This is a genomic window from Bacteroidetes bacterium SB0662_bin_6 (assembly GCA_009839485.1).
Classification (GTDB): Bacteria; Bacteroidota; Rhodothermia; order Rhodothermales; family VXPQ01; genus VXPQ01.
Genome location: VXPQ01000046.1, coordinates 230,685 through 286,912, shown reverse-complemented (window position 1 = coordinate 286,912; position 56,228 = coordinate 230,685). Strand labels below are relative to the sequence as shown.

The window sequence follows — 56,228 nt, the reverse complement described above, 5'->3', positions numbered from 1 at the left end:
CGACGGCAGGGACTCTCCTGTCTGTGCGTCAAGGACCTGTCCGCGTACGATGTGTCCGGGTTGCTGAGCATGCCCGACCCGGACGCTGGACACACCCGCCAGCATGGCGATGAAAATCAGTTTGCGGAGCATGGAGGAGTACGAACTAACGAACAGGTTGAAGACCGGCAAGCGTTGTGTGTTTTTGCGGGGATTGGAGCAAAAAGCATGCCGCGTGCAAGAGTACGACCGCGGAACGGAAAAGATTATGGGCGGCCGCGCTCCGTGGCCATGAGCACGCGCAGATCCAGGGCGCGCGCGAGATTCGCCACCAGTGCGAATTGCGCCACGGTTGCTTCTTCGTCGGCGCGCAGGACCAGAGCGGTTCGATCTCCTTTCGCTTCACGCAGGGCATCTGCCAGTTGCTCCCGCTGAACCGGATTTTGGTTCACGTAATATTGCCCGTCTGCGGTGATGGCCACCGAGACGTATTGGTCGTCCATCGGGGCAGAGGTTTCGGCCTGCGGCAGATTCACCTGAATGCCGAATTGAGGAATGAAATTCGACGTCAGGAGAAAAAAGACGAGCAGGAGCAACACGATATCCGTGAGTCCTGCCAGACTGTACGTCGAAAGCGGTTTGTTATTGCTGGAGAAGTTGAAGTTCATGGTCCCTGAGTATGTCGGACTTGGGGGCGGCCTGTCCCTTTGCAATCAAGGCGCGGAATGCATAGGGCGGTACCGTATTGAGGGTGTGGCCTATCGGCTTATTTTCCCGTCGGCGCCGGTTCCTGCAAGAGGTCGATGAAGTCGGTGGCCGAACGTTCCATGTCGTTTACAAGCCGCCGGATTTTCGACAGGAGAAAGTTGTAGAAGAAAAAGGCGAGGATACCGACCACCAGCCCTGCCGCCGTCGTCAGCAAGGCTTCCCATATGCCGCCTGCGAGTACGCTCGGATTCACGTTGCCTTCGAGGACCTGAATTTCCTGAAAGGCCTGGATCATTCCGGTTACCGTTCCAAGAAAACCGAGCATCGGCGCAATGCCCGCAATGCTTGCAAGAAGTTCGGTGCGTTTTTCCAACTCGAAGGTTTCGTGCTTGCCCTGCGCCTGAACCGCATCCTGAATTTCGGATATAGGCCGTCCCAGCCGCTCCAGCCCGTGGCGAAGAATGCGGGCGACAGGTTTATCGCTGGATTCGCAGTATCCCATGGCGCCCTTGACGTCTCCTTCCTGAACATAGTCGCGTACGCGTTGGGTCAGCGTCTCCGGATCGGTTTTTGCCTTGCGGATCGTGACGAGCCGCTCAACGAACAGGTAGATAGCGACAAAGGAGAGGAGGAAGATCGGAATCATGATCCACCCGCCCAGTATGAGGGTGTCCAGCAGGCTCGTCTGTTCCGGCCCGGCGGCTTGCGACAGATTCGCCAGGGTGTCGGCAGGCAAGGTGACAGATTGGGGTTGCAACAGGGTCGAATTCGTCATCGGGTGTACGGCAAATGGATTCGATGAAAAGGGTAGCGGGGCGAATACGCCGGTTTTGTGCCGGTCGGGTAAAGATAGAACTTCGGTGGTTAATCAGAGCATTCTTTAAATACGAAGAACCCAGGCGTCCTGAGGCAATTCGCTTCCCGCCAGTGCATCGCGTATTCGGGCCGCCTCTTCGAGAAGGTCGAATTGCCCGACGCCTACCCGGTACCGGGGGGTGTCGTCCTGCATATCGGGAAGGATGATTACGCGGAATCCCTGCTCGCGCCAGCTTTGCGCGGCGTTCCGGGCGTCTTCTTCGTTCGTTTCCGAGAAGACGATGATCGTGTAGCCTCCAAGAGTCCGGTCAATATCTTCGTCGCCCCGCAACGGTGCAGGCCGCGCTGCGAGAGTGTCGTTCGGGACGGGAGGGACAAGGACAGGAGAGGTTTCGGACTCGAGGGGCAGTGTATCTCCAGGGGAGCTGAAATCGCCGGGTACGGATTCTTCCGAGGCACTGATGGCAATGTCCGGCCTGGCAGGATCTGCGGTTCGATCAGCCAGCATGAACCAGGCGCCCGCGGCGATTATTCCTACGATAACGATCATGCCGATTCCGGGCAGCACGTGTTCTTGCGAATGTTTTCGCATGCGCCTGCGGCTGGCATGGGGCATGCTTCTGCGCGTCCGACGGCCGCGTAGAGCCCTGCCCGTTTCGCTGACCTGCGCCGGTTGCGTGAGGGTAATGGTGTCCAGGCCGGAAAACGGGGCATTGACGATTTCGGCCAAACCGGGGTCGGGCTCGAAAACGAGCCCTGCGCCGTGATCCTGAAAGATACCGGTTCCCGGGAGGCGGGCTGTTTTGCCTTGTGCCGTTGTTTGAAGAATGCGCTGTACGACCTCCTCTAACAGAGGGCCCACTGCCTTGGGCGAAGACCCGAGGCGCTGTGCGATCTCCTGGGTGAGGTCCAAATCCATCCCCGCGCTCCATTACGCCTGTGGCGTGAATCTGATTTTGTTTCGGGGGGGGATGAATTCCATGCCGCCCTGCTTCGTGCGCACGCGTGTTGCTGCATGGTGTACGATGCAAAAGCTTCCCAGGCCGGGTACCTGTATGTCCTGACGGGCCGCCAGCGTTTCCCTGACGATTTCCGCCAGCGCATCTTTGACCTGATCCCGGACATCGTTCTGAGACATGGAGAAGCTCCGGTTTACCATTGGGTTCGGGCGCCGAGCGATATGGCGAACGGCGTCCGGTCGTAATGCTCCCAGCGCGCGGCGCTTCCGGCAACGATGTTGTCCAGGCGAAGGAGTACCCCGATGCGTTGGGTGATCGGGTACAGGGCGCTGGCGTCTACGTCGAAGTAGCCGTCGAGCTTTTGTATGCCCCCGGCGGTAATGTGCCGTGCACCCTCGTAGTCCAGCGTGGTTTGCAGAAAGCCCCTGCCGTTCCGGAATGACCACGAAAGGCCTCCACGACCCGTAACCGGCCCGAAATAGGGGATGTCCGTGTCGTCTTCCTTCAGTTTGCCGTTCCGGAACGTGATTCCCGCGGCTATGCTCAGTCCCGCCGGAAGGTGGACAGACAGGTCTCCGCCGGCGTAAGCAATGGTTGCCTCGGCATACCGGGCTGCTATCATGCCCTGTGCGTATCCACGGGATTCGCCGATCCTGGCCGCCTCGAAATAGCGAAAATTAGGGGCATTGGCGTAGCCGCCATACACGTCAATCCCGACTACGTTGACCTGCATGCGTCCGCCTATCCGCATGTCGAGGGTATAGACGGTGGGTTGCACGATCGGGCGATCCACGAGAAACGGATTTTCCCGGTACATGGATGCGGTGGAACGATGTTCCGCACGCGCATCGTTGCGTGCGTAGAATTGCAGACCCGGCAACAGCCGGAAATCGAGGTGGATGTCCGGCGCGATCCAGGTAGAGGAAGTCGAATCGCTCTCTGTAAAGGTCAGGAAGCGTATGCCTCCCATGGCTTGAAGCCGCGGGCCGGAGCGGATACGGGTTCCGGCTCCGATATCCAGCATCGAAACGCTGTTTATTTCTTCCGTATCGAACCCGAGTTGCGTATAGCGTACGTCTCCCGCAAGTTCGCTGCCGCTCGTTACAGGAAGCGCCAGTTCGCTTTCCAGTACCCAGACCGATTCGTTGCGGGTAAATGTGTCGCTGTCGGTTTCAGATTCTCGAAGGTTTGCATTCGTTTCCCAGGAATGCGCACCATATCGTGCGCGGGCATGGAAATCCACCCGGGCCGCGGCGTTCGTTTTGATCCATATTGCGCCGCCGCCGCCCTGCCCGGTGCGCAACGGCGTCGTTCGCAAGCCGGATATATGGCGGGCGCCTGGCACGGCGCCATACATACGCCGGGCATGCACAAGACCATCCAGGTCCAGACCGAATGAAACAGGCCCGGTTTTCTGTTGCAGGCCGACAAGGGCTTCGAACGTATTAAAGGATGCCGATATGTTTTCGGGTATATCGGCGGGAGAATGTCCTTCGCTGCCTGCATAATCGACGCGTGCGTGGAATGCCGCATTGCGGGATAACGGCAACTCGGTACGCAGACGGATCAGCCGTCCCAGGTATCGCCCGGCGGCGGCCTCCGCCATCCCGCGGCCAGGTGCGCCGCTGCTCAGGGATGCGATAGGGTCCGGATCCAGGGCAGCCAGCGGGCTGTCCGGAAGATCGGCGCTTTCCTGCTTGTACACTTCTGCATAGGGTCTCCGGTCCGCTGGAACGGAAGCCACGCGTGGCGGCGGGTTGAATCCGATCAGAGGTTGTCTCTGGAGCGATGGCAACGAGATATCCAGCCCCGTCCGGATTTCCACGACCTGCGGGGTAAGATCAGGGAGTACAGGGGCCGGTTCTTCGGTATCCTGTGCATAGACGGGTAAGATGGTGCACAGGCCTATCACCCATGCGAGTAAACGGGCTGTGCATCCGTTCCGTGTGGGGAATACGTTACGGAATGCGCCCGTCCGCGTAACTGCATTCCCATGAACGCAGATTGCCCGGCGGGCGAAATGTGGTCTGTATATGTCGGCGAGGCGCGTACGCATGGGTTAGAGCGCTTCTTTTTCCTGTTCGGCGATTACTGCGTGGGGGGTTCCCCCGAATTCGCTGAGCACGAGATCGTACATACTGGCGGCTTCCCCTATCTCCCCGAGCGCCTGAAAGGCGCGGGCCTGTTCCAGATAGCCGCGAGCGACCCATTCGTTGAATCCGAGGAACAGCACAGGCAGCCGCCCGAATTCCTCCAGGGCCTGTTCGGCCTGTCCCGTTTCTCTCAATAGTACACCGAGACGGTACAGCGCTTCCGCACCTGTCTCATCCCGGCTGTTGCGTGCCACATGCCGGTACAGCGGCTCGGCATCCCCGTAGCGTTCGGTTTCCTGATATACGCGGGCAAGACCAAGATATGCCGGGTACGTTTCCACGGCGTCAGGCGCCGCATCGATGGCATCCTGGAGCAACTGTTCCGCTTCTTCCGACCGACCCAGTTGGAGCAGGGCCATACCCTGACCGTAGCGGGCTTCCGCTACAAGCCGCTGGTCCCCGTCACTGTCGGATTCGAGATACTGAAAAACATCAAGCGCTTCCAGTGTGCGCTCCCCTTGCAGGTAGATGCCGCCAAGCCGACGGGATGCGTCCGGAAAGCGTTCGCTTCCGGAGTATTCCTCGATCACCTGTACGAAATGCGGAATCGCTTCCTCATGCTGGTCGCGTTCTTCGAAAATGATGCCGAGGTAATAGTGGGTCTCCGAAAGCAGGTATTCGTTGCTGCTTTGCTGAATGAAATCAAGTAGTCTGGTGAGGGCTTCGTCCGTTTGTCCGCTTTGCAGGTTGATTTCAGCCAGCCGGAACCGGAGCTCATCGGTGACCGGCGAATCCGGATTTTGCTCGGCAAATTCATCGAGAAATGCTGCCGCCGCTTCTGTGTCGCCCGTGGAAAGCAGGGCGATCTGGATGCCGGCTGCGGCATCGGAAACGTATGTACTGCCGGGATATTCTTCGAGCACCACGCGATAGGCGCCTACGGCTTCTTCGGCGCGCCCGGCATTGAACAGGGCGTCCCCGATTCCGTATTGCGCTTTCGCAGCCAGTGGGTCCCGGGGCCAGGTTCTGAGCAGGGCGTTGTATTCCTCGACGGCCTGGTCATAATCCTGATTTCTGAAGAAGAGATGGCCCAGGCTGTAGCGGGCTTCCTGGGCCCACTGGCTGCCCGGATGAAATTCCAGTAATTCCCGGAATGCGCTTACGGCTTCATAGGCTTCGCCCGCATGGTCGAAGGCTTGCGCAATCTGGTACAGCGCGTAGTCGCCCCCTTGGTCTCCAACAAGCCGGTACGTCCTGATTGCATTTGTGTATTGCTTTAATGCATAGTAGCTATCAGCAAGGCGCAGAAGGACATCGGTATGATAGGAAACAAATCCATCTTCATCGGAAGTGCGGTGCCGGTCCAGGAATACCTGAAACGCTTCCACCGCGTCCCCGTACCGGCTGCGCCGGAAATGTGTCCAGCCGAGCGCATACCAGGCAGCCGTAACGTGTTTTCCTTCAGGGACGTCCCGGATGTACCGCGTAAAGAGTTCTTCTGCGCGGGCCATGTTATCGAGTTGATAGATACTTTCGGCAGCCCAGAACAATGCTTCCTGACCACGCTCCGACCGGGGCGACAACTCATGGATCTCCAGGAATCCATACATTGCTTCCCGATACGATGCGCTGCGGTACGATAGCCAGGCGCGCTGAAAACGTACTTCTTCCCGCAGGCGCTCGGAAGCGGCTCCTGCATTGACGGCCCGGTCGAAATGGCTGAAGGCCTCCTCAAAATTACCCAGTGCGATGGCCGCATTGGCTCGGTAGTACGCTGCTTCTCCGGCAAGGTCGTGCCCCGGCCAGGTCTCCTGCATTACGCCAAAAACGCGATAGGCGTCGTCCCAGCGATGTTGCCGGTAATACAGGACAGCGAGTTCGAAATGGGCATGAGTCGAAAGTTCATGCTCCGGCCATTGCGATAAAAAGCTTTCAAGGAGCGCAATCGCTGCAAGGGGTTCGAGGGCAAGGTCCTGGTTAATGGCTTCGTAGTACGTGGCGCGGGCGGCCAGATCGTCATTGTGGCCGTCTCGCACTTCCGCGAACCGTTCGGCGGCCCACTGGTGTACGCCCTCGAAATAGTAATTCCATCCAAGGCCATAGATCGCACGCCGCTCGTAGGCGCTCCCGGGGTAGCGATCGAGGAAGCGCCGGTAGTGCACGATTGCCTGCTCGCTGTCGCGCAACTGATTGAGGGATTCCGCTTGCAGGAAGAGCGCACGTTCCCGCCCGGCTTCATCCAGTCCGCCGACACGCCTTTCGATTTCCGACAACACCCGATCGTAATCGCCGAGTTCGTAGTACACTTCGGCCAGCGCCAGTCCGATATTCCGTACATGAGGCGATTCCGGATAGCGCGCGGCAAGAAGCTCGAGCGCTTCGGCGGCCTCGTCGTAGCGTTCCAGCCCGATCCGGGTGTATCCGCTTGCGTACAGGGCAACGGGGGCATACTCGGTTTCCCGGTGCTCGTTGGCGGCTCGCTCGAAATACCCGAGGGCTTCCTCGTTCCGGTCAAGATACCGCGCCGAAGCGCCCATGCGGTACAGGGTTTTTGCTGCAATGTCCGGCTTCGGATCGTCGTCGAGCAGGTTCGAGAATACGCCAAGCGCCTGATCATATTCCTCGTTCAGGTAGAAGAAATTACCGAGAGCCAGACGGGATTTTGAAGCGAGGGGATGTCCGGGGTATTCTGTTTCCAGTCGTTCGAAGAGTGCGATCGCTTCGTCGTGAAAGCCGAGAGCCAGATGGGCTTCGGCTTCATAATACAGGGCGTCGATCGCATGGAGATGATCGGGATGACTTCTCCGGAAGTCGGCAAAGGCCTGGATCGCTTCGCGGTACAGACGGGTCGTATAGAGTGCGTGCGCCTCGACAAAAGCGCGCTCTGCCCGTTCCGGGGCAGAACCGGGCGTGTCCTGTCCCGATGCATCTCCCGCAGGCATGGCACACAGGAAAACAAGCGCCGTAACGAGAAGCGTCAGGAGGTAACGCATACAGGTGGAAGCAATATATCGTTTTGCGCTTGCCGCGAAGGAAGCGGCGGGCAATGACAAGGCAATCGAAAACATGGGGAAACGCTGCTGCACCGTACCAACCAACCGCCGAATATGTTGCAGCAAAGCCATGCTTTTTGGATAATATCCGGCCGGGTGTGGAAAAAAAACATTTTTGGCGCGTGTAACCCCGTTGTAACGCACCCTCCCGTAAATTATTGACCGGAACCATCGGCCCTGAACTATGCCTGCTCAAAAATCTTCGAAAAGCAAACCGGACGACAAGACCCCTCCGGTCGATCCACTCAACGGGGAGCCGGCGGATTCCAGCGACGAACCGATGACTCCGGAGGAAAAGGCGCAACTCGAGGATGTGGAACACATGGTTACGGAAGCGTACGAGCAGTTTCTGCGTACGGCCTCTCGCGTTTCGGATTACGCCAACGAAACGTACGGTTCAGTACGCACCTACGCCAAAAAACATCCCGGAACCGCGCTGCTGGTTTCCTTTCTGGCCGGCGTTGTTCTGGGGGCGCTTACGTCGAGGAGATAATGCACGGGCCGCCGATTCGGCCGCACATCGTCTTTGCCCTGCTGGCGGTGCTGGCCGGATGCGCCACCGGCGAAGGGCCGCCTCGGGGAGATGCCTCGTCGCAGGGGGCGTCCGTTGCAGCGTATGCAGGCGACGAAGCATGTGCATCCTGTCACGAGGAATACTACCTGTCCTATCATCGGACCGGGATGGGTCGGTCCATGTCCCGGTTTGACACGGCTTCTGCTCCGGAGATGCTGCCGGGTCCGCCGATCTACCACGAAGCCTCGAATTTCTACTACGAGGCCTTTGTTCATGCGGATACGCTGTTCCAGCGCGAGTACCGCCTTGATGCGGCGGGACAAACGACGTACGAGCGGGTGCATCCCGTCGAGTGGGTGATTGGATCCGGGAATCACACACGCTCGTATCTGGCGAATGTGAACGGGCATTTGACGGAGATGCCCCTTACCTGGTATGTCGAGCGCCGCCGGTGGGATCTGAGCCCTTCCTACGACCAGGAAAACCTGCGTTTCAGCCGGCCTGTCGTGGCGGAATGCATGGCTTGCCACAACGGGTTTTCCGGGCACAGCCGGTTCACGTTCGATCACTATCGGGACGTATCCGACGGGATTACGTGCGAACGCTGCCATGGGCCGGGCAGCACGCATATTAATCTGCGATTGGCCGGGCTTGGACCGGCAGCCGGCAACCCGGATTCCTCCATCGTGCATCCGGCCCGGCTGTCTCGCGGCGATCAACTGTCCGTTTGCCGCCAGTGCCATCTTTCGGGCACTACCGTGTTCAAACCCGGGGAAACGCCTTCCACGTACCGGCCCGGCGCGTCCCTCGATGCCCATCGCAGCATATTCGTTACGGCCGATCAGGTGAATGATCCGGAACGTTTCGGCATTGCGAGCCATGCGCTCCGCCTTGAAAAGAGCGCCTGTTTCCGGGAAAGCGATATGACCTGCACGACGTGCCACGATCCGCATGTTCCGGTCGCTGAGTTGGGAAACAGTCATTTCAATGCGGTATGTGCAGGATGTCATGCTCCGGGAGGGACAGAGGAGCAGGTGGGAGTGTGCGGGCGTGAAAGCGCGCATACCGAAGCAGAAGCCATGACCGGGGACTGTGTGGCGTGCCATCTTCGTTCGAGCGGTGCGAGCGACATTCCGCACGTCACGTTTACGGATCACTGGATACGCCGTGAACTGCCGCCTGCCGTCGCCCCGGAAGATATCGAGCGCGTGTTCGTGCGCCCCGAGCCCTTCCGGCTGGTGCGGGCGACAGCGCCTCCCGGTGAGACAGGGCAAGGGCTTGGATTGCTTGAGGAAGCCGCTGCCTATTTTGCGTTTTACGACCAGATTCACGCCTTGCCGTTGTACCTCGACTCGGTGATCGTCAAGGTGGAAGCCGGCTTCCGGGCCGGGGCCGATCATGCCGAAGCCCGTCTTGCTCTGGGAAGAGCGCTGTTGGAACAGGGGCGGGTGGAGGAATCGGTGGCGGCGCTTTCGGAAGCCGCTTCGGTGTATGAAGAGGATGTCCCCATCCGGTATTGGTTGGGAGTGGCTTTGCTGCGCGCCGATCGCCCGGGCGAGGCGATTGGCGCACTCAGGCGCGCCGTGGAAATGCAGCCGGCCTTTACGGAGGCTCATCTGAAACTTGCGGAAGCGTTTTATGCAGCCGCCCGCTTTGCGGAAGCCGAATCGGCATGGCTGGCGGGACTGGATGAAGACCCGGTGCATCATCCGGCCTCCTGGAACGACCTCGGGTTTCTGTATCTTGAAACAGGACGGTTCGAGGAGGCGGGGCGATTCTTCGACCGGGCGCTTGCGCTGGACCCCGATCTTGTTCCTGCACTGGTCAATGCGGCCGCCATCGAGATGCAGGAGCAGGACTGGGAGGGAGCGCTCCGGTTTTTGAACCGGGCTGTTGAGAAACAGCCGGATTTTACGCCTGCCCTCGGCAATCTTGCCGTTGCATACGGGGAGCTTGGACGTACGGACGAAGCTGTTCGCACCTTGCGTACGCTGCTTCGATACCATCCGGGCGATCTCCGCGCTCAGGCGTTGCTGGATCGATTTCTTGCTTCTGACACAGGCGGTGACGGCTTACAGGACCCGCCGTCCCCGGAAGAGTTATAGGATACTCTGGTTACATGCTCAATATCCGTGTATCATGAAGAGCGGGAAGAAGATGTTTTCCGGTCGGGAGTTCGTGCTCGGGATGGCCTTGTCCATGCTGCTGTGCGCGTGCGCCGGTCCGGACGAATCGGACCTTCCCGACTCCTTCATGCGCCTGTCCGTGGACCAGTCCGAGCCGCATCGTTTCCTGCAATACTATTTTGGCGGGTACGTAGCGCCGCAAGCCGCCGACCCTTTCGAGGCCGGCATGCTCCATGACTTTTCCGGGCGTTTTTATCTCGATCTCGACGTGTTCGCACAGCATCAACCTGCCGTTTTCGATCAGCTCCGCGATGCCGACGGCAACGGCCGCATCGAGTGGGAGGAACTGGAGGTCTTCATCGATCGCTCCTATAATCAGGCGCGCGGGATTCCGCTTTCTCTCCGTGCTTTTGCCGACAGCGCGGGGTTCACTCCCGACTCTGCCTGGATGCAGGTTGCATTACATGGGGTTATGACGACCGCGGAGCGGCGCATTTATGTACGCGAAGAAGCGGTGCGCACCGCACTCCGGGGTGTGGCGGAAGGAGACGGGCGCATCCTGTACCCGGTGGGTACGATCTTTTTCGGGGAGCATTATCTGGACGATGCGCTGACCGAAACCACCGTGATGCGTAAGCGTGCGGACGAATTCTGGGATTTTTTCGTATATGGAAAAGATGGCGCGCTGGCGCGCGGAACGTCCACGCCGCCCCGGGCACTGAAATCCCCGGTGCAGTGTGTAGGATGCCATTTCGGTAACAAGGTGTTCGAACCCGGAAAAAGCTTTCCGGCAATGGCCCCGCCAGGCCCGCATGGGCCGAGGCAGGTGTATGTTCCCGACGAATTCCGGGATGCGGAGGTCGTGCTTCGGTTCGATGAACATCGCCGCCGGGCAGACACGGTATTGGGCTTGTACGGTACCCTTTTCGTGTCGAAACTCAGAGCCCGGCACCGCACCGGGACGCTCGATCCTGCAGATGCGGCCCTGCTTGAGGCGCTTCAGTTTTAATCCTGCAATCATTCCACATAGTCGGCTTATGGCGAACGGAACGGTCAAATTGGTCAATGCAGTGTTCTATGCGCACCACGGAGTGATGCAGGAAGAACATCGTATCGGGGGGCGCTACGAAGTGGATGTCGCCATGACGCTTGATTTCGAAGAGGCGGCCCGAACCGACGAATTGGCCCATACCGTGGACTACGAACACGTGTACCGGTTGGTGCAGGAGATCGTTTTGCGCAACCGGTTCTACCTGATCGAGAAACTGGCCTTTCTCATTGCGCACGAAATTCGCGAGGCGTATTCCGGCCTGGAGTGCATTGAAGTCACGGTGCGCAAACGCAATCCGCCGGTGGGCGGCACCGCCGATTATGCGGAGGCCGTGTACCGCCTTGCCGACCGGAGCGGGCAATCCTGAGCTGTGCTCTATCTCCCGATCACCGTCTCCATCAGGAAATCGTGCAGCAGGTTGTCTACCTCGGTGGTTTCGGCGAGGCCTTCCTGAAGGGCATGGAACGTCTCCTCATCGGCCAGTTCGGGATAATTCCACCGATATCTGTAGAACCGTTCGCGCATTCGGCTTGCATCCAGCTCGCTGTGAAATTGCGTGCCGTAGATCGGCAGGTCGCCCATCCGAAAAGCCTGATTGCCCTGCGTTTCGGAGACGACCAGTTCCACGGCCCCCGGGGGAAGTTCGCTTACCCGGTCGTGATGTCCCATATTTGCAAGAAAACGTTCGGGAAAATTGCCGAACACAGGGTCCTGCTTTCCCGCTTCGGTCAGCATCATGGGGCCGCATCCGATTTCCGCGAGGGCGGAGTCGTGAATGACGCGCCCCCCCAGGGCCCCGGCGATGATCTGATGCCCCCAGCATGATCCGAAGGCGGGCATGCCGCGGTCGGCAATCCGGCGGATCAGGTCGGTAAGGGCCGGCATCCAGGGATAGGACATGGTTGCCGAATATTCCCCGGCGCCCCCGATCATGACCGCATCCGCATGGTTCAGTATATCTGCGTCGAGCGGATCGCTCTGAACCTTCACGGCAGTGATCTGATCGGCGCGCACACGACAGTGCTCGCGGAAGCATTCCTGCTCCTGCGTACGGATATCTTCCGTGTTGCGGGCCTGAATGAGAAGGATGCGCAGATCGGCTAATTCGGGCATGGGGTTATGCTCCGTAATTTCCTGCAAGCAAGTCGGGGAAGTGCTCATTGAGAATCCGATAGAATCGATGAAGGGGCAATCCGACGACATTGTAGTAGTCTCCGGCGATACGCCGCACGAAAAATGGCCCGTAGTTGTCCTGAATGCCATAGGCGCCGGCCTTGTCGAGGGGCGACCCCGATGCCACATAGTCCGTTACTTCGGCAGCACTTAAGGTATGAAATGTTACGTCCGTGCGCTCGGAAGTGTGTACGGTCCGGTTCGACGGAGGATGCAGGAGAGCGATTCCCGTGTATACGGAATGCGTGGCTCCACTGAGTCGCCTGAGCATCCGTTCGGCCTCGGCGGGACTGTCCGGTTTGCCCAGCATATCTCCTGATAGTACGACCACCGTATCGGCTCCCAGGGTAAGCGCATCGGGATACTGTGCCGCCACATGACGCGCTTTTCGGAGCGCAAGGACCTGAACCATGTCTTCGGGGGCCATTCCAGGCTCGACCTGTTCGTTGGCGTGGCTTGGACACACCTCGAAGCGTATGCCCATATTCCGGAGCAGCCGCTGGCGGCGCTCCGAGGCCGAAGCCAACACAAAAGGGGCATGCAAGGTCATCTGCGGGGGCGTACGAATGCCATGAACGACAGTATGAGGGCGATAACGCCTGCTCCGGGAGAAACGATGTCTCCCCAACGCATATAAGGCGTCGGGCTTGTCACCGGTGCTATGCGTACGATGGCGACACGCCGTTCCATCCAACCAATATGCGTCTCGATTGCTCCATCCGGCCGTATGGATGCGGTACTGCCGGATACGGAGGTCTGTACAAATGGGCGTCCCGTTTCAATGGCCCGAAGCCGGTTGAATGCCAGGTGCTGGCGGTACCCGAACGAATTTTTCCACCAGCCGTCCTGTGTAATTGCAATCAGGAATTGCGCTCCGCCCCTTGCGTACTCTCGAGCCGTGTCGTCGAAGAGGGTTTCGAAACAAATCATCACGCCGAACGGAATTTCATCGAGATCCATACGCGCGGGGGATGTTCCGGGCACGTAACCGGCCACGCCGCCGGCAGGAATCGCAAGGCGCCGCATCAGAGGCCACCTGTTCTCGAAAGGAACGCCTTCGGCAAAGGGTACAAGTCGGCGTTTCCGGTACACTGCATCCGGTTGGCCGGGTCGTACGTATCGGGCGGCATTGAACCAGGGTCTTGCGGCATGGTCGCGGTTTCCGTCCGGCGCTTCGTCGATCGCTCCTGTCAGGAGCGGTATACCATGGGTTTCCACGTGGCGGAGGACCAGCCTCCGAAGCGGTTCATTACCGGGCGGGAGCGCTGTTTCAGGCCATATCGCAAGGTCGATGGCGGTCGGGTCCAATGTATCGTACATCGCCAGTAGCGTGCGCACCGCTTGCGGATCGTCGAAATCCGCCCATGTTTCGGCGGAAATGCCCGGTTGTATCAGCGCGATGGTGAGGGGCGGGCCGGTTTCTCGGGGCACGTCGGGAGGAAGGAATGCGGCGATCAGACCTGCACAGACCACAACTCCCGGCACGAGCACCGGGATCTTGCTGCGCAAAAAGCGAAGCCCCGGATTGCTTCCCTCATGATTTTTCCGGATCGATCTTTTTATGGACAGGAGGATCGTAGCGCCGAGGACATTTGCGGCAAGCACGAACGCGGTCAGAAGCGGCACGCCACCCAAGCGAGCCAGCCGGTTGAGGGGGAAAAATTCGGCCTGCGAATGACCGAGGAGCGCCCAGGGGAGGGCAAGAGGCCCTCGTCGCAGACTCCATTCCATGAGGATGAAAAGCGCGGCCAGCAGCGCAAGCGCGGCATGGTTTCCGAGGCGTTTCCGGCACGCAGACGATATTCCGAACGGCACGGCCATCCACAGGGGGATCGCAACCAGCGCCGGAAGGGACAGAAGGGCCGTATTCAGGTTTTGGTGGAAGAGCGGCCACTGAAACGCAACAAGAAACGTAACCAGAAAGGCAATGCATGCATCCGTATACATTTTCCGCGCCGAGGGTTGCTCCGCCCACAGGATCAGCAGCGGAACGAGCGCTCCCCATGCCAGCACGGGAAAGGGAAACGGCGGAAAGCCAAGGCCCAGGAGTACGCCTGTCGATGCGGCAAGCGCATTCCGGCGAAAGCGGGAAGGCGGGGAGTCGGATACCTTGGCGAGAGACGCCCGGCGCATCGGGAACTGTCGATTTTACGAGAGGGGGAAGGCCTTGCGTTTGCAGGGCGCGGTTCGATTGTCAGGCAGCCGTACATCCGGATGACCACTGTGGATAAGATAGGATATTATGCAGGACACCGTGTGGTGCGGGATATGCGCAGCGCCGCTCTTCGCGCCGTATATTCTCCCCTGCGCTGTACTTTCCCGGATTAAATCTATTAGTGCATTATGCCCGGACATTCGGATACGGAGCAACGTTTCACGAGCCGCATCGGGCTATTGCTGAGCGTACTCGGCATTGCCGTGGGCACAGGCAACATCTGGCGGTTCCCGCGCATCGCCGCGCAGAATGGAGGCGCAGAAGGGGCCGGCGCTTTTCTTATCGCCTGGATCGTGTTTCTGTTCATATGGAGCATTCCGCTGATCATTGCGGAATATGCGCTCGGGCGGCATGGGCGCAAGGGTGTCGTGGGGTCGTTCATCAAGACCGCAGGCAAGCGGTTTGCGTGGATGGGCGCGTTCGTAGCGTTCGTGGCTACGGCCATCATGTTCTATTATTCCGTGGTGGCGGGCTGGTGCGTGTATTATTTACTGACCTCGGTTAGTCAGCCGTTGCCCCTGGACCTGCAAGGCGCTACGGCGGTGTGGGAAGGTTTCCAGTCCGGAGGCTTACCGCTTCTGTTTCATGCCCTCGCCATGGGCGGCGGCGTGTTCATCGTGGTGAAAGGCATTTCGGGGATCGAACGCGTGAACAAGGTGCTCATTCCCGTACTGTTCCTGATCGTTCTGATTTCCGTAGTGCGCGCGGTCACGTTGCCCGGCGCAGGTCAGGGGCTGGCTTTTCTGTTTACGCCGCAGCTCGACCTGCTGACCCGCCCGTCCCTGTGGCTGGAGGCGCTCACACAGAATGCATGGGATACGGGCGCGGGCTGGGGACTTATTCTGACATACGGCGCCTATATGCAGCGGAAGCACGGCATTGTAAAGAATGCATTCATTACCGGTATAGGGAATAATATTGTTTCTCTTCTGGCCGCCATCATGATTTTCGGGACGGTTTTCGCTGTACTGGGCGCCGAAATGTCCCGCCCTGAAGTGCTTGAGGTGATGAAGTCCAGCGGTCCGGCCTCCACCGGCCTGACCTTCATCTGGATGCCCCAGTTGTTTGCCAGTATGCCTTTTGGACGGGGCATGGCTATGCTTTTCTTTCTCGGGCTGTCGTTCGCGGCATTCAGCTCGTTGATTTCGATGATCGAACTGGCGACGCGGGTGCTCGTTGACGCAGGATTGCAGCGTAAACAGGCTATTGCCTGCGTAGGCATTTTCGGATTCGTGCTCGGCGTGCCGTCCGCGCTGTATCTCGATTTTCTGGGGAATCAGGATTTCGTATGGGGAGTGGCTCTTATGATTTCCGGGGCATTCGTAGCCCTTGCCGTCATTCGATACGGGGCCGGCGACTTTGGACGCAATGTGGTTTCGGGCGGACAGGGAGACTGGTCCGTAGGCAGGACATGGACCTTCCTGATCCGCTTTGCCGTGCCGGTGCAGGCGGTGGCGTTGCTTGTGTGGTGGTTGTACCTGTCCGCCACGGAGTATGCCCCCGATTCCTGGTATAATCCGTTCGATGCGTACAGCGTGATGACCTGTTTCGCGCAATGGGGCGCCGTACTCCTGCTTTTCGTACTGATGAATCGTTTTCTGGCCCGCCGTACGATGCCGACGGGGGGATAGGAACGCCTTGGCGCATACGCTTGCCGGAATGTGTGTTCCATGACGATCGATAACGTAATCCGGGGATTTACCGACCTCGAGAGGCCCGCCGCTTTTGATGAGATGGCAGAGGCGGTGCTGGCGCACCAGTATGTACATAATTCCGTGTACCGCCGGTATTGCAAAGCCATTTATCCTCAATGGAGTAAAGCGCTTGTCGGGGCGGATCATGCTGTCGATCAAAAATCCGGGGACCGTTCCGGTCAGATGGAGGCTGTCCGTCTTCCGTCGGCCCGCCGCCTCGTTTTTTTGCCCATAGAGGCCTTCAAACAGGTTCCCGTCACCACGTTTCCGCCGGAGAAAGCGGAAAAAGTGTTTGAGAGCAGTGGAACGGGGAGCGGCGTACGCAGCCGGCATTACGTCCGGGACCTGTCGATCTACGAGCGGGCGATTTCCGCGCACTTTGCCGGTGAATTCGGAACGGGCCCGTTTCTGTTCGCCTCGTGTCTTCCCGGATATATCGAACAGGGCAGCGCCTCGTCGCTGCTGTACATGGTGGATCTTCTGATGCGCCGGTTCGGAGTGGAGGGAAGCGGATCGGTGCTGGGCGATCCGGGGCATTTACGCCGTCTTTCGGATCGGAGCCGGGGCGAGGGGGTTGCGCTCATGGTATTCGGCGCGGCGTTCGGTCTGCTCGATCTGCTGGAAACGACCTCTTTTTCTCTGCCCCCTGATGCGATAGTCATCGAAACGGGAGGTATGAAGACCCATCGCCGCGAAATCACGCGAGCCACCCTGCACCGGCGTCTCAGAGAGGGGTTTGGCGACGCATCCGTTCGCAGCGAATACGGCATGTGCGAACTTCTTAGCTCGTGTTATTCCCGGGGTGACGGCATTTTTCATCCTCCTCCCTGGATGCGTTTCCAGGTGGTTGATCCGGCCTATCCTTTCGAGTCATTGGAAGAAGGCCGGGAAGGCGCGCTGGCTGTGCTGGATCTCGCGAATGTGTATTCCGCATCTGCGGTGCTGACACAGGATCGTGCTGTGCGGCGCGGTGACGGCTTCGAAGTGCTTGGGCGGCTGGAGCACGCCGAACTCCGGGGATGCAATTTCCTCCTGGACAATGTTTGACAAACGCGAACTCGTCGGTGCAGTGGCCGCCGCCGCCGATGCCTGGATGCATCCCGATTACGACCCCAGGCAGGTCGCCGTGGAGGAAACGCTGGAAGCCCCCAATACCTTTACGGAAGAAGCGGTGGCGTTTGCAGTGAACCAGCAGATGTCGCTTCTTACGGAGGAGGCGTTGGAGGCATGGACAGGGTCGCGGAGCGCCTCTTCTCCCTGCACGGTGGGTGTGCTGAATGCGGGGAATATTCCGCTCGTGGGTTTGCAGGATTTCCTCGCAGTAGTGTTGACCGGGCATCGCTATCTCGGAAGCGTTTCGTCGAAGTCCCCGGCGTTGTTGCCGGCCTTTGTGGCTGATCTTTGCCGGTTCGCACCGGATATTGCGGCCAACTTTGCGCCCCTCTCCGAATTGCTGGCCGGCGCCGATGCGCTCATTGCTACAGGCTCGGACGAAACGATAGCCTGGTTGCGCGACGGGGCCCCGGATCCAGCGCCGGATGACGGACAGGGCGAAACGACAGGCAGGATGCACGACATTCCTCCGGCCCGCTGCCTGTTTCGTGGACATTCCTTTGCGGTGGGCGTGCTCGACGGCAAGGAGCGGGCCAAAACGTACGAGCGGTTTGCAGAAGACGTACTGTTGCACGAGGGGTTCGGCTGCCGTAATGTCGCCGTGATGTGGGCGCCCCGCGGCCTTGTCCCGGATGATTTGCTGGAGGCCATGGCGCGATTTCGAGGGGTTTTCCCGGCGCATCGCCGGACAGCGGGGCGGCTTGCCATGCAACGGGCCTTGCTGGAGGCGGTCGATGCCTCTCATGCATACGGAGAAGGCCTTGAATTTCTTGTCAGCCGGGGCGAGCCTGAGATCCAGTCGCCCGGCCATCTGCGCTGGGCCGAGTACGACGACACCGCCGATGTGAATGCATGGCTGGACAAGCAGCCCGTACAACTTGTCGTCGCCACGCCCCGGGTTCAAAAGCGGCTGAGGTTCCAGGGATTAACCCTTACTCCCGGCGAAGCGCAGCGGCCCGCACTCGATTGGCGCCCGGACGGCGTGGATACCTTGGATTTTCTGTCGGACTTATGAAGAAGCGAATGGCTATCCCGTATCTTTCACTGCCCGTTTCACTTTCGGCAGGATGTCGCCCCAATCGGCGTCAACGCTTTTTGTGATCGTCAGGAAGTGGGGCATAATGAAGACATTGACAATGCCCCCGATGCAAAACAGGCGTTCCCCCAGGATGTGCCCGGCCGCTTCTTCCGCGGAATTGAAGGACTCCATTCCTTCCGGAATGAACGTACCCTTGCGGAGCATACATTTGAGGCTGTTGGGATTCGGGGTGGGGGATATGTCGAGTTGCGGCATGGGAAAACCGTATCGTCGAAATCGGGTATAAATGAGGATGCCCGCGGATGCGCGGGCGCTCCCAAAATAGTGAATCCGGGCCGGACATGGAGCCCCAACATACTCCAGAGGAACATCAAGCTGCAGCGGGCGAGGGCGGTGGTGCAGGCCAGACGGGAAAAGTACACCGCATCGGCAGCGAAACGCGCGGCCTTCTCGAAGATTTCACGTCCTGGGTTGAATTGCGATTGCGGCTGGTCCAGCTGGACGTGCAGGACTACATTCGTCAGAAGATAGACGAGGCCACCCTCAAAGTCGCGCTGATCATCGCAAGTCTGGTTTCAGGATTGTTTATGCTCGTTACGCTGGCGTTGTTTGCCGGCTGGGCGTTGGGGCATCCGGCCTGGGGGTTTCTCGTGGTGACCGGTTTGCTTTTTCTGTGGACCGGTATATTGTATGCGCGCGATCGTCGGGTACGCGCCCGCAAACCGGATAGTGCGGACATCCCGCATCTTTCGGAAGGAGCGTCCCGGCCCCCATCAAATAACGGTAAGCATTTTTCCGACGAGGAAGCCGGTGAGTGATCACGCAGGACATGCGGTCTCTTCCCGTGAGAGAGGGGGACTTTTTTACTCGGGGGAGCCGGAAGACAGAGCGGCCCTTGAGAGGCAGATTGCGGGTACGCAAGCGTCCATTCAAGGGCGACTCAGGCGGATCGAGAACGAAGTCGGTTCGGCGCCGAAAGCAGTCTGGGCAGGTGCGAAGAAGCATCCGGCGCTCAGTGCGCTGGTGGCCCTGGCGGCAGGCCTTCTTATAGGGAAAATGATTTTCCGGAAGCGGCGGCACGTATCACGAACGACACAACCAACCGGTATGTATGGTTCGCCTGCCGCATCGGGTGGGTCCAGCGGCCTGTTTCACCGGTTCTGGGCCACACTGTTGCAAACGGGAATCGGCCTGGCCGCGGACTTCGCAGCAGATTTTCTTGCGGGGCGGTCCGGTGCTGCACTGCGGGGGTTCCGGAGAAAAACAGAGGGGGACGGATTGGAAGAAGACGTGCCGCGTGATAAAGGCGAAAAAACGTATGGTAAGTCGTAGCAAGAAGACGCCCTGCCCCTTTCGTAGTCTGCCCCATCCGCCAATTCATTACCTCCGGTGACCGGGGAGCACGACGGTCGCTTCCGGAGCCGCCGTTTTTATCGGGAATATCATGCGCATTGTACTTTTCGGAGCTCCCGGCACAGGTAAGGGAACGCAGGCGTCAATCCTCGCCGAGCGCCGGAATTGGCGGCACATATCTACGGGCGCCATGTTCCGGGAAGCCATACGGGCTCGTACTCCGCATGGCAGAATGGCCCAGGAGTATGTTCGCCGGGGCTGGCTGGTGCCCGACGAATTTGCCCGGGACATTGCGGAAGAAGCGTTGCTGGAGATCGGGCTGGATCGGTTTGTACTGGATGGGTATCCCCGTACCGTGGTGCAAGCACAATGGCTTTCGGAGTTTCTTGAAGCCCACAATACTTCGCTCAACGTGGTTATCGCCATGGAATTATGCATAAATGACATAATAGAGCGGCTATCTATGCGTAGAATGCATAGGTTAACCGGGGAACATTATCATCTCGCTTTCAAGCCGCCGCCGGCGGATGTCGATCCCGATTTGATCGTACAGCGGCAGGATGATCGTCCGGATGCTATTCGGAACCGGATCGAGGGCTACTGGGAAGCCACCAGGCCGGTGGTGGATTACTACCGGGAGCAGGGGATCATTGTCGATGTCGATGCCGGGGGAACCCTTGAGGAGGTCTATGCGCGTATTGAGGATGTACTTGCACAGGCCGCATTTGGCACAGAGACCGTGTGACCGCTATGTCATCGCGTGAAAACACACAGGTTGTCGCCGATGCCTCTGCAATGGACGAAGAGTTACACGTCCTCCGGGAAGGTGTCGAATCCGTTCTGTCGGCGTTAGCGGCGGGACAGTCGGTCCAGGCAGGTGCCGCATCCGTACGGATTCCTGCGGAGCCGGACGTGATGTACGATCCGGTCCGGTATGTACTGGCTTCCGGCGGCAAGCGGCTCCGGCCTGTCCTGCTTTTGCTGGCCGCCCGAATTTTTGGCGGGGATGAAGACGATGCGCTTCCCGCCGCGTTGGCCGTTGAGATTTTTCACAATTTCACGCTGGTCCATGACGACATCATGGATTCTGCGAATGAGCGGCGAGGCCGTTCATCGGTGCATGTAAAATGGGACGAAAGCACCGCGATTCTTTGCGGGGATTACCTGATGGGGTTGTCATACGCCTTGCTCGCTCAGGCGAAGCCCCGCGCCGGAGCCCCTTGCTGGAATCCGACAACAGCTATCGGGCGTTTTCAGGATATGCTGGCCCTGTTATGTGAAGGGCAGGCCCTGGATGAGGTTTTCGAGCGGCGAACGGACGTGTCCGTTCAGGAGTATCTTTCAATGATAGATCGGAAGACCGGGGCCTTGCTTCAGGCGTCGCTGGAAATTGGCGGGATGCTGGGCGGAGCGGACGAGACGCACCTGAAATACTTGCGGACTGTCGGAAGACATGCAGGGCGGGCGTTTCAGATACGCGATGACCTGCTGGATCTGACGGCGGAAGACATTCGCTGGGGCAAGGTGAAAGGGGGCGATCTCATCGAAGGAAAGCGTACATACATTCTGTTACGCGCCATTGAGCAGACCCGTGGTGAAGATCGCCGGTGGTTCGAGCGCATCGTCCGGGAGGCAGGTCTGCCGGCTGACCAGGTGGACGAGGCGCGTGAACGGATGCAGCGCGCAGGCGTGATCGATGAGGCCCAGGCTGCCGTGCGGCGCCACACCGGGGAGGCGCTCCGTGCAACGCGTCGTCTTCCGGACGTTTCATCCTCGGAAACCCTGCGCGGACTGTTACAACGTATGCAGGAGCGGATGCATTGATGGATACTCTGATGCAAAAATCATGATAACGAGAGAAGTAACCGTTACGAATCAGGCCGGCGTGCATACGCGCCCGGCATCCATGATTGTCCGTGCAGCAGCAAAGTTCCAGTCGGAGTTTTTTATTCGTAAGGACGGATTCGAAATCAATGGCAAGAGTATTATCGGAGTGATGACGCTGGCAGCCGAACAGGGCGCTCGCCTCACCCTTGTTTTCGAGGGAGAAGACGAAAACGAGGCGGTCGGGGCTATTGCTCGCCTGTTTGAAAGCGGTTTCGGAGAGGAATTGTGAACCTTGTCGGTACAATGACCGAGCGAGTTGTAGAAGGAATCGGCGTGGCTCCGGGCATCGCAATCGGCCCGGCGTATCTTTATGCGCGTGCGGCGTTCGAGGTGGAGGAGCGGCATATCGCTCCCGAAAACCTGAAGGAAGAACTTGCCCGCTTCGAACAGGCTGTGTCGAGGTCCGAGCGGGATCTTCGGAAGATTGCGGCAGTGGCGCGCGAAAAACTTGGAGAAAGCAGTGCGGATATTTTCGTAGCGCAGGCGCTCATGTTGCGTGACATAGCCTTTTACGAAGCCGTTGTCGAACATATCCGCGGGGACCGGATGAGCGCGGATTACGCGGCGCATGTAGTGCTGAGCCATCACCGGCAGTTGCTCGAGGCCGGGGAAAGCGAATACATTCGCGAGCGCGCCAACGACATGCTCGACCTGCAGGACCGGGTCGTACGACACCTGCGCCGGGGCAAAATCCTTTCCGCAATCGAGACCGAATCGATCGTAGTAGCCGAGAGCCTGACGGCAGCGGACATAGTACTGTTCAGTCAGCGGGCGATTCTTGGCACGGCATTGGATTATGGAGGAGCGACTTCGCATGTTTCGCTCATGGCGCGCGCCCTCGGGCTTCCGGCTATCGTCGGTACCCATGGCGTGACGGAACAGGTCACTTCCGGAGACATGCTGGTGCTTGACGGGCTGACAGGCCGCATCGTCATCAATCCGACGGAAGACACGCTGGCATGCTATCGGGATCGCCAGAAGCGCTACCGCCAATTACAGGAAGAACAGAAGAAGATCGTTTCATTGCCCGCGCAAACCCTCGACGGACACAATGTGCGACTGGTGGCCAACCTCGAGTTCATGGAGGAACTGGAGCTCGTCGAGGAGTATGGTGCGCAAGGCGTGGGCCTCTTCCGCACGGAAGTGCTTTTTCTGATGCGGAAGCGCGTGTCCCTGTCCGAAGAGGAGCAGTTCAAAGCATATCGCCGCATCGTCGAATCGGTTGCGCCCCATCCCACCACGTTGCGCCTGCTCGATTTCGGGGGAGATAAAATGCTCCCGCTCGGACACCGCGAGCATAATCCGTTCCTGGGATGGCGGGGTGTGCGCGTGCTGCTCGATAAACCGGATATGCTGCATCCGCAGTTGCGGGCCATCGTACGCGCGAGCCATTTCGGGCCGCTTCGTATCCTCCTGCCGATGGTGACCGAACTGAACGAAGTATATGCTTTCAAGGAGCACCTCGGCACGGTATATGAGGAATTGGCGGGAGAAGGCGTGGAGTGCGACGCCGATATTCCGATCGGTATCATGGTCGAGGTGCCCTCGGTAGCGATCAAGGCTGCCCGGTTCGCCAGAGAAGTCGATTTTTTCTCGATTGGGACCAACGATCTTACACAGTATACCCTTGCCGTGGATCGTGGCAACGATCTGGTGGCCGAAAAATTCCAGGAACTGGATCCGGCCATTTTGCAACTCATCCGGCAAACCGTCGAGGAGGCGCATGCCTGCGGCATCGGGGTCAGCGTGTGTGGGGAACTGGCTGCCCGTGCGGTAGCCACACCGATTCTGCTGGGGCTGGAGATCGACGAGTTGTCGGCTTCTCCCATCTACCTGCCGGAGGTGAAGCGCGTGCTCCGGTCCATCCGGATGGAAGAGGCCCGGGGGCTGGCTGATCGCGCTCTACAGGCCCGGGATGCTCATGAAGTCACATCCCTTCTCGAGAACTGGCTTCGTGAACACGATTGCGACGTGGCGAGCATGCTCGAGGCGTGATCGGACGAAGGGAACGGGTTTCCCTCCATCTTTTGCGGTAAACCGGGAACGCTTGCGTTACTTTTTTGTGTTACGCTTGTACCCGGACCGCATTGCGCTCCGGCTTTCCTCTCCTGCCGGTCGCTTCGATTCATGCTCTGCCTTCGACTGCGACATTTTGCGCTTGCTGCGCTCTGCTGCGCGGTTGTCCTTCCTGCCACGGGGCAGTACACATCCCATTTCGGGCGCAACAAGATCCAATACGAGAATTTCGACTGGCATGTCCTCGAAACGGAGCATTTCGACATTTACCATTACTCGGAAATGCAGGAGTTGGCCGAGTACGGCGCCGCTTTTGCCGAGGAAGCGTATGAGGAATTACAGAATCGGTTCAATTTTTCGCTCACGCATCGCCCGCCGCTGATTTTTTATTCGTCGAATCTGCATTTCAAACAGACGAACATTACTCCGGGCTTCATTCCTGACGGGGTAGGAGGATTTTTCGAGTTTCTGAAAGGCCGCGTCGTGATCCCGGCCAATGGAAATGTGCACCAGTTCCGCCGGGTCATTCGGCACGAACTCGTGCATGTGTTCACCTATGCAAAGGTGCTCCGCGTCATTCGGGATCACCGCGTTCCACCGGAGCGCTTCCTTCCTCTCTGGTTTACCGAGGGCCTTGCGGAATACTGGTCCGGTTCTCCCGATGAATCGCACGAGATGATCATGCGGGACGCAGTGTATTCCAATTACCTCGTTCCCCTGTCGAGCATCTATCGTATCAACGGCACCTTTCTCATGTACAAACAGGGGGAGGCGCTGTGCCGCTTCCTGGCTGAAACATGGGGCGAGGAGAAACTGCTTCGGCTCATAGAGAATTTCTGGAAGGATCGTGATTTCCGTCATGTGATGGAGGTCACGTTTCTGGAGGATTTCCAGGAAATAGACCGGAAGTGGCAGGAATGGCTCCGGGAGCGGTATTTCCAGGAAATAGACGATCTCGAGCTTGCGTCTATCAAGGCGAGAGGGGTGGCCACCGAGGGATTCAACGCCAAGCCGACGTTTTATCGTTTTGCGGACGGTTCGCGCAAGGTGTATTTCGTGGGTAACCTGACGGGATACAGCAATGTGTACCAGGTGGAGGTGGATTCGCTGTTTCGTCCGCTTGGAAAGCCTGAAATACTTATCCGGGGCGAACGGACGGACAATTTCGAGTCGCTGCATGTATTTGAAAGCCGGATGGGGATTTCCGGGGACGGGAAACTCGCTTTCGTTGCGAAAAGCGGGGAAGCGGATGTCATTCATGTGTACGATCTGGTTGGGGACGTCCTGCTTGCCACGTATGGTTTCGATGGCCTGGTGGCCGTGTATTCCCCGGCATGGAGCCCCGATGGGGAACGCCTCGTGTTTTCTTCCATCACAGGGAGCGGTTTCAGCGACCTGTTCGTCTATGACATTCCTGCGGGCCAATTGCACCGGCTGACGAATGACAGCTACGATGACCTCGATCCGGCCTGGAGTCCTGACGGCCGCCGGATCGCATTTTCATCGGATCGTACGACGATGGGCAAACACGACGCCTATAATATTTTTGCCTACGACCTCGACGAAGGTACGATCGGGTACGTGACGTTCGGTGAACGGCTGGATCATTCCCCGCGCTGGAGCCCGGATGGCAGACAACTTGTGTTTACGAGCGCCGTCCGGGGCGCAGACGGGCGGTACGGTGCGCAGAACATCTGGACAGCCGAAGCGCCTGTGGACGCTTCTCCCGAGATGGCTTCTTCCGGGGCAGGCGCGACGGTTCTTCTTACCGAATCCGGCCATGCGCCCGGAGGCGTATCTGCCGGGCGCCGTCTTCGCCGGCTCACGAATCTGACCACTTCCGCATTTGATCCGGTGTGGACCGAGGAAGGCAATCTTCTTTTTACCGGATTCGAGCATATGCGTTTTTCCATCCGCAGCCTGCCTGCCGCAGATTCGCTATGGACGCATCCTCGGAGCGAAGAAATCGTCGATCCGACAAAAGCGGAAGAGCCATGGACATTCGCCCGCATCGATGCCCAGGACCGCGAGGAGTCTGTCCGGTACAAAAAACAGTTCACGCTCGATCTGGCGCAGACCATTGTAAGCCAGAATCCTGTCTGGGGCACCCAGGGTGGTGCGGCGCTGGCGTTTTCCGACCTGATGGGCGACGATAAGTGGTTCTTTACCGTCTTTAACAATTCACGCGGCACCAGCGATTTTTTGCGCAGCCTGAATGTGGCGATTTCCCGCCAGCAGTTACACCGCCGGACCAACACTGCGTATGGTCTCTACCGTTTTGCGGGATTGCGTTACGATATCACAGATCCGGACGCGGCGCGCACATTTCCCACGCTATGGGAGACCATTTACGGGGGATACGGGCTTATCAGTTATCCGATTTCCATGTTCCGGCGAATCGAGGCGGGGACCTCCCTGAGCTGGGACGACAAGTATATTCCCTGGGCGCAGGTGGACAGGCAGGCGCTGCTTGTGTCGAATTCCGTGTCGCTCGTGCATGATAATGTGCTCTGGGGCATGAACGGTCCGATAGAAGGATACCGGGGCAGCGTGCTGACTGCCTGGACCACCGATGTGCTCTATTCCAACGTAAGCTATCTCACGTTTGCGGCGGATGTCCGCAACTACTGGCGGCTGCACCGCCACATTACGTTCGCCTCGCGCGGTCTGGGCAGGATGAACAAGGGGAAGGAGGCCCGTTTGTTTTTTATGGGCGGTAGTTGGGACTTGCGCGGATTTCCCCTTTTCAGCGTGCGCGGGCAAAAAATGTGGTTCACATCCCACGAACTGCGCTTTCCTATCCTGCTTGCTCCGTGGCTGAGCTTGCCGGTGCTGGCGCCGCTCGGCGTCGCCAACCTGCGGGGCGCTTTTTTCTTCGACGCCGCTCATGCATGGAATGCCTCCTATTATGAGCCGCGCTTGTCGAACGCGCTCCGGAGGCAACTGAACATCGGCGAAACGGTAGGGGCGATTGGAGGGGGTCTGCGATTGAATCTTTTCGGCGGGCTGGTGCTGCGCTACGATGTGGGATACCGGTACCGGGACGGTTTTCGGCACCGGGAGCGTTTCTTCAAGCAGTTCTTCTTCGGTTGGGATTTTTAGGAACGGGGAATCTGTCGATGGCGAGGACTTTTCGAAGCAGTCGGGTTTCCGGGTGTATTGCGCTTCTTGCCGCGGCAGTCGGGGTTGTGTCGGGGTGCTCGACCCTTCGTATAGACCCGCAACATATCATGGACCCCGTATGGCCCGTCGAAGGGAGGGACGTCCTCCGGTCCAATACCGTGCCTGATCAAGTCAATCCTCCTTTGCGACAGTACTGGAGATTCAATGCCCAGGCAGGTTTCGGGCTTGTTTCCCCGCTTGTGCTGGGGGATGCGATTCTTGTGGCCACTCGCAAAGGGGAAGTACATGCCATTGATCTGGAATCGGGCAAGCGGGTCGCACGCGATGCGTTCGGGGATGCGATCGAAGGCACGCCGGCCCATGCGGACGATCTGCTGGTCGTGCCCGTAGCCTGGGGGGGCAGGGCGGTGCGCGCCAGTGATTTGTTGACCGGAGAACGGTTGTGGCGGGCCGGCAATATCCCTGTCAGTTCAGGACTTGTGGTGTGGGGTGATTTTGTGCTTGGCGGGGATGTGGAGGGGTATGTCCGTGCCTGGCGATTACAGGACGGGGAAGAGGCATGGTCGGTGCAACTGGACGAACGGGCGGGTATCTACTCGACTCCCGTATTGATTGACGATATCGTGATCGTAGCGAATGATCACGGGCGGGTGACTGCACTGAATCCGTCGGACGGATCGCTTGCCTGGTCGGCGGATGCAGGCGCCCCTGTGCAGGTTTCTCTGGCCGCCACGGAAGATGTCGTGTTTGTTGCAACGACACGGGGCGGCATACGGGCGCTTGATGCGCGCAGCGGCGTTTTGCGCTGGGCATACGACCTGACGAATGGAGAGGAAGGCGAGTATATCGCCGGCACGGGCGGCTTGCCGTCGCGGCGAGGCAGTTTCGCTCCCCCCCAGAAGTATCTTACGGCGCCTGCGGTAGGAGAGCGTGACGTGGTGTTCGGCGCATCCGACGGAATCGTCCGTTCCCTGCATATAGCCGATGGGTCGCTCAACTGGGAAACGGATGCTTCCGCTGCGATTTCGGCTCCGCCGGTCATTACCGCCGAAACCGTTTACGTGGGTACCATGGGAGCGCTTTTGATGGGTTTCGACCGGAACGACGGCCGCCTGATATGGAGTACGGAGCTGGATGGGCGCATAAAGTCCGCTTTTGCGCTCAAGGAGTCGCGGCTGATTGTGTTGGCAGAGCCTCGTTATGTGTATGTGTACGAACCGGATCCGGGGGACGATGAAACGGAAGAAGGTGAGTAAAGCGGGCAGGGGGTGGTATACGGGATGGCTGCTGCATGTCCATCGGGTGCTTTGGGGCGCCTTGATGGTTACGGTGGTTACCCATGCGCCGGCGCGGGCACAGGGGGAAGATCGCAGGGATGGTCCGGCCTACGTGCATATCGACACCAACTTTCCTGAGGCGCTGGTTTTTGCGGACAGCCTGCTCGTGGGGGGCGCATCGGCCATGCTGCTGGCTGTGCCGGCCGCCAGTCGTTCCATTCGCCTTACGGCACCGAACCCGGATGCCTGGTCGATCGCTCCGATTGCCCGGCCGCTGGATGTAGCCCCGGGTGATACGGCTCGCGTGGTCATGCGCTTTCCGTACCATTACCGGATCGAATCGGAGCCGTTCGGGGCCGATGTGCTCATTCAGCACCTTGACCAGGGCCGTTCTATCGGTGTGACGCCGTTATTGTACCGGTCGGAGGATCCGCTGGAAGGAAGTATTCTGGTGCGGCGAATCGGATATATCTCCCAGAGCATACAGCCGGGAAAAGCCGTATGGAACCGCCATGTGGTGCATCTGGAGCCGATCAGCGAACTGGATACCGCGACACAGATGAACCTGAATCCGCCTCGTCCGCATCGTGCGTGGATCGATTACGCGGCGCTGGGAACAGCACTTGCCGCGGGCGCTTTTGCGGTGCATTACAAGTTCAAGGCAGACGATCTGGCGGACGAGTATGAGCGAACCCGCGATGAAGCGCTGACGCCACGCATCGAAACGCACGACTTCCGCGCCGCGGTGGCCTTCGGCGTCATGCAGGGCGGGGTGGCGGTTTTTGCGTTGAGGCTGGTGTTGAGGTAGCGGGCGCCCGACGATTCGTTCTGCGGGATTATCACGTCACCGCAAACCTCCGTGCGACGAGGATAGAGAGCGGCAACAGCGCAAGCACGATAAGACCTGCGATCCAGGTGCCGAATCCTGCGGCAAGCGTTGCGTCAAGAGCTACCAGTGCGAGCACGCCCGCTTTGACGGCCCGGCGTATGTGGGCCGGGGAGGGATCGGCGGCGGCGCGCCGGAACGAGGGGAATACCAGGAAGGCGAAGAAGAGAAGAAAAGGCAGCGCATCCAGTATCCGGTAGTCCGGCCGGAAGCCGAGGGAAAGCAGCGCTGCACATACCACGCCTGTGACGAGCATAGCGAACAGGATGGGGCGCTTGCGGCTCCCATGCACCTCGCCCCGGCTGATTACGACGATGGCTCCCACATACGCGACAGGCACGAGCGCAAGAAACCACAGGGTCGCCGGCATGCCCGACACCGCGCTGGCGCCCAACAGCAGATTTCCGCCGCGGCACAATCCCATACTGATCGGTCCTGCTATAGCGTGATGTTTAGCGGCTGCGTCATAGCCGAGGGCACAGCAGGCCACCGCTGCGGCGATGAAGAAAGATGAGAGGCTGACACAGGCTGCTGCCGCAATCCCCCCCACAAGCAGAACGCTTCCAAAGACGGCGGCTTGCGCCCGCGTGGCGCGACCGCTGGGAATGGGGCGTTCCGGGCGCTCCCTGGCGTCCAGGTCTGCATCGAACACATCGTTGAAGACCACGCCGCCGGCATACAGCCCCGCCGTGGCAAGCAGAAGAAGTACGAGTTCTTCGACCGGTGCATTGCCCTGACCGAACAACAGGCCCGTCATGGCGCCGGCGGCAGCGAAACCGGCAAGGATATCGGCAAACGCCGTGATGACGTTAGCCGGCCGGGCCAGTTCCAGAAATGCTCGAATGCGTCTGGCGGCGGTCATGCGGCAATGATTTCAAGGATTTAAAAACCTGCCGTGGACGTGAAGCGCCCTGTGATGGAAAAGTAGAATCCCATATAAAATACGGCGCCTGCGGGGTGAAAGCGCACCGGGTCGTTGAGCAGATTTCGGAGACCCAGCGAGACATTCAGATGATCTCCGGCCATACGTTTCGAAGCGGTCAGGTCTACCAGAAAGCGCTCGGGCAGACGCCAGGGCCAGACTTCTCCGGCTTCTATCGAGGCATTCCGGTATTCGGGCCAATGCGTAGCCGAAGCGTATTGCATGAGGGCTGACAGACTGAAGCGATCCGTCGCCGCTAATGTGGTGATGGCCACGATGCGCAACCGGGGAATGCGTTCGCCGTAGGCAAGCCAGAGCGGACCGTCCCGCCGGACCGTCTCGAACGTGCCGGAAACACGCTGGTGCAGTGTGGGCAGGAGGCGGAAAGCCATAGTGGCGGATACACCTCCCGTATGACCGCCTGCCCCCTGAACGAGCCGTGCCGCAGTCTCGAAGCTGCTGTGGTCGCCGTCCCATGCAATGGTGTATTCCGGCAGGATGTCGTTCCAGAAACCCCGGTAGAAGATAAATACGCTGCCGGATATGCCGGTCGAACCCCGACGTATCCATCCCAGGTCGGCGGTTGCACGGCGCGGGAACGGCTTATGGTCGTGTCCCCTACCCCTGAACGTACTGTAAGGCAGCTGATAACCCCGTTCCTGCCATAGCCACAGGTTCCGAGCGTCGGGGGGAGCGGCTCCGTACGATCCGGCGAGCCGAAAACGCTGCCTCGCCCTGGGCTGGATTTCCATGGAGGCGTAGGCCACGGCCCCGTTGTGTTCTTCACGTTGGATCCACTCCAGAATGAGGCGTGTGTGTCCGTGCCGGCCTATGCGTGCATTCAATCCCCCGAAAAGCCGCAGGTCCAGGAGGAGTGCATCGTGCAGGTATTCGGATGTCTGTCCGTGAATAGTTCGCACCTGTCCGCCGATGTGCAACATATGCACACGGGCGTCTGCTTCCGCCGCGAATTGGCGCTGCGTCCATTCCAGGTCTATATCTTCCCGGTTCTGTCGCAATTCAAGGGCGTCGCGGCTTGACGAAACCGCATAACGCAATGCGCCGCCGCTCCACAGCGGCAGTGTACCCGCCGCTCCCAGAAGAGCCGTCCGGCTTATGGTAGGGATTTCAAATCCCGTTTCCGGAAAAAACGCCATGTCCCCGGTGTGCGAAAGACCCGCCAGGATGCGCTGACTCCGGGACTGTCGCCCGAAGGCGCCCGTGAACCCCAACGCACGGGTCCGGATGTGTGTCTGTGTGCCCGGTATGTAATACAGGCGCCGTGCCCGATCGTGAAGTGCAGCGTCCGTTACGTGGAGTTCGTCGAGGCGCCCGTTTGCATGGCCCTGCCATGTTTTCTTGCCGACAGACATGCTGGCTGTGTGGACAGGTCCGATGCGATCGATGTTGATGGTTTCCGGAAGCGTGTAGCGGAACGGACCGGGATCATCGATCTCGTTTCCTACCGCAACACCCGCCTCCATTGACAGCCCGAACTCCGGATTTTTCGTATATATGCGGATGACGCCCGTGCGCAGAAACGCCGGACCCTGCATATCCATTCCTGATACGATTTCAATGCAGGCGGCATCGTACAGGGAGACGGGTAGCGTGTTGAGTCGATTCCTTCCCAATACGCGGGATGCTACGGGTATGTCGTCGATATACAGGTTCCAGCGCGCCGTACCGTCCGGGAAGCCGGGCGGAGCGGTTTGCCAGTGATAGCCCTCCAGACCGGCAGTGTACCAGAGCGTGGAAAACGCCAATACGTCGGAAAGGCGAGAGAAACCGTGCCGGACAATCTCTGCATGTGTTATGACCTCTTTGCCTGCATCGGGGATGCAGGCGGTTTGCTCATGATGCTGTCCGTATGCGGGGGATGCGAGAACGATTGTATGCCACAGGAACAGCACGGCGAAAACGGACTGCGGACGTTGCCCGTATCGCTTTAGACAGGACGGGTATTCGGAAGCGTCGAGTGCTTTTGCTTTCCCCATAGCCGGTTCTTATTTCAGCAGGGTGCGCAGCCAGTCCGGATTCCGAAACCGCAGGCCGATTCCGCCTGTCAGGCCCGCCGTGTCCAGCCTCGGGAGCGTATACGTCCGCATGACGTGTCCTTCGACGAAGAGGCGCAGGGTTTCCGAGAGATGCAGGTCGATCCGGGAAACGAGCGCGAGGGAAAACTCTTTTTCTTCTTCGTCTCCTGGTTCTTCGTCGAATATCATATGGTAGATGCCTGTACGCATGCCGGCGTGCCAGGAAAAAACACGGGGGACGGTATACTCTGTGCCCCATCCTACGAAGGTAAAAAAGGCGTTGAAGGAAGGGGTATCGCGGCGCACTGCCGAGTAGCGGTGCAGGGCCACGCCTGCTTCCGCTTCACCGAAATAGAAAGGGGTGGCGGCCGTGAATATGCCCCCGGATCCATGTTGCCAGTGGCTGTAGGAGGCATTGTGCCGGACAGCCGGCGTCATGCCGCCGCGCAATGCAATGCGGGAGAAGGGCTCCTGCGTTTCCTGGGCGCATGCCGCCGAAGCGAGGCATCCTGTCGCCAGGCATACGGCAATAAGAGCAGGGAACACCCGTGTCGAGCGGGTCGAGCAGGTACTCACAGGGATAAGGAAATGCGCTTTGCGCCGCCGAATCGCGCCACGGCGGAAAGCGTAACGGTGAAAATCGTGCGGTCGTTGTCGGCACGGTGCGCCTCGTTCCGGATGAAAGCGGGGCCTGCATCTATCTGCCCCCACCAGGAGGCGCCGTACTGGGCGCGAAGACGCAGTCCCGGCCGCACGACCCGTTCGGAAACACCGTCGAGAATAAATTCCACCGCATCCGCTGCGAACGGATAGGGATCGTGTATGTCCGCAGTACCCTGAAAGAGTACGTCGAGGCGGGGGGACACGGCAAGATCGAGTTCTCCGCGTCCGGTGTAGAACGTGGCATACGCAGCTGCATGAATATAGTCGTTGTACGGTGCCCCGATACCTCGAAGCAGGTGCGTATACCGGCCTTCCGGCTGATGTGCGTTGTAGGTGCGCGCGGCCACGGCGGTCCACGCCGTTCCCAGATCGGCCCGGGCGAGACCGGCGTACTGGAGACTGCCGCTCAGGGCAATGGAAGAGGGTTCGCCCGACTGGTTCAGCAGGTCCGCATCGTCAAGCAGCACCTGTCCCTGGAACGTCCATGCCCGGTACTGCGCCCAGGCCATGCCGGCCAGCAACCCGTTGTTTTCGTCGTTCTTGGGCCGCCCGTCGACGGCAAGGGCATGGAGCGTGAGCGGATTGAAGAATTTGAGAGAGAGTCCAGCCGATGAACCGGACCAGACCGTGGATTCCATCAGCGAAATCGCTACGTTCCGGGAAGGGCGCCAGTCGAGGCGATGGGCGGACAGGTAGCGTCGTATGCTGCCGGACCGGACGCTATCCGCTCCGGCGGTTCCTGTGAATCGTCCGTCGCCGGTGATGCTGTCGAGTTCTCCCACGATGCTTCGGAGCGCGAGCCGATTTCCACCGATGCGCACATACATCCGGTCGAAATCCACCGGGTTTTGGCTTACGAGAAGGGCGGTTTCTCCATAGGGGCCCCAATGCTGCGCCAGCCGTCCGGCGTAGACCGACACATAGCGGGTTCCCAAACCGATGTATGCTTCTTCGTTGCGCGAGACAAGCCGGTTAGCGGCTTCGAGGGCGTCGGGGTCGTACCGGTACCAGGCGTCAAAGCGCATGCCGCCCTGCGCCACCAGGGGCCCATGTTCCAGAAATACGCGAATAGCCGTTTGCGGGTATACGTGCAGGCCAGCAATCTGTAAGGGCACATCGCTGTCCGGCGCCGGCCTCAGCGGATCGAGGCGCTGTGTCGAGGAAGCCCGTACGCCCGGCTGAACCCCGATGCCTACCTGCGGGCGGCTTTCGTCTTGCGAGGTTCCGTATTCCTCGTGCAACCGCTCCGCCCAGCGCCGGACCGGTTTCGGAAGCTCCTCACTCGGCAGTGATCTCAGAGCGGAAGCAATCTCACCGCCGGTATAGGGAAGCGCCGTCGGATGCAGCGACGTCAGATATCCACGGGCCTGCAGGCGATGGATATATTCGTAGGCCCAGTGATCGAGAGGGACCGGCCGGTTGGAACCCGAAGCGGCGTGCTGTGCGGAGACGGATGGTACACACATGAGCCCCGCTCCGAAGAGCAGAATGGACGCCAGCGCAAGAAGCGGGCGGCATAGGCTACGAAGCATCGGCATGGCGGCGGATCGGACGGGTTGCATGGTGCAAGATACGGCGCGCATGAAACCATTTCGGGGCGCTTTCATGTAAGAATGCCCGTCATGCGAACAGGCCGACCGGCAGCGAGGGGCAATACAGGCTTTCCGCTTCTTGCACACCGGCATTCGGATTTCCCCCGATTATCTTTTTTCCGACGGATTTACTCACGCGTCGTGTCGCGCAGAACCGAACTCATATCCCTGATTCTGGCCGATTTTCTGGCCTTCGGCGCGGCGAGTATTCTCCTCTACATGGGCCGGTTTCAATGGGAATGGTTCGGCACGGAATACGCGGAACCTCCCTGGATGTTTGTGCCCATCGCCGCACTGGCCGTCTACTGGTTCTGCCTTTTTCTCTTTTTCGGCATGTACCGCGAACGGTATGCAGACAGCCGGTTCGACGAACTGGTTTCAGTGGGAAAGGTGGTGTCGGCCGGGATGCTCGTCCTCGTTTTTGCGATTTTTATAGACACGCTGGAGCCGGGCGCTACCCGGAGCCTCATTTTTTTCTACTGGGTTGTGACGTTATCGTTTGTGGCGTGCGGCCGGGTCATCGTGCGCTCCGTACAGAAGGCGCTGCTTGTGCGTGGACGGGGGATGCACAAGGCGCTGGTGGTGGGGTGGACCGACCGGGTGGAGCAACTCTATGGCGAGGTGGCACGCTATCCGGAAGCCGGACTTCAGATCGTGGGCGCGATTCGCATGCGCCGCGACGAACCGGATTCTTCGGAGGGCGATGGGGCCATGTCGTATTCAATTGCAAACGGCGACGATGCCTTTGTACAAGCGGCCGACGATACCGATGTACATTCGATCGATGCGTTGCCGGGGCTCATTGACCGGCTTGGCGTGCAGGATGTGCTGATTGCATTGGGGTCGGAAGATCACGGTCCTCTTATCGATGTGCTCCGCCTGTGCGACGGGAAGCCGGTTTCCCTCAAACTGGTCCCCGACTTTTACACGCTCATCGGAGGGATGGCGCGCACGGAGCATATCTACGGCCTGCCGCTTATTGAAGTATTACCTGAACCTATGCCTCCTTGGGAAAAGAGTACCAAGCGGCTCATAGACCTTGTCGCAGCATCCGTTATACTGCTTGTCGGACTTCCTTTCTGGATCGCTCTGGGGCTGGTTGTGCGCCTGACTTCTCCGGGGCCGGCTATCTACCGGCAACGCCGCGTCGGGCGCTACGGCAAAGACTTCACGATGTGCAAGTTTCGCACGATGCGCCGCGATGCGGAAGCCGGGACCGGGCCGGTCTGGGCGCAGGAAGACGACCCCCGGTACACGCCTCCGGGCCGGTGGCTGCGGAAAACGCGCCTGGACGAGATTCCCCAGCTATGGAATGTGCTGAAAGGGGAAATGAGTCTGGTAGGGCCCCGTCCGGAACGCCCGTACTTCGTGGAAAAACTGGCGGCGGAAATTCCGCTTTACAGCCGGCGCCACCGTGTCAAGCCGGGCATTACGGGGTGGGCCCAGGTGAAGTGGAAATACGATTCGTCTCTGGAAGATGTGCGGCAGAAGGTCCGGTACGACCTTTTCTACATTGAGAACGTAAGTCTCCGCATGGATTTCAAGATTCTGTTTCGCACGATCCGAACGGCTATTCTCGGCAAGGGCCACTAATCGGCATGGCGCACGCTGTCGCGCAACAGGACGATCTTCTGGCGATCTACGAGCAATTGTACGTTCCCAGGGCGATCGAGGAAAAAATGCTCCGGCTGATCCGGCAGGGGCGCCTTTCGAAGTGGTTCAGCGGATACGGGCAGGAAGCCATTGCGACAGGATGTGCGCTCGGTCTCGAGGAACGGGATTATATCCTCCCGATGCACCGAAACACGGGTGTATGGACTACCCGCGGAGTCCCTTTACGTTCTCTCTTCTGCCAACTCATGGGACGGGAGGGGGGCTTTACGAAGGGGCGTGACCGGACGTATCATTTCGGGCTTCCCGAGCGGCGTATCGTGGGAATGATTTCTCACATGGCTGCGATGCTGCCAGTGGCGTGCGGCCTCGGGCTTGCTGCACAGTTGCACGGAGAGCGATTCGTGGCGCTGTGTTTTGCAGGGGACGGGGCCACGCGCGAGGGCGATTTTCACGAAGCGCTGAGTCTGGCAGGCATATGGAAACTGCCGGTGCTCTTCGTGGTCGAGAACAATGGATACGGCCTCTCGACGCCGGTGGAAGAGGCGGTGCCGATCGGGGATATTGCCGACGCCGCCGCCGGGTACGGAATGTTTGGCGCCGTGGTGGACGGCAACGATATTCTTGAAGTGATCCGGGCGGTTCGGCAGGCAGCGGAGCGGGCGCGCAGCGGAGCGGGCCCGTCCCTTCTTGAAATGAAAACCTTCCGAATGCGGGGGCATGAGGAAGCCTCCGGTACCGCCTACGTCCCTGATGACTTGTTTGCCGAGTGGGCGAAGCGGGATCCTCTGGAGCGGCTTGCGCGGCAGGTGGTGGACGCAGGGCGTGCTACCGGAGAAGAACTGGAAGCGGTGCGGGTACGCATTGCCGGGCAGATCGACGAGGATATCGAATATGCCTTGATCCGGCCTGCGCCCGAAAGCACGCTCGAAACGGAACGCGCCGGCGTGTTTGCACCGGCTGAACCTCTCCGGGAGAAATTATCCGGAACCGACAGGGGAGCAGGCGCTCCGAAGCGGTACATAGACGCTGTTTCAGAGGGGCTCCGGCAGGCTATGGAGGAAGATGCCTCCGTACTGCTTCTGGGGCAGGATATTGCCGAATACGGGGGCGTATTCAAGGTCACCAAGGGATTTCTGGAAGCATTCGGCCCCGGCCGGGTGCGAAATACCCCCATTATCGAAAGCGGAGCCGTCGGAGCCTGTATGGGACTGGCGATCGAGGGCTTCCGGCCCATTCTGGAAATACAGTATGCGGATTTCATTGCCTGCGGATTCAACCAGATCGTCAATAATCTGGCCACCACCCATTATAGATGGGGGCAGTCCTTGCCGGTTACGATACGCGCGCCCATCGGGGGCGGCATTGGTGCGGGCCCTTTTCATTCGCAGTCGAACGAAGCCTGGTTTTGCCACATACCCGGTCTGAAAGTGGTGTTTCCGGCCACGCCGTACGACGCCAAGGGACTCTTGATGCGGGCCGTTCGGGATCCGAACCCCGTTCTTTTCCTGGAGCACAAGCGCCTGTACCGTTCCCTGAAGGAGTTGGTCCCCGATGCGCCGTACGAGATTCCGTTCGGCAAGGCGCGCATTGCCCGCGAGGGGACGGCAGCCACCATAGTCACCTGGGGAGGAGGCGTGCCCTGGGCGCTCGATGCGGCGGAACAGTGGGCCGGGCGGGGATACGAACTTGAAGTGGTGGATCTGCGTACGCTCGTGCCTTGGGATATAGAAGCGGTGCTGGGATCCGTGCGAAAAACAAACCGGGTGCTCGTGTTCCACGAGGCGCCGCTGCAAGGCGGATTCGGCGGAGAGGTGGTCGCCCGCATTACCGAGGAGGCTTTCGGGCAACTCGATGCGCCGCCGGTACGGGTCGGTGCGGAAAACATGCCGGTTCCGTTTTCCATCCGTCTCGAAGAAACCCTATATTCCGCTCGCGCAAAACTGGACGAAGCGTTGCACAGCCTACTGGCGTACTAATCAAACAACCAGCCTACTGGCGTATTGACAAGACTTGCTGCCGGCGCATCATAGCGGATCGCCGGCGATCCTGCGCAGCCCACTCTCATCACCCATCAGAACATTCCATCCGGACATGGCGGACACCACGACGAGCATGCCTGAAAAAGGAGAAGCGGCCCCCGACTTCGAGGGATCGGCGCAGGGCGGCCAACGCGTGCGCCTCGCCGATTTGCGAGGCCGCAAGATAGCCCTGTATTTCTACCCGAAAGACGATACGCCGGGCTGTACCAAGCAGGCCTGCAACCTGCGCGACGGCCACCAGGACCTGTTGAACGAGGGAATCGTTGTGATCGGCGTATCTCCCGACGACGAAGCATCCCACGCAAAATTCGCCGGAAAGTATGACTTGCCGTTTCCGCTGCTTGCCGACCCGGACAAGGATATTATCGGGCGATACGGCGTGTGGGGCGAGAAGAATCTCTATGGCAAGAAGACGATGGGGTTAAAGCGCACGACGTTTCTAATCGATGAAGAGGGGTGCATCGTCCATGTGTTCAAGCGCCCGAAAGTATTAAACCACAAGCGCGAAATCATGGAAAAATTCAATCTTGCGTAAGGTCCCATCGAAGCACGAACGGCGCATCCGCGTTGTTGGGGTTAAGGAGATGAATTTCAGGAGCTTCCAGTACGTTTTCCGGAAGAGGCAGCACGATCCGGTCATACAGGTATGCCTCGCAGGAGTCGCTGCCGTTGTCGTGGCGCAGCAGGATTGCTGCGGCCCGCCCCGTCACCTGGGTGTGCGGCTCGAACGTATGTTCGGTGCAGCCGCCCGTATAGGCGATCAGCACCGAGAGCGAATCCGAGACGATGGCCGGCGGCTCGTCCGGGGAATTGGGCGAAAGGTTGGTGAGAATCTCATACGGGTCGCCGAACCTTTCCGGGCCTGGAGGGGCCTCCGGCGAATTGCACCCTGCCCATGCGCCGATCAAAAGAACGCAAAGGCCCGCAAGGACCCGGTCGTGCGTTATTTTTCGAACCCTATGCTTCATTAGATCATGCCGCACGCTACGTACGAGCCGGTTATCGGCCTGGAAGTGCATTGCCGGCTTCTTACCGATTCCAAGGCGTTCAGTTCTGATTCCGCCCGGTTCGGCGCCGGGCCGAATGTGCATGTGGATCCGGTCAGTCTCGGCCATCCCGGCACGCTGCCCGTGCTGAACCGGCGAATGGTCGATTATACCCTGCGCATGGGGCTTGCCACCCATTGCCGGATCGCGCCCCGCTCCGTACTGGCCCGCAAGCATTACTTCTATCCCGACCTGCCGAAGGGCTACCAGATATCGCAGTACGAGACGCCTATCTGCGCCGGAGGGCATGTGGACATCGTTTTGCAGGAGAAGGATGCGCCGCCCGTCATCAGGCGCATAGGGCTGACGCGCATTCACATGGAGGAGGACGCAGGGCGATCCATCCACGATCAGGATCCGTACGATACGCTCCTCGACTATAATCGCTGCGGCACGCCGCTCATCGAAATCGTTTCCGAACCGGACCTGCGGTCGCCCCGGGAAGCTTACCTGTACATGCGGAAAATCCGCCAGATCGTGCGGTATCTCGGCATTTCCGACGGCAACATGGAGGAGGGATCGCTGCGCTGCGACGCAAACGTGTCGATTCGCCCCCTGGGGAGCAAGGACCTCTGCGAGCGCACCGAAATCAAGAATATGAACTCGTTTCGAAACGTGGAGCGCGCCCTCGATTATGAAATCGGCCGGCAGATACGACTGGTCCAGGGGGGCGGGAAGGTTGTGCGGCAAACGCTGCTCTGGGATGCGGACCGGCAGGAGACCCGGCCCATGCGTTCCAAGGAGGAAGCGCATGATTACCGGTATTTTCCGGACCCCGATCTGGCGCCGGTGTTCGTGACGGACGAAGAACTCGACCGCATCCGCGGCGAACTCCCGGAAATGCCGGAGGCGCGCAGCACCCGTTTCCAGGATGCGTGGGGATTGCCCGCCTATGATGCAGCGATTCTCACTGAGGAACGCGAACTGGCCGACTATTTCGAGGAAACCTTGACGGCGTTAGGGGTGGAAGGAAACGGCAAGGAAACGCATGGCCCGGCGAAAAGCGTCTCCAACATGATCATGGGCGATGTGCTCCGCGTGCTCAAGGAGAACGCCACGTCCATCGAGGAACTTCCCATTCGCCCTCCGCGCCTTGCCGCGCTGGTCCGGTTGCGTCTTGGCGACCGGATATCTTCCACGGCGGCCCAGGAAATTTTCGAAGCCATGCTGGAGCGGGACGATGCGCCGGAGGCCATTGCGGAGGAACAGGACCTCATCCAGGTCTCTGACGTGACTTCCCTTGCGCCCGTCGTGGAAAACGTACTGGACGATCACCCGCAGCAAGTGGCGGCGTATCTTGGAGGCAAGGAGGGCCTCATCGGGTACTTCATCGGGCAGGCGATGCGGCGCTTCGAGGGTTCGCCCGATCCCAAACTTGTGCGTAAGCTGCTGCTCGAGGGCCTTGAAGCCCGCCGCGAGTAGATTCTTGCCGACTGCACTGCGCCCGGCGGTATTTTCGCGCCGATCTTTTTCTCTTTTCGTTTTCATCCAACCATACGCTAAATCTCATGCTTGTTGCCGGTAACTGGAAAATGCACACGGATATTGATGCGGCGCGTACCCTTGCGCGCAATGTCGTGGATACGGTGGGAGACCCCGGGGATGTAACGGTCGTGGTGTGCCCGCCTTTCGTGAGCCTGTCCGCTGTGGCCGCGGAGATTGCCGGTACGCCGGTGGGTCTCGGAGCCCAGAACATGCATATGCAGGATGCGGGCGCCTTTACCGGCGAGGTATCGGCTCCAATGCTGACGTCGGCGGGATGCCGGTACGTGATTCTGGGGCATTCCGAACGCCGGCAGTACTTCGGGGAGACGGACGCGGGGGTATGCGCGAAAATCGAACAGGCGCATGCCCACGGTCTTGTGCCGATCGTGTGTGTGGGCGAGACCCTGGAAGAGCGCAAGGCGGGCAAGGCCGAAGAGGTCGTGGGTCGGCAACTGGTGCACAGTCTGCATGGCGCAGCGCCGGATACTCCGGATCATCTGGTGATCGCCTACGAACCGGTCTGGGCGATCGGTACGGGTGAAACGGCCACGCCCGATCAGGCGCAGGAAATGCATGCTTTCATCCGGGGGCGGCTGAATGAACAATTCGGGGAAGAGACGGGTCGCGCCCTGCATATTCTGTACGGAGGCAGCGTCAAACCGGGCAACGCCGCCGAGCTGTTCGGGCGGGCGGATGTGGATGGCGGATTGATCGGCGGCGCCAGCCTGAAGGGGGAGGACTTTGCGGCGATTGTGCGGGCGGGGTAGTGGGTCCGGGCAGGCCCTGTCAACGTTGCTCCGGATTGTGTTTTTCTCGAGTATTCACTCGGTATTTCGGATTATTTTTAAAAATATTTCACGATTTCTTGACAAAGAGCAGGCACACGTTTATACTGAGCATGGGGTATCGCTTTTGAAGTATCCCGACGTGTTTTTTTGCCAGAAAATGATAACGCTAACATTCCTCCTTTCCGCGTGACCCCCCGGCGGTTTTCGCGGTTCATGCAAGCACACGACGCAGGTTAATCATGATCAGGAGATACGCTTCTTCGCTTCTCGTCCTTGGAGGTTTGCTTCTCTCTACAGGTCTCGTCCATGCGCAGACGGGTAAGATAGCAGGTACCGTCACCGACGCGGTCACGGGAGAACCCTTGTCCGGGGCAAATGTGGTGGTCGAGGGCACCCGGTTGGGGGCCGCCGCCGACGCCGAGGGCAACTACTTCATTTTACAGGTGCCCCCGGGTACGCATGTCGTACAGTCGACGATGATCGGTTTTGCAACGGTGACGCAGACCGACGTGCGGGTCTACATTAATCAAACGGCCCCGTTGAATTTTTCGCTTTCCCCCTCTGCGGTGCAAGCAGAAGAGGTGGTGGTGGTTGCGGAGCGTCCGCCTGTAGAGGTGGATCTCACGGGCAGCAAACAGCGCATGAGCGGTGAGGAGCTTGATAACAGTTGGGTGAAGACACTCTCTGAGGCGCTTCTGATTCAGACGGGAACGAACATCCACGGCGGTATTCGCGGGGGCTTTGGACTCGAGGACAGCTATTTCATTGATGGGCTCAGCCTGCGCGACAATGTTTCAGGGGGTAATTTGGCAGGCGTCAACACCACGACCATCGCGGAACTGGAGGTCCTTACCGGTGGCTGGAGCGCAGAGTACGGGCGCGCGACGGGTTCGGTAATCAACATTGTCACCCGTTCTGCTTCAGACCGCATTCGCGGCACGATACGTTCCCGATATCGCCCCGCGGGACAATATCATTGGGGCCGGAATATTTACAGTAAAGAGAATTATGAATGGAAGGTGATGGCTACGCTCGACTACTGGACCGAGAACACCGGGGGAGGCGCGTGGGCCGCGCGAACCCCGCAGGAGCGCCTCGATGCGTGGACGAATTTCATCACGGGGGATCTTTTCGGGGACGTTTCACGCCGCATGCAGGATTATGCCGAGCGCGCTACCTGGGAGGGCGAGGGAACGTTCTATGGGCCGATCACGGAAGACCTGGGGTTTCTTGCTTCGGGGAAGTACGTGCGGAGCGCCCCGAATTTCCCGGCTTATCTGGAGTATACTCAGGATTGGAATTACCAGGGCAAGCTGCATTACCGGCTCGGCTCCAGCAACCGGCTTGAGCTTTCGGGCCTTTACCAGGGTTTCGACAACACGGATGGCCCGCGGTTGAGCTACTGGTCCAGTGAAGATGCATTCGTTTCGGGGTTCTGGGGCCCTCCGCCGTACTATCACTCCGGTTATTCCACGTTCAAGTACTGGCCCTACGGCACCTCGAACATCTTTCAGGTTCCGACGCCGCCGGAATACATGCGGATGCGGAGTGGACAACTGGCCTGGACGCACGTATTCAATCCTTCATCTTTTCTCGACGCCAAGGTGAGCTACACCACCATGCGTCTGGATCGGGACAACTTCGGCCAACTCGAGGACAGCGAATTCTATGATCCCGAGTCAGAGGAGTTTGGCACCCACTGGGACGAAACAATGATTCCGGGCAACCCGCTGTTTTTGCTGCCTCCCATTTTTCATCGCCGCCACCCGGGCATTTTTCAACTCAAGGTGCGCTCAGAGGCCGCTGTAGCCAAGGTGGACTACACGAATCAGGTAAGCCAGGAGTTTCAATTGAAGGCCGGTGTGTTCATCTCCCCACAGTACGTGTCGAAGACCTTTAAGGCCGGAGACATGCCGGGCGCCGTCTACTCCAATTTGGCGACGAAGCCCGATTTCAAGCCGTGGGATGCGGCAGCCTATGTGCAGGGGAAGGTGGAGCTGAACGGCATGGTGGTCAACGCGGGGCTGCGTTTCGACGCCTTTGATGCGAACACGAAAGTGGCGCCCTCGATATTCGATCCGGGCGTGTTCGACGAGGCCCACGTGCCCAGCTACGATGCGGAAACGCACGGTGTGCAAACCCGTTCTCGGGCCGTGCTTTCACCGCGTTTCGGCATATCCCATCCGATCACGGAGTTGACCGTGCTGCACTTTTCCTACGGTCACTTCAACCAGCGCCCGGCGTGGCAACTGATCGGTGGCGGCCCGACGATTTTTCACATCACGTCCAGTTCGGAAGGCAATCCGGATGCTTCACCTGAGGAGGCGTTCGGTTTCTATCACCCCAACACCAACACGGCCAACCCGGAGCTCACCTTCGAGAAGATCATTCAGTACGAGATTGGCTTCGATCAGCATATTCCCCGGTTGGCCCAACTCGACGTGACCGCCTATTACAAGGACGGCAAGAATCTGACTTCTCTCGGAGTGAGCCAGGGGCGGGTCGACTTTGTGGGATTCGGATCGCACGCCAACCTTTTCGGCCTCGGGGGTTCGGTAAACACCGAGGTGTATACCGACCCGGTGGCCACCCTTGGGTTCGCGCCGGGAGGCGGCCGCAGCCGGGTAACGACCAATGGCGGGTTCGTCGATGTGAGAGGCCTCGAAGCGTCCATCGAGACGCTCTTTTTGCGGAACGCACGCCTGAAGCTTGTTTTCAACCGCTCTTTCGTGCGCTCCGGCCAATACGGTTTCAGACAGATATTCGTCGAAGTGGATGGCAACCCCGTACGGCCAAACCGATTGCACGGCGTGAGCCTGAGAGACCGGGGGACCTCCGGGCAGAACAACGACCAATGGAACCCGACTACGAGCTTCAAGGCAATCCTGAACTTGTTCACGCCGGAACAATTCGGCCCTGACCTTGGAAGTTTTTACCCGTTGGGAGGATGGCATGTGAACGCCTTTTACAATTTCGCCAGCGGCCACCGCTACACCTATCACTCCCCGGGAGATTTCTCGACCGAGCCCAATAACAGGCGGTGGAAACCCTACCACAACACTAACCTGCGTATCTCGAAAGCCATTGGCCTGGTTGGCTCTTCGGAGATTGAGTTCAGCGTGGACGTTCATAATGTGCTCAATACCAACCGCATCAGGTTCCCCACCTCACAGGATGCCTTGGTTGCTTACCACGAAGAAGATCAACTCCCGGTGAATCCAACAACGGGGGAAGAAAGCGAATGGGACTGGTACGATCTCGTTCAGCTTCCCCGGCAGATGTTTTTCGGGGTACAATTGAACTTTTAATCGCCCAGGAAGCAAGTTTTTTTCAGCCTAACCGGAGCCCAGACCGATGAGCATAACGACACGGCAAGTCTCCTTTTTCACAGCCTTCGTGATAGGCGCTGTCCTGGCTGCGTTCCCCGCCCCGGTCGCTGCGCAGGCCATCACCGACCACCAACTCACGCGGGGCAAGTTCTGGACCATTGTCAGTGAGGCAGTTCCCAACCCGGCCGCCTGGAGGTCCGCCTACCCCGGCTACTTCGAGGCCCCTACGAGTTGGTTCAACACCTTCGAAAACTGGGTCGCTCTCGTCGACGGGGATCTGATCGTTGCCGGTCCGCCCACCTTCAACGTCGTCGGGCACACTTTGGTGAAGAACTACAACTTCAGCCAAAGCGCACAGGAAGCCGAGGAGTATTCCTTCGATGTGGTTACTTCCATTGATCCGTCAGCACCTGGGGTGCCGACTATCCCTTTGCGGGTATCCCGAAAGAGGATGGTCTGGAGCCTGCCGCAGTACGACGACTTCATCATACAGCGCGAGGTGTACACGAACGAGGGCGGCACCACCATCCAGGACTGGTATCACGCTGTTACCTACAGCATCAATATCGCAACGGGCGTGCCGTATGGGACTCCGTTCGATGACGAATATGTCTGGGATGCTTCCTTCAGCAATTCCCGGGAAGAACAGGGGAACTTCGTGTTCTACGACGACACCTCCATGCCGCCGAACCAGAGTCCCGTGACCTATGACATTTCTCCCGGCGACGTCACGGGCGACCGGGGGGATCCGGGCAATATCACCATCCAGAATTCGATCGACCGCAGGCTCTATTCGCCCCAGATATTCACCGACAACATCGTGGACGTGACGCCCAACAAGTTCGGTGAGAAGAAGGTTTATCAAGGAATCTATCACCGGATTCTGAATGAGAACCCGGGCGCGCCCGACGAAGAATTCTGGCAGCCCACGAACAGGGACCCGGACTATGTTCTCACGCGCATGACCCCCGAGCAGCCGCGGATGAGCTGGCGCGAGGCGAACGCCGACGCGTCCACCGTCGATGGCAATATCTATGAACGCCTTGGCGCTTTCAACCTGGGCATCGGCCCCTATGACATTGCCCCCGGAGATTCCGTCGAGCTGATCCGGGTGATCGCGCTCGGGGAGATGGACCGCAACGTTACCGAGCGGGGCGGCCTGGAGGCCACGCAGAACTACCTTGCGGCGGGAATGGCCAATCTGAAGGAAAACTGGGCGGCCGCTCTGGGGATCGTAGAGGCCTGGCAACGCACCGGGAACTGGAATGCCGGCATCACCGCCTATCCGCCGCCTACCGTCGGCGATGCTCCTTTCGCCAGCAACGACGACATGATCCAGGTCGAGTTGTTTGCCGATCCCGAGACGCTCACGCAGGGGTTCGATATTACCTTCACGGCCGTGCCGAACGGCTACGTTGATCCGATCAAGGGACGCAACGATTGGGCCGGGTACAAAATATACCAGTCCGAGTCGCGCATAGAGGGGCCCTGGGAGGAGGTGGCGAACATTTCCCGGGACCAGGCTGCCGGGTTGACCACCGGCAACAAGGTCACCTACCGCCTTGCAACGAAAGCGGGCATCCCGTATCGCTACTGGGTCACTTCCTATGACGAGGATGGGCTGGAAAGCGGGTTTACCGCCTACACATACAACGCGCTGGCCGCCAAGCCGGCGCCAAGCAACAGCCTGTCGGATGTGCTGGTTATCCCTAATCCTTTCCGGCAGGTCAGTGGTCTTGCCGATCCCTCCGAAGAAAAGAGAATCAGTTTTCTGAACATTCCGGGGATTTGTACGATCCGCATTTTCAATGTCGCTGGAGAGCTGATTCGCACCATTGAGCACAATGACGGTTTCGGGGAGGAAGCCTGGGGAAGTGCGCTCGAAGGCGACTACCTGCTGACTCGCTTCTTTCAAAACGTGCAGCCCGGGGTGTACATCTACCACATCGAGTCGCATGTGTCCGGCCACGAAGGGGAGGCGGACATGGGCAAGTTCATCATCATCAAGTGAGTAAAACCGTAACGTCGTCCGAACGCCGAGACTTTCTACCGGGGGTAGCCAAGATGAAAAAATATGCCTCACTCGCCTGTGCATCGATCCTGTTTCTGGCGGTGCATCCGGCCCATGGGCAAATCGAGCCTGACGTAGGCACTGGTGTCGAATCGCCCTCTTTTCAGCGGGTCGGGCAATCCGGTTTTCAGTTTTTGAAACTGCCCACAAGCGCACGCCAGGCGGGCATCGGCGGCATTCTGTCTTCCGCAGGCTACGCGGACGCCGCCACGGTATTCACCAATCCGGCCTCGACCGTGAACGTCGAGAATTTCAATGTGGCGATTTCTCACGTGCAATGGTTTGCCGATATTGCTTATCAGAGCGCCGCCGCTCTCAAGCAATTCGAGGGCATAGGCACCGTAGGCGTTCACGTCTTCTACCTTGATTACGGAGACATGCCGAGGACCGAAAACCGTCCCATTCTGGACCAGGGGGTGCCTACCGGGCGCTCGGAGGTGCTCACCGACCTGGGTACGGTTTCCGCCCATAATCTCGTGGCGGGGGTCAGCTATGCCCGCCGCATCACGGACCGCCTTTATTTTGGCGCCAACGCCAAATACATTTCCGAGACGCTCGATGACGCCAACGTCGGCGCCTGGGCCGTCGATGTGGGTACGGTCTTTTACACAGGTCTCCGCAGTCTCCGTCTAACCATGGTCGGCAAAAATATCGGCCCCGACACCCAAATCGCCCAGTTCGACGAGCGCATAGGCTACGAACCCGCCAACGTGCGGATGCCTGTGAATTTCAGCATAGGCGCTGCCTACGACGTGATTGAGGCCGGGGAGGGCAGCCCGCATGCCTGGACCTTCGCCGGCGAGTTCGTTCATCCGAACGACGGCCCCGAAAAAGTGAACACAGGGACGGAGTACGTCTTTCGGGACCTGCTTGCGCTACGGGCAGGGTACCGGTTCAATTACGACGAGGAAGGTATTACCCTTGGGGCCGGTCTGAAAGTTACCACCAGTGCCGGGGGCATCGCCGTCAACTATGCATGGTGGGACTTCGGCGTTCTCGGATACACCCATATGTTCTCACTGGCTTTCGGACGGTAGGGCTCCTGTCCTCAAGACACAGCCAACCAACTCCGAGCACGTATGGAACCCACCCCACTGGCGAACGCATCCCGCGCCGCCGCGCGACCGGGGCGTCGGTGCATGGCGGGGCCTCGATGGCGAAGCGCCGTTGCCGTCCTTCTTCTTGCCGCCACGGTATTTGGCGGATCTGCTCAACGGGCGGCGTCTCAGACCAACCCGGTCGAGGTACGTGAGATCGACGGGTACATCGAGATCGACAACGGCCTCGTCAAAGCCCGATTCACGCCGAGCCCCGAAGGCGTTGATCAGGCCTTCTTTGCCGCGCAGGCCGGGCAATGGGTGCTTGTGGCTGAGGCGTTTCGTCCTCCCAACCCGCGCCCGCACACTACCACTGCACTGTACCTGGATCGCTCCAACGAGCAGGGTCGGGCCCTGCGCATTGCGGAGGAGTACCGCGTGATCGTTCCCGAAGTACTCCGTACGGTGCACGTGAGCCAAAAAACTCCCGAGGAAGTACAGGTGGTGCTTACCGGGGAGACCCCTATGGTGCGCGTCGAGCAGACCGTGAGCCTGCAACGGGGAAGAAACATCATTCACGTCGACGTGCAGGGGGTGCTCCGGGGCGATCCGCCGCAATTGGAATATCTGTTTTCCCCATTTTCCTTTGCCGAGGCGGGATCCCCGGATTTCAGCCATGCGCCGGCCTACAAGCGATCTCCCGGCGATGTCATCGGCGATCGCGCCTTCTTTGCGCCCGCGGCCATCGTGCAGACCGGGAGCGTGTTTGCAGCCTTGGTACCCGATCTTGACCAGATCAACGAGCACATTGTATACGGGCAGCACGCGCGACCTCAAAAGCATCCCTGGATTTTCGGCGTTCCTATCGACTCGTCCAGGATATCCATGCCGGCCGTGCTGGATCTGGAACTTGCCTCCGGGATGACGAATCACCCGCTGCTGGCGTATGGCGTCATGGACGCGATCACGGAGCAGCACGTTTACTGGCGCCATGAAAACGCGGGTGGAACCCTCGTTCGTACGCTTTCCGACAACGAGGTGCGTTACGGGATGGATCTCATCCTGGACGCCGAAGCCTCGCCTTACCGGGGATACCAGGGGGCGGCTACGTATCTCTGGGACCGTTACGGGAGGCACTATTTCCAGCGTCCCCGCCCCCAGGCGATGCCATTCGCCGAGTATGCCTCGATTGCGTATCCGGCATCTTTGGCCTATAAAGGTTTTACTGTCGAGTATGAAGACGGGAAGCCCGTCATGGTCCACCGGGACCCTGAAGGACCGGATGCCTGGAATTCCTGGCAGCAGTGGGAAATGGAGGGGCAGCCGGTCGGGGCGCTGCGGCTCACGGCGCCGCAGTGGTTTCATCTGACATACAATACGGCCTGGTGGAATAACGTAGCGGACGCCACCGGATTCTATTATTGGGGCGAGCGGCTTGGGGATCCTTCACTCATCGACAAGGCCCGCCGCATGGTCAACCTGGCCCTCATGGCGCCGCAGCATGAGGGTTTGTTTCCTTCCCTTTACGATCTGAACGAGAAGCATTGGATAGGCAGCCTCTGGCGATTTCCGACCGAGGGGTACGATCCGGACGAAACACGGACCTACTGGAACTGGGAAGAGGGGGACTATCAGACGGCATCGGCCAGTGTGACAGCGGGTTATCTGATGGAGGTCTATCGTCTCTATCAGAAAGACCCGCGTATTCTGGATTACGTCCAGCGGTATGGCGACTTTCTCATAGCACGTATGCAGCCCGAAGGCAGTGTGCCCGCCTGGTTCACCGAGCATCTTGAACCTCGTCCGAGCATGCGCTGGAACGCCGATGGCGGAGCGCATGCGTGGGTACTCAGTGAGCTGTATCGCGCTACCGGCGAAGATAAATTCCTGCAAGCAGCCAAACGCGCCGCACAGTTTCTGATAGATGACGTAATGCCTCAACAAAGATGGGTGGATTTCGAGGCGCTATACTCCTGTGCCGTCAAGGCCGAGACCTTCTTCGATCCGCGGACAGGCCAGCCGCCGCGCAACGCCATGTCGATGTCGTGGGCCTTGCAGGGTTTTGTTTCGCTCTACGAAGCAACCGGGGAATCGCGTTACCTTGAAGCGGCCGAGGCCGTCGCGGACTATGCCAGTTTTCTGCAAACGGTATGGGCGCCGCATTATATCATTACGGCCTATCCCTTCGGAGGCTTCTCTTCACAGATCGGCGATGCCGAATGGCTGGATCAGCGTGACCACCGGTTCGCCGGGATACTGGTCCGACTCGGGCTGCTTACCGGGCGGCAGGACCTGGTCGAGCGAGGGGTGGCAGCCGCCCGTTCCTCGCTTGCGCTGATTACCCTTCCTCAGCACGTCGAGAACGGGATATACAATGCTCCGACGTTTCCCCTGGGGCTGGGGCCGGAAAACATCGATCATGAAGGGTTTCCACAAACCCCGCTCCGCTCCGGGCCGAGTTGGGCCGAGGTGGGCGGATTGGCCGCTGCCGCCGACGTACTGCGTCAACTCGGCGGCCTCTATGTCAATGTGGAGCGGGATATGGTCGTGGGGGTTGATGGAATTGCTGCCCAAAGTTATTCTCTCGACGGACGGACGCTCCGGGTGAACGTCGAAAAGCTGCTTACCGCGTTGCCGGTACCCTACGACGAGCCGTATGAGGTGCTCCTGAAGGTCGAGGGGTTACCGGATGACGGCTCTTATACGCTGGTTTTGGGTAACGAAGCGCCCCTTGAAAGGTCGGCGGCGGAACTGGCCCGCTATCCGCTGGAAATTCGTCCATGACAGGCGCGGTGATAAGATGCATACGTCCCCTGGCGGGTGTGCGGGGTAGGGGGAGTATTATCTGTTTGGTGTTTTTCATCGTATCATCCGAGTGGCGCCGTCCGAAATGCATGGTGAAAAGACGGCTGACTCCAGGGACTTTTGTGCGTAAATACGGAAGGCATGTCGGTTTTTTTGACGAAAAGGAGGATTACCTATGAAGAAGGTCATCATGGGAAGCATATTACTTGCAGTACTGTCGACATCCTGCAACCGGTCGGATGATGAGATGGAAAACACCGTGACGGAGACCGCAACCTTTGGGGAAGATCTTGCTTTTCTCAACGAGCATACCGAAGTGGTTGTGTTATCTGATGAAGCAGGGCAGGCCCAGGTCGTAGTCAGCCCGCCCATGCAAGGACGCGTCCTGACGAGTACTGCTGCCGGTAGCGATGGAATGAGCTACGGCTGGATCAATCGGGAGCTTATCGCCTCAGGCGAGCGGCAGGAACACATCAATGTGTTCGGGGGCGAAGATCGCTTCTGGTTGGGGCCCGAAGGCGGACAGTTCTCCATCTATTTCCAGGGAGGCGACCCGTTCGAAATGGAACACTGGTACGTGCCTGCCGCCATAGACTGGGATCCGTTTCCCGTGGCGGCGCAGGAGCGCGACAGGATTGTCTTCGAAAAAGCAATGCGCCTGACAAACTTTTCCGGTACGACGTTCGATCTCGAAGTGGACCGTGAGGTCCGGCTGTCAGGCAGGGCTGAGGTCGCCGAGGGGTTGGGCGTGGCGCTGGATTCCGTCGTCCAGGTTGTCGCCTTCGAATCCGTCAACAGTATCACGAACGTGGGTGATGAGGCCTGGACCAAAGAAGGAGGCCTCTTGTCGATCTGGATTCTCGGCATGTTCACCCCTTCCCCGGCGACCACAGTCGTGATTCCTTATCAGTCCGGTGATGAGGAGGTACTGGGCCCCATCGTCAACGCAGCCTATTTTGGCGAACCGCCTCCGGACCGGCTGATCATCGAGGACGATGTGATCTACTTCAGCGGCGACGGAAAATATCGCAGCAAGATCGGCCTGACCAGCAAGCGTAGCAAGCCCGTGTTCGGGAGCTACGATGCGGACAACCGCGTGCTCACGCTGGTGCAATATACGATGTCGGAGACGGCGGCGGACTATGTAAACTCGATGTGGGAAATCCAGGAGGACCCCTACGCGGGCGATATCATAAACAGTTACAACGATGGGCCGCCCGAGCCGGGCGCTGAACCACTCGGCCCATTCTATGAACTCGAAAGCTCTTCCCCGGCTATGGCGCTGGCGCCCGGGGACTCCCTGACGCACGTGCACCGTACGATCCATTTGCAGGGGAGCGAAGAAGCGCTCGATCGGATCGCTGTGGGAACCCTCGGGAAAACACTGAACGAAATACGCAGCGCGTTTGCACCGTAAGGCCGGTACCGCAGAAACCTTCTTTCATGATTTTCTGCAGTGCAGCCTCGCCGGGGCTTTATCTGTGCCTGCCCGTCAAGGCGCCGGGACGAGGGAAGAGGACCGTACGATCATCTTCGTAGGCAACGCACGATGGCGCGGAGCGCCGTCGAAGCCCTGCATCCGTTCGAGGAGCATGTCCATGGCAAGAGCCCCCATTTCGTAAGCCGGCTGGGCGACGACGGTCAGAAAAGGATTTATCTGGGCAGCGATTTCGATATCGTCGAAACAGGCCACCGCTACGTCCTCCGGCACACGTACCCCATGGCGTCTCAGACTAACCAGTACCCCCACCGCCACATGGTTGTTTGCAGCGATAATGGCCCGAGGAAGCAAGTTCTTCCTGAACAGTTGTTCCGTGATCTCCTCGCCGCTTTGGCGGCTCGTACGTCCCGGATATACGTGAGGAACGAGACCGGCTTCCTTCATGGCGCGAAGGTATCCGGCCTGGCGTTCTTCCAGGGAAGAAACCCCGGGCCAACCACCCACGAGGGCAATGTCCCGGAACCCCTGCTCGACGAGATGACCGGTCAGATGGATGGCCCCGGTGAATGTATCGCCCCATACCGCGTCGGCGTCGATTTCCTCCACGGTACGGTCGATCAACACCACCGGGATGTCGTGGTGGCGCAGCATATCGAGGTGGCGGTTGTTTCCCGGGGCGGAAGAAATTAACACGCCATCCACGCGGCGCGAAATGAGCACGTCCAGATAAAGGCGTTCTTTCTCCAGCGATTCATCGGAATTGCCGAGAATGAGAGCGTATCCGTGTTGTTGCGCCTTGTCTTCTACTCCTCGGGCTACCGTGGTATAAAACGAGTTGGTAATGTCGGACAGAATCAGGGCAATGGCGTTCGTGCAGCCGTTGACAAGGCTGCGGGCGGCTGCATTGGGGACATACTGGAGCTCTTCGATAGCGGCGCGCACTTTTCTGTGCGTGGCAGGCGCAAGCATGTCGGGTTGGTTAAAGTAGCGCGAGACGGTCATCGCACTGACACCCGCCTGATTGGCGACATCCAGGATAGTGCTCATTAAACTTTGCAGTCGATCAAAGGAAAGAATAAGGAGTGTGGATCAGCAACCCGCATCGGTATTTCTTCCATGATTGCCTGTGGTGCAGGTTCCCGAAGTATCCGTTTCGATCCGCTTTGCCTCGCACCGGATATGCCGCGATGCGTTGCCGCTCGCCAAATCGCCTTGTATTTCTCCGCTTTGCCCGGGCGCCGGTTCCTCGGCGGAGAATGGCTCTGAAAAGCTCTGTTCATGGCCGTCAGAGCGCTACGTTATCCATCGTCGATCTGCTTGACATGGTGGGCCTGAATCGCTACTTTTCTTTAGATGTTAACGCTAAAATTTCTCGTCGGATTTCCCGGCACGCCGCAGAAAGAAGAAGCAGAAGCTTGTGAGCACGAACGCTGTTACGCTTATCGCCAACGGAGATCTGCGCCTTGCAGCCAATCAAAGATGCTGGCCTGAGCAGCAGAAGGTCGAACGGGCCATCATACGAGTCATCGAAGCGGAAGGGCATCAGGTAGTGCGCGCCCACGAGGAACTCCCCGAAAAGAAACATGGCTTCATCGACAGCCAGAAGCACGGCCGGACAGTCTTTCGGCAAATAGATCCTGACAATCCTCTCGTGATCGCCTTTGCGGCGTGGCAGTACTCACATCACGTCCTGCCCGGTTTGTCGACCCATCGCGGGCCGATTCTGACCGTAGCCAACTGGAGCGGAACCTGGCCCGGTCTTGTCGGCATGCTTAACATGAACGGTTGCCTGACCAAGGCCGGCGTACCATACAGCACGCTCTGGAGCGATGATTTCACCGACGAGAAGTTCAGGCAGGGGCTTCGCGTCTGGCTCGAAACAGGTAGCGTAGCGCACGATCTGAGCCACGTGCTTCCCGCATCCGAACTGGATTTTACGGATGCGGAGTCTGAGCTTGGCCGCCGCCTGGCCGGGGAGCTTCGACGGGACAAGGCTATCATGGGGGTTTTTGACGAGGGATGCATGGGGATGTATAATGCAATCATCCCCGACGAACTGTTGCACCCGGTCGGGATTTTCAAAGAACGTCTCAGCCAGAGCGCTCTGTACTACGAAGCCACTCGGGTTTCCGAGGAAGAGGCGCAGGCCTGTTTCGAGTGGCTCAAAGATCGTGGCGTGCGTTTTCAGTTGGGGCCGGACGAAGACGAACATCTCACGGAAGCACAGGTGTTGCAGCAGTGCAAGATGTACATTGCCGTGCTCCGCATCGCCGATGATTTCGGTTGCGATCTCGTCGGAATCCAATACCAGCAGGGGCTCAAGGATCTGCTGCCCGCCTCCGATCTGGCGGAAGGCCTTCTGAACAACACGGAACGCCCGCCGGTATATTCGCGCGACGGCGCCCGCGAGCTCTATCCCGGAACGGCGCTTCCACACTTCAACGAGGTCGATGAGTGTGCCGGGCTGGATGCCCTGGTGACCCATCGCCTCTGGCGCGCGCTCGGGTATTCACCGGAGACCACCCTGCATGACCTTCGCTGGGGCGAGCCCTATGACGGAGATTTCGTGTGGGTCTTCGAGATTTCCGGGGCTGCGCCGCCCGCACATTTCACAGGAGGCTATTCGGGGACGAGTAGTGAACGCCAGCCACCCATGTATTTCCGGTTGGGAGGGGGAACGCTGAAAGGAATCAGCAAGCCGGGCGAGATAATCTGGAGCCGTGTTTTTGCCGAGGACGGCCGCCTCAAGGCAGACGTGGGGCGGGGCACGGTCGTGGAATTACCACGGGAAGAGACGGAGCGCCGGTGGCGGCTTACCACATCGCAGTGGCCGATCATGCACGCCGTGCTGCATGGTGTTTCGCGTGACCAGATGATGGCCCGCCACAAGTCGAATCACATCCAGGTAGCCTATGCGCCCGATGACGACGCGGCACGGAAGGCGCTGATCTCGAAAGTAGCGGCGTTCCAGAACATGGGCATCGAAACCTTCGTATGCGGCTTGCATGAGAGGATCGCCTCTTGAAGGAATGTTTGCGGGCCCCTTCGGGAACAAGGAACATCAAGCCTATGCCCCCCATGGAAGATATCCGTCGCCTGTTACTTGACCTCGCGCACGATCTCGGGGACGGGCGGCATATGGCTATCGCCGGGGAGGGGAATGTCTCGGGCAAGCTGGATGACCACCACTTCCTTATTAAAGCCAGCGGCACCCGGATGTCCACGCTGAAACCCGAAGAACTGGTAGGGGTTGATGCCCGGCCGTTGCTGGCGGCTCTGGAAGGAGGGAAAGACCTTACGGACGAGGAAATAGAGAGGTTGCTATTGGAAGTGCGCACGGATCCGGACGCGCTCAAGCCCTCGGTCGAGAGCCTGTTTCACGCCTGGTTGCTGACTCTGCCGGGCATCCGGATCATCGGGCACACCCATGCTATCGCCGTCAACCAGGTGCTCTGTTCCCCGCGAAAGCGGGACTTTGCCGTCCGGCGCGTGATTCCCGACCAAGTCGTCTACTGCGGGGTGGAATCCGTTCTGATACCCTACGTGGATCCTGGCTTTACGCTGGCCCGGTACATGGCCAGGGAAGTAGAGACGTTTAGAAAAATAACGGGAGTACTGCCCAAGACCATTTTGCTTGAGAACCATGGTGTCATCGCCCTGGGAGCGCAGCACACGGAGGTCATCGCGGCGCTGGCCATGGCAGAGAAGGCAGCCCGCATCTTCGTCGGCGCCGCGACCCTCGGAGGGCCGGTTTTCATGGATGAATCCGAGGTGTATCGCATTGCCGGACGCACCGATGAACACTATCGGCAGCGCATGCTTGCGCGTCATCTGCCCCGATCAGATCATGCAGATCCGGCAAACTGATCACCACCATTCCTCAAAGTGCCGCAACACGCCTTGTATTTCCTGCCGCTGCCGCAGGGACAGGGCGTATTCCGGCCTATGCGCCTGCCACTGGCGTGAAAATCCCGCCAACGCGACCACGCCATGACGTCAGCAGGCGCCCTTCTCCGGTAAAGCTGACCGGCCATGAATCTCATGTAGGGGTCGATGTGCCTGAAGAACATCTTGTAACCGGCACACAGGTAGTTTAATCCTGCTTCGCCGTCAGGTGTCTTCATAAAACGCTTTTTGGGGCATTCACCGTTGCAGGCGAAACGCACGTCACACCGACGGCAGTAATCCGGCAGCGTGTCTTGTTTGGCGGCTCCGAATGATTGCTGCTGGAGAGAATTCGTCATGGATAGCAGCGGCTTATCCATGATGTTGCCCAGCTTGTTGG

45 protein-coding genes (1 of these 45 only partly in view) are annotated in these 56,228 nt (G+C 59.3%); 28 read left to right on the top strand and 17 right to left on the bottom strand.

The features are described from left to right. Nucleotides 1–245 precede the first annotated feature (245 nt). The 6 genes from F4Y00_09150 to F4Y00_09125 form a co-directional block, all read right to left on the bottom strand. Nucleotides 246–647 (bottom strand): biopolymer transporter ExbD, encoded by a 402-nt coding sequence (locus F4Y00_09150; GenBank protein MYE05120.1) that lies wholly within the window; start codon nucleotides 645–647, stop codon nucleotides 246–248. A 98-nt stretch (nucleotides 648–745) separates the two neighbouring features. Further along, entirely contained in the window at nucleotides 746–1,447 is a 702-nt protein-coding gene (locus tag F4Y00_09145) for a MotA/TolQ/ExbB proton channel family protein (GenBank protein MYE05119.1), read from the bottom strand. 120 nt (nucleotides 1,448–1,567) lie between these two features. Beyond that, nucleotides 1,568–2,422: a hypothetical protein gene (locus tag F4Y00_09140; protein MYE05118.1), complete on the bottom strand. Its 855-nt coding sequence runs from the start codon at nucleotides 2,420–2,422 to the stop codon at nucleotides 1,568–1,570. Between the two features lie 12 nt (nucleotides 2,423–2,434). Continuing rightward, the gene (locus F4Y00_09135) at nucleotides 2,435–2,662 is read right to left on the bottom strand and encodes a hypothetical protein (GenBank protein MYE05117.1); all 228 of its coding nucleotides are present in this window, start codon (nucleotides 2,660–2,662) and stop codon (nucleotides 2,435–2,437) included. Next, entirely contained in the window at nucleotides 2,656–4,374 is a 1,719-nt protein-coding gene (locus tag F4Y00_09130; protein MYE05116.1) for a hypothetical protein, read from the bottom strand. The genes F4Y00_09135 and F4Y00_09130 overlap by 7 nt, the downstream gene beginning before the upstream one ends. Nucleotides 4,375–4,521: 147 nt before the next feature. Next, complete coding sequence (locus F4Y00_09125) at nucleotides 4,522–7,680, bottom strand: tetratricopeptide repeat protein (GenBank protein ID MYE05115.1); 3,159 nt, start codon at nucleotides 7,678–7,680, stop codon at nucleotides 4,522–4,524. 112 nt (nucleotides 7,681–7,792) lie between these two features. Here F4Y00_09125 and F4Y00_09120 point away from each other — a divergent pair, with 112 nt between their 5' ends. Genes F4Y00_09120 through folB form a run of 4 tightly spaced genes read left to right on the top strand, consistent with a single transcriptional unit; the run spans nucleotide 7,793 to nucleotide 11,666 of the window. Next, nucleotides 7,793–8,101 (top strand): hypothetical protein, encoded by a 309-nt coding sequence (locus F4Y00_09120; protein ID MYE05114.1) that lies wholly within the window; start codon nucleotides 7,793–7,795, stop codon nucleotides 8,099–8,101. After that, on the top strand, nucleotides 8,101–10,227 hold the full coding sequence (locus F4Y00_09115) for a tetratricopeptide repeat protein (protein ID MYE05113.1): 2,127 nt from the start codon (nucleotides 8,101–8,103) through the stop codon (nucleotides 10,225–10,227). The genes F4Y00_09120 and F4Y00_09115 overlap by 1 nt, the downstream gene beginning before the upstream one ends. Before the next feature lie 34 nt (nucleotides 10,228–10,261). Beyond that, nucleotides 10,262–11,257 carry a hypothetical protein gene (locus F4Y00_09110; protein ID MYE05112.1) on the top strand — a complete coding sequence of 332 codons (996 nt, stop codon included), beginning with the start codon at nucleotides 10,262–10,264 and terminating at the stop codon, nucleotides 11,255–11,257. After that, the gene (folB, locus tag F4Y00_09105) at nucleotides 11,226–11,666 is read left to right on the top strand and encodes a dihydroneopterin aldolase (GenBank protein ID MYE05111.1); all 441 of its coding nucleotides are present in this window, start codon (nucleotides 11,226–11,228) and stop codon (nucleotides 11,664–11,666) included. Before F4Y00_09110 ends, folB begins: the two co-directional genes overlap by 32 nt. A gap of 8 nt (nucleotides 11,667–11,674) precedes the next feature. Here the strand turns inward: folB and F4Y00_09100 are convergent, their stop codons facing one another. Genes F4Y00_09100 through lnt form a run of 3 tightly spaced genes read right to left on the bottom strand, consistent with a single transcriptional unit; the run spans nucleotide 11,675 to nucleotide 14,605 of the window. Then, nucleotides 11,675–12,412: a type 1 glutamine amidotransferase gene (locus F4Y00_09100; GenBank protein ID MYE05110.1), complete on the bottom strand. Its 738-nt coding sequence runs from the start codon at nucleotides 12,410–12,412 to the stop codon at nucleotides 11,675–11,677. A 4-nt stretch (nucleotides 12,413–12,416) separates the two neighbouring features. After that, nucleotides 12,417–13,022 carry a septum formation inhibitor Maf gene (locus F4Y00_09095; GenBank protein ID MYE05109.1) on the bottom strand — a complete coding sequence of 202 codons (606 nt, stop codon included), beginning with the start codon at nucleotides 13,020–13,022 and terminating at the stop codon, nucleotides 12,417–12,419. Then, the gene (gene lnt, locus F4Y00_09090) at nucleotides 13,019–14,605 is read right to left on the bottom strand and encodes an apolipoprotein N-acyltransferase (protein MYE05108.1); all 1,587 of its coding nucleotides are present in this window, start codon (nucleotides 14,603–14,605) and stop codon (nucleotides 13,019–13,021) included. The genes F4Y00_09095 and lnt overlap by 4 nt, the downstream gene beginning before the upstream one ends. Nucleotides 14,606–14,815: 210 nt before the next feature. On the opposite strand from lnt, the gene F4Y00_09085 reads away from it, so the two are divergent. Genes F4Y00_09085 through F4Y00_09075 form a run of 3 tightly spaced genes read left to right on the top strand, consistent with a single transcriptional unit; the run spans nucleotide 14,816 to nucleotide 18,509 of the window. Then, the gene (locus tag F4Y00_09085) at nucleotides 14,816–16,318 is read left to right on the top strand and encodes a sodium-dependent transporter (protein ID MYE05107.1); all 1,503 of its coding nucleotides are present in this window, start codon (nucleotides 14,816–14,818) and stop codon (nucleotides 16,316–16,318) included. A gap of 39 nt (nucleotides 16,319–16,357) precedes the next feature. Further along, nucleotides 16,358–17,428, top strand: coding sequence for a hypothetical protein (locus tag F4Y00_09080; GenBank protein MYE05106.1), 1,071 nt, complete (start codon nucleotides 16,358–16,360; stop codon nucleotides 17,426–17,428). After that, nucleotides 17,421–18,509, top strand: a complete 1,089-nt coding sequence (locus F4Y00_09075; GenBank protein ID MYE05105.1) for a hypothetical protein — start codon at nucleotides 17,421–17,423, stop codon at nucleotides 18,507–18,509. The genes F4Y00_09080 and F4Y00_09075 overlap by 8 nt, the downstream gene beginning before the upstream one ends. Nucleotides 18,510–18,521: 12 nt before the next feature. Here the strand turns inward: F4Y00_09075 and F4Y00_09070 are convergent, their stop codons facing one another. After that, entirely contained in the window at nucleotides 18,522–18,788 is a 267-nt protein-coding gene (locus F4Y00_09070) for a scaffolding protein (GenBank protein MYE05104.1), read from the bottom strand. 47 nt (nucleotides 18,789–18,835) lie between these two features. Between F4Y00_09070 and F4Y00_09065 the strand changes: the two genes are divergently transcribed. The 9 genes from F4Y00_09065 to F4Y00_09025 all read left to right on the top strand — a co-directional run bounded on the left by F4Y00_09065 (nucleotide 18,836) and on the right by F4Y00_09025 (nucleotide 28,997). Then, nucleotides 18,836–19,351 (top strand): phage holin family protein, encoded by a 516-nt coding sequence (locus tag F4Y00_09065; GenBank protein MYE05103.1) that lies wholly within the window; start codon nucleotides 18,836–18,838, stop codon nucleotides 19,349–19,351. Continuing rightward, entirely contained in the window at nucleotides 19,344–19,865 is a 522-nt protein-coding gene (locus F4Y00_09060; protein MYE05102.1) for a hypothetical protein, read from the top strand. The genes F4Y00_09065 and F4Y00_09060 overlap by 8 nt, the downstream gene beginning before the upstream one ends. A 112-nt stretch (nucleotides 19,866–19,977) precedes the next feature. Continuing rightward, nucleotides 19,978–20,631 (top strand): nucleoside monophosphate kinase, encoded by a 654-nt coding sequence (locus F4Y00_09055; GenBank protein ID MYE05101.1) that lies wholly within the window; start codon nucleotides 19,978–19,980, stop codon nucleotides 20,629–20,631. Nucleotides 20,632–20,636: 5 nt separating this feature from the next. After that, a complete protein-coding gene (locus F4Y00_09050) occupies nucleotides 20,637–21,710 on the top strand; it encodes a polyprenyl synthetase family protein (GenBank protein MYE05100.1) in 1,074 nt (357 codons plus the stop codon). 22 nt (nucleotides 21,711–21,732) lie between these two features. Next, on the top strand, nucleotides 21,733–22,002 hold the full coding sequence (locus F4Y00_09045) for an HPr family phosphocarrier protein (GenBank protein MYE05099.1): 270 nt from the start codon (nucleotides 21,733–21,735) through the stop codon (nucleotides 22,000–22,002). Between the two features lie 14 nt (nucleotides 22,003–22,016). Beyond that, nucleotides 22,017–23,768 carry a phosphoenolpyruvate--protein phosphotransferase gene (gene ptsP / locus F4Y00_09040; GenBank protein MYE05098.1) on the top strand — a complete coding sequence of 584 codons (1,752 nt, stop codon included), beginning with the start codon at nucleotides 22,017–22,019 and terminating at the stop codon, nucleotides 23,766–23,768. Between the two features lie 132 nt (nucleotides 23,769–23,900). Then, on the top strand, nucleotides 23,901–26,891 hold the full coding sequence (locus tag F4Y00_09035) for a BamA/TamA family outer membrane protein (GenBank protein MYE05097.1): 2,991 nt from the start codon (nucleotides 23,901–23,903) through the stop codon (nucleotides 26,889–26,891). 17 nt (nucleotides 26,892–26,908) lie between these two features. Continuing rightward, nucleotides 26,909–28,168, top strand: a complete 1,260-nt coding sequence (locus F4Y00_09030) for a PQQ-binding-like beta-propeller repeat protein (GenBank protein MYE05096.1) — start codon at nucleotides 26,909–26,911, stop codon at nucleotides 28,166–28,168. Next, nucleotides 28,146–28,997 (top strand): hypothetical protein, encoded by an 852-nt coding sequence (locus F4Y00_09025; GenBank protein MYE05095.1) that lies wholly within the window; start codon nucleotides 28,146–28,148, stop codon nucleotides 28,995–28,997. Before F4Y00_09030 ends, F4Y00_09025 begins: the two co-directional genes overlap by 23 nt. A 31-nt stretch (nucleotides 28,998–29,028) precedes the next feature. On the opposite strand, the gene F4Y00_09020 is transcribed toward F4Y00_09025, so the two are convergent. Genes F4Y00_09020 through F4Y00_09005 form a run of 4 tightly spaced genes read right to left on the bottom strand, consistent with a single transcriptional unit; the run spans nucleotide 29,029 to nucleotide 34,381 of the window. Then, a complete protein-coding gene (locus F4Y00_09020) occupies nucleotides 29,029–29,937 on the bottom strand; it encodes a polyprenyltransferase (protein MYE05094.1) in 909 nt (302 codons plus the stop codon). A 20-nt stretch (nucleotides 29,938–29,957) separates the two neighbouring features. Continuing rightward, complete coding sequence (locus F4Y00_09015) at nucleotides 29,958–31,994, bottom strand: hypothetical protein (GenBank protein ID MYE05093.1); 2,037 nt, start codon at nucleotides 31,992–31,994, stop codon at nucleotides 29,958–29,960. Nucleotides 31,995–32,003: 9 nt separating this feature from the next. Continuing rightward, entirely contained in the window at nucleotides 32,004–32,609 is a 606-nt protein-coding gene (locus F4Y00_09010) for a hypothetical protein (GenBank protein ID MYE05092.1), read from the bottom strand. Continuing rightward, the gene (locus tag F4Y00_09005) at nucleotides 32,606–34,381 is read right to left on the bottom strand and encodes a capsule assembly Wzi family protein (protein MYE05091.1); all 1,776 of its coding nucleotides are present in this window, start codon (nucleotides 34,379–34,381) and stop codon (nucleotides 32,606–32,608) included. The genes F4Y00_09010 and F4Y00_09005 overlap by 4 nt, the downstream gene beginning before the upstream one ends. A gap of 48 nt (nucleotides 34,382–34,429) precedes the next feature. Between F4Y00_09005 and F4Y00_09000 the strand changes: the two genes are divergently transcribed. The 3 genes from F4Y00_09000 to F4Y00_08990 all read left to right on the top strand — a co-directional run bounded on the left by F4Y00_09000 (nucleotide 34,430) and on the right by F4Y00_08990 (nucleotide 38,476). After that, a complete protein-coding gene (locus tag F4Y00_09000) occupies nucleotides 34,430–35,881 on the top strand; it encodes a sugar transferase (protein ID MYE05090.1) in 1,452 nt (483 codons plus the stop codon). Nucleotides 35,882–35,886: 5 nt separating this feature from the next. Continuing rightward, nucleotides 35,887–37,878 carry a dehydrogenase gene (locus F4Y00_08995; protein ID MYE05089.1) on the top strand — a complete coding sequence of 664 codons (1,992 nt, stop codon included), beginning with the start codon at nucleotides 35,887–35,889 and terminating at the stop codon, nucleotides 37,876–37,878. A 136-nt stretch (nucleotides 37,879–38,014) separates the two neighbouring features. Then, nucleotides 38,015–38,476: a thioredoxin-dependent thiol peroxidase gene (locus F4Y00_08990; GenBank protein ID MYE05088.1), complete on the top strand. Its 462-nt coding sequence runs from the start codon at nucleotides 38,015–38,017 to the stop codon at nucleotides 38,474–38,476. Here F4Y00_08990 and F4Y00_08985 read toward each other — a convergent pair. Beyond that, on the bottom strand, nucleotides 38,463–38,909 hold the full coding sequence (locus F4Y00_08985) for a hypothetical protein (protein MYE05087.1): 447 nt from the start codon (nucleotides 38,907–38,909) through the stop codon (nucleotides 38,463–38,465). The two genes, F4Y00_08990 and F4Y00_08985, sit on opposite strands and share 14 nt — an antisense overlap. A 6-nt stretch (nucleotides 38,910–38,915) precedes the next feature. Here F4Y00_08985 and gatB point away from each other — a divergent pair, with 6 nt between their 5' ends. The 7 genes from gatB (at nucleotide 38,916) to F4Y00_08950 (ending at nucleotide 51,919) form a co-directional block, all read left to right on the top strand. Beyond that, a complete protein-coding gene (gene gatB / locus F4Y00_08980) occupies nucleotides 38,916–40,409 on the top strand; it encodes an Asp-tRNA(Asn)/Glu-tRNA(Gln) amidotransferase subunit GatB (protein ID MYE05086.1) in 1,494 nt (497 codons plus the stop codon). Between the two features lie 86 nt (nucleotides 40,410–40,495). Next, nucleotides 40,496–41,239, top strand: a complete 744-nt coding sequence (locus tag F4Y00_08975; GenBank protein MYE05085.1) for a triose-phosphate isomerase — start codon at nucleotides 40,496–40,498, stop codon at nucleotides 41,237–41,239. 260 nt (nucleotides 41,240–41,499) lie between these two features. Continuing rightward, the gene (locus F4Y00_08970; GenBank protein MYE05084.1) at nucleotides 41,500–44,568 is read left to right on the top strand and encodes an outer membrane beta-barrel protein; all 3,069 of its coding nucleotides are present in this window, start codon (nucleotides 41,500–41,502) and stop codon (nucleotides 44,566–44,568) included. A 46-nt stretch (nucleotides 44,569–44,614) separates the two neighbouring features. Beyond that, nucleotides 44,615–46,600 carry a hypothetical protein gene (locus tag F4Y00_08965; protein MYE05083.1) on the top strand — a complete coding sequence of 662 codons (1,986 nt, stop codon included), beginning with the start codon at nucleotides 44,615–44,617 and terminating at the stop codon, nucleotides 46,598–46,600. A 53-nt stretch (nucleotides 46,601–46,653) separates the two neighbouring features. Continuing rightward, nucleotides 46,654–47,697, top strand: a complete 1,044-nt coding sequence (locus F4Y00_08960; protein ID MYE05082.1) for a PorV/PorQ family protein — start codon at nucleotides 46,654–46,656, stop codon at nucleotides 47,695–47,697. Between the two features lie 42 nt (nucleotides 47,698–47,739). Next, on the top strand, nucleotides 47,740–50,481 hold the full coding sequence (locus F4Y00_08955) for a hypothetical protein (GenBank protein ID MYE05081.1): 2,742 nt from the start codon (nucleotides 47,740–47,742) through the stop codon (nucleotides 50,479–50,481). 268 nt (nucleotides 50,482–50,749) lie between these two features. Then, the gene (locus F4Y00_08950; protein MYE05080.1) at nucleotides 50,750–51,919 is read left to right on the top strand and encodes a hypothetical protein; all 1,170 of its coding nucleotides are present in this window, start codon (nucleotides 50,750–50,752) and stop codon (nucleotides 51,917–51,919) included. Nucleotides 51,920–51,994: 75 nt separating this feature from the next. On the opposite strand, the gene F4Y00_08945 is transcribed toward F4Y00_08950, so the two are convergent. After that, the gene (locus F4Y00_08945) at nucleotides 51,995–52,990 is read right to left on the bottom strand and encodes a LacI family transcriptional regulator (protein ID MYE05079.1); all 996 of its coding nucleotides are present in this window, start codon (nucleotides 52,988–52,990) and stop codon (nucleotides 51,995–51,997) included. Between the two features lie 370 nt (nucleotides 52,991–53,360). Here F4Y00_08945 and F4Y00_08940 point away from each other — a divergent pair, with 370 nt between their 5' ends. Both F4Y00_08940 and F4Y00_08935 read left to right on the top strand, forming a co-directional pair. Continuing rightward, nucleotides 53,361–54,968, top strand: coding sequence for a fucose isomerase (locus tag F4Y00_08940; protein MYE05078.1), 1,608 nt, complete (start codon nucleotides 53,361–53,363; stop codon nucleotides 54,966–54,968). A gap of 53 nt (nucleotides 54,969–55,021) precedes the next feature. Continuing rightward, nucleotides 55,022–55,810: a class II aldolase gene (locus tag F4Y00_08935; protein ID MYE05077.1), complete on the top strand. Its 789-nt coding sequence runs from the start codon at nucleotides 55,022–55,024 to the stop codon at nucleotides 55,808–55,810. Here F4Y00_08935 and F4Y00_08930 read toward each other — a convergent pair. Then, nucleotides 55,789–56,228, bottom strand: partial view of an anaerobic sulfatase-maturation protein gene (locus F4Y00_08930; GenBank protein MYE05076.1) — the end only. 922 nt of this gene lie beyond the right edge of the window; only the last 440 of its 1,362 coding nucleotides appear in the window; the start codon falls outside the window, past its right edge; its stop codon occupies nucleotides 55,789–55,791. The genes F4Y00_08935 and F4Y00_08930 overlap by 22 nt on opposite strands.

Bases quoted from the DNA above. Each gene is read 5' to 3' on its own strand.
- F4Y00_08995 (MYE05089.1), top strand. From the start codon at position 35,887: ATGGCGCACGCTGTCGCGCAACAGGACGATCTTCTGGCGATCTACGAG.
- F4Y00_09020 (MYE05094.1), bottom strand. From the start codon at position 29,937: ATGACCGCCGCCAGACGCATTCGAGCATTTCTGGAACTGGCCCGGCCG.
- F4Y00_08985 (MYE05087.1), bottom strand. From the start codon at position 38,909: ATGAAGCATAGGGTTCGAAAAATAACGCACGACCGGGTCCTTGCGGGC.
- F4Y00_09015 (MYE05093.1), bottom strand. From the start codon at position 31,994: ATGGGGAAAGCAAAAGCACTCGACGCTTCCGAATACCCGTCCTGTCTA.
- F4Y00_09150 (MYE05120.1), bottom strand. From the start codon at position 647: ATGAACTTCAACTTCTCCAGCAATAACAAACCGCTTTCGACGTACAGT.
- F4Y00_09025 (MYE05095.1), top strand. From the start codon at position 28,146: ATGAAACGGAAGAAGGTGAGTAAAGCGGGCAGGGGGTGGTATACGGGA.
- F4Y00_09050 (MYE05100.1), top strand. From the start codon at position 20,637: ATGTCATCGCGTGAAAACACACAGGTTGTCGCCGATGCCTCTGCAATG.
- ptsP (MYE05098.1), top strand. From the start codon at position 22,017: ATGACCGAGCGAGTTGTAGAAGGAATCGGCGTGGCTCCGGGCATCGCA.
- F4Y00_08955 (MYE05081.1), top strand. From the start codon at position 47,740: ATGGAACCCACCCCACTGGCGAACGCATCCCGCGCCGCCGCGCGACCG.
- lnt (MYE05108.1), bottom strand. From the start codon at position 14,605: ATGCGCCGGGCGTCTCTCGCCAAGGTATCCGACTCCCCGCCTTCCCGC.
- F4Y00_09100 (MYE05110.1), bottom strand. From the start codon at position 12,412: ATGCCCGAATTAGCCGATCTGCGCATCCTTCTCATTCAGGCCCGCAAC.
- F4Y00_08965 (MYE05083.1), top strand. From the start codon at position 44,615: ATGAGCATAACGACACGGCAAGTCTCCTTTTTCACAGCCTTCGTGATA.
- F4Y00_09115 (MYE05113.1), top strand. From the start codon at position 8,101: ATGCACGGGCCGCCGATTCGGCCGCACATCGTCTTTGCCCTGCTGGCG.
- F4Y00_08990 (MYE05088.1), top strand. From the start codon at position 38,015: ATGCCTGAAAAAGGAGAAGCGGCCCCCGACTTCGAGGGATCGGCGCAG.
- F4Y00_09085 (MYE05107.1), top strand. From the start codon at position 14,816: ATGCCCGGACATTCGGATACGGAGCAACGTTTCACGAGCCGCATCGGG.
- F4Y00_09055 (MYE05101.1), top strand. From the start codon at position 19,978: ATGCGCATTGTACTTTTCGGAGCTCCCGGCACAGGTAAGGGAACGCAG.
- F4Y00_09065 (MYE05103.1), top strand. From the start codon at position 18,836: ATGCGCGGGCGCTCCCAAAATAGTGAATCCGGGCCGGACATGGAGCCC.
- F4Y00_09075 (MYE05105.1), top strand. From the start codon at position 17,421: ATGTTTGACAAACGCGAACTCGTCGGTGCAGTGGCCGCCGCCGCCGAT.
- F4Y00_09030 (MYE05096.1), top strand. From the start codon at position 26,909: ATGGCGAGGACTTTTCGAAGCAGTCGGGTTTCCGGGTGTATTGCGCTT.
- F4Y00_09005 (MYE05091.1), bottom strand. From the start codon at position 34,381: ATGCCGGTGTGCAAGAAGCGGAAAGCCTGTATTGCCCCTCGCTGCCGG.
- F4Y00_09035 (MYE05097.1), top strand. From the start codon at position 23,901: ATGCTCTGCCTTCGACTGCGACATTTTGCGCTTGCTGCGCTCTGCTGC.
- F4Y00_09080 (MYE05106.1), top strand. From the start codon at position 16,358: ATGACGATCGATAACGTAATCCGGGGATTTACCGACCTCGAGAGGCCC.
- F4Y00_09045 (MYE05099.1), top strand. From the start codon at position 21,733: ATGATAACGAGAGAAGTAACCGTTACGAATCAGGCCGGCGTGCATACG.
- F4Y00_08970 (MYE05084.1), top strand. From the start codon at position 41,500: ATGATCAGGAGATACGCTTCTTCGCTTCTCGTCCTTGGAGGTTTGCTT.
- gatB (MYE05086.1), top strand. From the start codon at position 38,916: ATGCCGCACGCTACGTACGAGCCGGTTATCGGCCTGGAAGTGCATTGC.
- F4Y00_09110 (MYE05112.1), top strand. From the start codon at position 10,262: ATGAAGAGCGGGAAGAAGATGTTTTCCGGTCGGGAGTTCGTGCTCGGG.
- F4Y00_09125 (MYE05115.1), bottom strand. From the start codon at position 7,680: ATGGCTTTGCTGCAACATATTCGGCGGTTGGTTGGTACGGTGCAGCAG.
- F4Y00_08935 (MYE05077.1), top strand. From the start codon at position 55,022: ATGGAAGATATCCGTCGCCTGTTACTTGACCTCGCGCACGATCTCGGG.
- F4Y00_09120 (MYE05114.1), top strand. From the start codon at position 7,793: ATGCCTGCTCAAAAATCTTCGAAAAGCAAACCGGACGACAAGACCCCT.
- folB (MYE05111.1), top strand. From the start codon at position 11,226: ATGCGGCCCTGCTTGAGGCGCTTCAGTTTTAATCCTGCAATCATTCCA.
- F4Y00_08950 (MYE05080.1), top strand. From the start codon at position 50,750: ATGGAAAACACCGTGACGGAGACCGCAACCTTTGGGGAAGATCTTGCT.
- F4Y00_08960 (MYE05082.1), top strand. From the start codon at position 46,654: ATGAAAAAATATGCCTCACTCGCCTGTGCATCGATCCTGTTTCTGGCG.
- F4Y00_08945 (MYE05079.1), bottom strand. From the start codon at position 52,990: ATGAGCACTATCCTGGATGTCGCCAATCAGGCGGGTGTCAGTGCGATG.
- F4Y00_09095 (MYE05109.1), bottom strand. From the start codon at position 13,022: ATGACCTTGCATGCCCCTTTTGTGTTGGCTTCGGCCTCGGAGCGCCGC.
- F4Y00_09140 (MYE05118.1), bottom strand. From the start codon at position 2,422: ATGGATTTGGACCTCACCCAGGAGATCGCACAGCGCCTCGGGTCTTCG.
- F4Y00_08975 (MYE05085.1), top strand. From the start codon at position 40,496: ATGCTTGTTGCCGGTAACTGGAAAATGCACACGGATATTGATGCGGCG.
- F4Y00_09070 (MYE05104.1), bottom strand. From the start codon at position 18,788: ATGCCGCAACTCGACATATCCCCCACCCCGAATCCCAACAGCCTCAAA.
- F4Y00_09135 (MYE05117.1), bottom strand. From the start codon at position 2,662: ATGGTAAACCGGAGCTTCTCCATGTCTCAGAACGATGTCCGGGATCAG.